At 72.3% G+C, this 56,778-nt stretch carries 51 protein-coding genes and 1 riboswitch (1 of these 52 only partly in view); of the genes, 20 read left to right on the forward strand and 31 right to left on the reverse strand.

Annotation, left to right across the window (positions count from 1 at the left end; genetic code table 11):
* Window positions 1–597 (reverse strand): HAMP domain-containing protein (locus tag IEZ08_RS06185; protein ID WP_189241820.1); only part of this gene is annotated, 597 nt, incomplete at its 3' end.
* 322 nt (window positions 598–919) lie between these two features.
* Window positions 920–1,078, reverse strand: a complete 159-nt coding sequence (locus tag IEZ08_RS06190) for a hypothetical protein (protein ID WP_176728527.1) — start codon at window positions 1,076–1,078, stop codon at window positions 920–922.
* Window positions 1,079–1,183: 105 nt separating this feature from the next.
* Here IEZ08_RS06190 and IEZ08_RS06195 point away from each other — a divergent pair, with 105 nt between their 5' ends.
* Window positions 1,184–2,611, forward strand: coding sequence for an RNB domain-containing ribonuclease (locus IEZ08_RS06195; protein WP_084781017.1), 1,428 nt, complete (start codon window positions 1,184–1,186; stop codon window positions 2,609–2,611).
* A 325-nt stretch (window positions 2,612–2,936) separates the two neighbouring features.
* On the opposite strand, the gene IEZ08_RS06200 is transcribed toward IEZ08_RS06195, so the two are convergent.
* The 6 genes from IEZ08_RS06200 to IEZ08_RS06225 form a co-directional block, all read right to left on the reverse strand.
* Window positions 2,937–5,663, reverse strand: coding sequence for a DEAD/DEAH box helicase (locus IEZ08_RS06200; RefSeq protein ID WP_068923975.1), 2,727 nt, complete (start codon window positions 5,661–5,663; stop codon window positions 2,937–2,939).
* A gap of 93 nt (window positions 5,664–5,756) precedes the next feature.
* The gene (locus IEZ08_RS06205; RefSeq protein ID WP_189241821.1) at window positions 5,757–6,629 is read right to left on the reverse strand and encodes a diacylglycerol kinase; all 873 of its coding nucleotides are present in this window, start codon (window positions 6,627–6,629) and stop codon (window positions 5,757–5,759) included.
* 17 nt (window positions 6,630–6,646) lie between these two features.
* Window positions 6,647–7,561 carry a twin-arginine translocase subunit TatC gene (gene tatC, locus IEZ08_RS06210; protein WP_068923977.1) on the reverse strand — a complete coding sequence of 305 codons (915 nt, stop codon included), beginning with the start codon at window positions 7,559–7,561 and terminating at the stop codon, window positions 6,647–6,649.
* 50 nt (window positions 7,562–7,611) lie between these two features.
* Complete coding sequence (gene tatA / locus IEZ08_RS06215) at window positions 7,612–7,941, reverse strand: Sec-independent protein translocase subunit TatA (RefSeq protein WP_068923978.1); 330 nt, start codon at window positions 7,939–7,941, stop codon at window positions 7,612–7,614.
* Between the two features lie 219 nt (window positions 7,942–8,160).
* The gene (locus IEZ08_RS06220; protein ID WP_189241822.1) at window positions 8,161–9,120 is read right to left on the reverse strand and encodes a helix-turn-helix transcriptional regulator; all 960 of its coding nucleotides are present in this window, start codon (window positions 9,118–9,120) and stop codon (window positions 8,161–8,163) included.
* A gap of 129 nt (window positions 9,121–9,249) precedes the next feature.
* On the reverse strand, window positions 9,250–10,209 hold the full coding sequence (locus IEZ08_RS06225) for a helix-turn-helix transcriptional regulator (RefSeq protein ID WP_068923980.1): 960 nt from the start codon (window positions 10,207–10,209) through the stop codon (window positions 9,250–9,252).
* Window positions 10,210–10,249: 40 nt separating this feature from the next.
* Between IEZ08_RS06225 and IEZ08_RS06230 the strand changes: the two genes are divergently transcribed.
* Complete coding sequence (locus IEZ08_RS06230; RefSeq protein WP_068923981.1) at window positions 10,250–11,356, forward strand: DUF3866 family protein; 1,107 nt, start codon at window positions 10,250–10,252, stop codon at window positions 11,354–11,356.
* Here the strand turns inward: IEZ08_RS06230 and IEZ08_RS06235 are convergent.
* The 7 genes from IEZ08_RS06235 to prcB form a co-directional block, all read right to left on the reverse strand.
* The gene (locus IEZ08_RS06235; protein ID WP_068923982.1) at window positions 11,263–11,778 is read right to left on the reverse strand and encodes a DUF3291 domain-containing protein; all 516 of its coding nucleotides are present in this window, start codon (window positions 11,776–11,778) and stop codon (window positions 11,263–11,265) included. The genes IEZ08_RS06230 and IEZ08_RS06235 overlap by 94 nt on opposite strands.
* Window positions 11,779–11,810: 32 nt before the next feature.
* A complete protein-coding gene (locus IEZ08_RS06240) occupies window positions 11,811–12,461 on the reverse strand; it encodes a helix-turn-helix transcriptional regulator (RefSeq protein ID WP_068923983.1) in 651 nt (216 codons plus the stop codon).
* A 110-nt stretch (window positions 12,462–12,571) separates the two neighbouring features.
* Window positions 12,572–13,477: an FKBP-type peptidyl-prolyl cis-trans isomerase gene (locus tag IEZ08_RS06245; RefSeq protein ID WP_176728528.1), complete on the reverse strand. Its 906-nt coding sequence runs from the start codon at window positions 13,475–13,477 to the stop codon at window positions 12,572–12,574.
* 115 nt (window positions 13,478–13,592) lie between these two features.
* The gene (locus IEZ08_RS06250; protein WP_068923985.1) at window positions 13,593–14,540 is read right to left on the reverse strand and encodes an FKBP-type peptidyl-prolyl cis-trans isomerase; all 948 of its coding nucleotides are present in this window, start codon (window positions 14,538–14,540) and stop codon (window positions 13,593–13,595) included.
* Between the two features lie 122 nt (window positions 14,541–14,662).
* Window positions 14,663–16,021: a Pup--protein ligase gene (gene pafA / locus IEZ08_RS06255; protein WP_068923986.1), complete on the reverse strand. Its 1,359-nt coding sequence runs from the start codon at window positions 16,019–16,021 to the stop codon at window positions 14,663–14,665.
* 406 nt (window positions 16,022–16,427) lie between these two features.
* A complete protein-coding gene (gene prcA / locus IEZ08_RS06260; protein ID WP_189241893.1) occupies window positions 16,428–17,231 on the reverse strand; it encodes a proteasome subunit alpha in 804 nt (267 codons plus the stop codon).
* 27 nt (window positions 17,232–17,258) lie between these two features.
* A complete protein-coding gene (prcB, locus tag IEZ08_RS06265) occupies window positions 17,259–18,077 on the reverse strand; it encodes a proteasome subunit beta (protein WP_068928875.1) in 819 nt (272 codons plus the stop codon).
* 214 nt (window positions 18,078–18,291) lie between these two features.
* On the opposite strand from prcB, the gene IEZ08_RS06270 reads away from it, so the two are divergent.
* The 7 genes from IEZ08_RS06270 (at window position 18,292) to IEZ08_RS06300 (ending at window position 27,892) form a co-directional block, all read left to right on the forward strand.
* Window positions 18,292–19,674 carry an extracellular solute-binding protein gene (locus tag IEZ08_RS06270; RefSeq protein WP_203863276.1) on the forward strand — a complete coding sequence of 461 codons (1,383 nt, stop codon included), beginning with the start codon at window positions 18,292–18,294 and terminating at the stop codon, window positions 19,672–19,674.
* 129 nt (window positions 19,675–19,803) lie between these two features.
* Window positions 19,804–20,766 carry a carbohydrate ABC transporter permease gene (locus tag IEZ08_RS06275; protein WP_189241823.1) on the forward strand — a complete coding sequence of 321 codons (963 nt, stop codon included), beginning with the start codon at window positions 19,804–19,806 and terminating at the stop codon, window positions 20,764–20,766.
* Complete coding sequence (locus IEZ08_RS06280; protein ID WP_068923989.1) at window positions 20,763–21,587, forward strand: carbohydrate ABC transporter permease; 825 nt, start codon at window positions 20,763–20,765, stop codon at window positions 21,585–21,587. Before IEZ08_RS06275 ends, IEZ08_RS06280 begins: the two co-directional genes overlap by 4 nt.
* On the forward strand, window positions 21,584–22,654 hold the full coding sequence (locus tag IEZ08_RS06285; RefSeq protein WP_068923990.1) for an ABC transporter ATP-binding protein: 1,071 nt from the start codon (window positions 21,584–21,586) through the stop codon (window positions 22,652–22,654). Before IEZ08_RS06280 ends, IEZ08_RS06285 begins: the two co-directional genes overlap by 4 nt.
* 105 nt (window positions 22,655–22,759) lie before the next feature.
* Window positions 22,760–23,992, forward strand: coding sequence for a CehA/McbA family metallohydrolase (locus IEZ08_RS06290; RefSeq protein ID WP_189241824.1), 1,233 nt, complete (start codon window positions 22,760–22,762; stop codon window positions 23,990–23,992).
* A complete protein-coding gene (locus tag IEZ08_RS06295; RefSeq protein ID WP_229802953.1) occupies window positions 23,983–25,089 on the forward strand; it encodes a Gfo/Idh/MocA family protein in 1,107 nt (368 codons plus the stop codon). The genes IEZ08_RS06290 and IEZ08_RS06295 overlap by 10 nt, the downstream gene beginning before the upstream one ends.
* Window positions 25,061–27,892, forward strand: a complete 2,832-nt coding sequence (locus tag IEZ08_RS06300; protein ID WP_189241825.1) for a glycoside hydrolase family 38 N-terminal domain-containing protein — start codon at window positions 25,061–25,063, stop codon at window positions 27,890–27,892. Before IEZ08_RS06295 ends, IEZ08_RS06300 begins: the two co-directional genes overlap by 29 nt.
* A gap of 198 nt (window positions 27,893–28,090) precedes the next feature.
* On the opposite strand, the gene IEZ08_RS06305 is transcribed toward IEZ08_RS06300, so the two are convergent.
* Window positions 28,091–28,300 (reverse strand): ubiquitin-like protein Pup, encoded by a 210-nt coding sequence (locus tag IEZ08_RS06305; RefSeq protein WP_068923992.1) that lies wholly within the window; start codon window positions 28,298–28,300, stop codon window positions 28,091–28,093.
* 208 nt (window positions 28,301–28,508) lie between these two features.
* Between IEZ08_RS06305 and IEZ08_RS06310 the strand changes: the two genes are divergently transcribed.
* From IEZ08_RS06310 to IEZ08_RS06340, 7 genes are all read left to right on the forward strand, one after another.
* On the forward strand, window positions 28,509–28,913 hold the full coding sequence (locus tag IEZ08_RS06310; protein ID WP_189241826.1) for a hypothetical protein: 405 nt from the start codon (window positions 28,509–28,511) through the stop codon (window positions 28,911–28,913).
* A gap of 121 nt (window positions 28,914–29,034) precedes the next feature.
* Window positions 29,035–29,829 carry a serine/threonine-protein kinase gene (locus IEZ08_RS06315; protein WP_068923994.1) on the forward strand — a complete coding sequence of 265 codons (795 nt, stop codon included), beginning with the start codon at window positions 29,035–29,037 and terminating at the stop codon, window positions 29,827–29,829.
* A 206-nt stretch (window positions 29,830–30,035) separates the two neighbouring features.
* Entirely contained in the window at window positions 30,036–30,926 is an 891-nt protein-coding gene (locus IEZ08_RS06320) for a serine/threonine-protein kinase (protein ID WP_229802954.1), read from the forward strand.
* A gap of 84 nt (window positions 30,927–31,010) precedes the next feature.
* Complete coding sequence (locus IEZ08_RS06325) at window positions 31,011–33,755, forward strand: putative bifunctional diguanylate cyclase/phosphodiesterase (protein WP_189241827.1); 2,745 nt, start codon at window positions 31,011–31,013, stop codon at window positions 33,753–33,755.
* 85 nt (window positions 33,756–33,840) lie between these two features.
* Complete coding sequence (locus IEZ08_RS06330; protein WP_068923997.1) at window positions 33,841–34,464, forward strand: PadR family transcriptional regulator; 624 nt, start codon at window positions 33,841–33,843, stop codon at window positions 34,462–34,464.
* Entirely contained in the window at window positions 34,461–34,661 is a 201-nt protein-coding gene (locus IEZ08_RS06335) for a hypothetical protein (RefSeq protein WP_141704094.1), read from the forward strand. Before IEZ08_RS06330 ends, IEZ08_RS06335 begins: the two co-directional genes overlap by 4 nt.
* Window positions 34,658–35,056: a hypothetical protein gene (locus tag IEZ08_RS06340; protein ID WP_176728530.1), complete on the forward strand. Its 399-nt coding sequence runs from the start codon at window positions 34,658–34,660 to the stop codon at window positions 35,054–35,056. The genes IEZ08_RS06335 and IEZ08_RS06340 overlap by 4 nt, the downstream gene beginning before the upstream one ends.
* Window positions 35,057–35,066: 10 nt before the next feature.
* Here the strand turns inward: IEZ08_RS06340 and IEZ08_RS06345 are convergent, their stop codons facing one another.
* The 10 genes from IEZ08_RS06345 to IEZ08_RS06390 all read right to left on the reverse strand — a co-directional run bounded on the left by IEZ08_RS06345 (window position 35,067) and on the right by IEZ08_RS06390 (window position 47,152).
* Window positions 35,067–36,503, reverse strand: coding sequence for a cobyrinic acid a,c-diamide synthase CobB (locus tag IEZ08_RS06345; RefSeq protein WP_189241828.1), 1,437 nt, complete (start codon window positions 36,501–36,503; stop codon window positions 35,067–35,069).
* Window positions 36,497–37,099 (reverse strand): cob(I)yrinic acid a,c-diamide adenosyltransferase, encoded by a 603-nt coding sequence (gene cobO / locus IEZ08_RS06350; protein WP_189241829.1) that lies wholly within the window; start codon window positions 37,097–37,099, stop codon window positions 36,497–36,499. The genes IEZ08_RS06345 and cobO overlap by 7 nt, the downstream gene beginning before the upstream one ends.
* Before the next feature lie 90 nt (window positions 37,100–37,189).
* Window positions 37,190–39,316 carry a magnesium chelatase subunit D family protein gene (locus tag IEZ08_RS06355; protein WP_189241895.1) on the reverse strand — a complete coding sequence of 709 codons (2,127 nt, stop codon included), beginning with the start codon at window positions 39,314–39,316 and terminating at the stop codon, window positions 37,190–37,192.
* 76 nt (window positions 39,317–39,392) lie between these two features.
* Window positions 39,393–40,007, reverse strand: a complete 615-nt coding sequence (locus IEZ08_RS06360; protein ID WP_189241830.1) for a histidine phosphatase family protein — start codon at window positions 40,005–40,007, stop codon at window positions 39,393–39,395.
* Window positions 40,004–40,810, reverse strand: coding sequence for a CbtA family protein (locus IEZ08_RS06365; protein ID WP_189241831.1), 807 nt, complete (start codon window positions 40,808–40,810; stop codon window positions 40,004–40,006). Before IEZ08_RS06365 ends, IEZ08_RS06360 begins: the two co-directional genes overlap by 4 nt.
* A gap of 7 nt (window positions 40,811–40,817) precedes the next feature.
* Window positions 40,818–41,012 (reverse strand): CbtB domain-containing protein, encoded by a 195-nt coding sequence (locus IEZ08_RS06370; RefSeq protein WP_084780209.1) that lies wholly within the window; start codon window positions 41,010–41,012, stop codon window positions 40,818–40,820.
* 2 nt (window positions 41,013–41,014) lie between these two features.
* A riboswitch (adenosylcobalamin (AdoCbl) riboswitch) is annotated at window positions 41,015–41,159 on the reverse strand.
* Between the two features lie 168 nt (window positions 41,160–41,327).
* Complete coding sequence (gene dop, locus IEZ08_RS06375) at window positions 41,328–42,842, reverse strand: depupylase/deamidase Dop (RefSeq protein WP_068924001.1); 1,515 nt, start codon at window positions 42,840–42,842, stop codon at window positions 41,328–41,330.
* A gap of 96 nt (window positions 42,843–42,938) precedes the next feature.
* Window positions 42,939–44,093, reverse strand: coding sequence for an acyltransferase family protein (locus tag IEZ08_RS06380; RefSeq protein ID WP_189241832.1), 1,155 nt, complete (start codon window positions 44,091–44,093; stop codon window positions 42,939–42,941).
* Window positions 44,094–44,277: 184 nt separating this feature from the next.
* Complete coding sequence (gene arc / locus IEZ08_RS06385; protein ID WP_068924003.1) at window positions 44,278–46,041, reverse strand: proteasome ATPase; 1,764 nt, start codon at window positions 46,039–46,041, stop codon at window positions 44,278–44,280.
* Between the two features lie 226 nt (window positions 46,042–46,267).
* Window positions 46,268–47,152, reverse strand: a complete 885-nt coding sequence (locus IEZ08_RS06390) for a tRNA (adenine-N1)-methyltransferase (protein ID WP_068924004.1) — start codon at window positions 47,150–47,152, stop codon at window positions 46,268–46,270.
* A 166-nt stretch (window positions 47,153–47,318) separates the two neighbouring features.
* Here IEZ08_RS06390 and IEZ08_RS06395 point away from each other — a divergent pair, with 166 nt between their 5' ends.
* A complete protein-coding gene (locus IEZ08_RS06395) occupies window positions 47,319–48,437 on the forward strand; it encodes a GNAT family N-acetyltransferase (protein ID WP_189241833.1) in 1,119 nt (372 codons plus the stop codon).
* Between the two features lie 81 nt (window positions 48,438–48,518).
* Window positions 48,519–49,070, forward strand: coding sequence for a hypothetical protein (locus IEZ08_RS06400; RefSeq protein ID WP_068924006.1), 552 nt, complete (start codon window positions 48,519–48,521; stop codon window positions 49,068–49,070).
* 69 nt (window positions 49,071–49,139) lie between these two features.
* Here the strand turns inward: IEZ08_RS06400 and IEZ08_RS06405 are convergent, their stop codons facing one another.
* The gene (locus IEZ08_RS06405) at window positions 49,140–50,375 is read right to left on the reverse strand and encodes an aminotransferase class III-fold pyridoxal phosphate-dependent enzyme (RefSeq protein WP_068924007.1); all 1,236 of its coding nucleotides are present in this window, start codon (window positions 50,373–50,375) and stop codon (window positions 49,140–49,142) included.
* A gap of 83 nt (window positions 50,376–50,458) precedes the next feature.
* Window positions 50,459–51,367: a carbohydrate kinase family protein gene (locus IEZ08_RS06410; protein ID WP_068924008.1), complete on the reverse strand. Its 909-nt coding sequence runs from the start codon at window positions 51,365–51,367 to the stop codon at window positions 50,459–50,461.
* 94 nt (window positions 51,368–51,461) lie between these two features.
* Between IEZ08_RS06410 and IEZ08_RS06415 the strand changes: the two genes are divergently transcribed.
* Window positions 51,462–52,181 carry a TetR/AcrR family transcriptional regulator gene (locus tag IEZ08_RS06415; protein ID WP_189241834.1) on the forward strand — a complete coding sequence of 240 codons (720 nt, stop codon included), beginning with the start codon at window positions 51,462–51,464 and terminating at the stop codon, window positions 52,179–52,181.
* Here the strand turns inward: IEZ08_RS06415 and IEZ08_RS06420 are convergent.
* A complete protein-coding gene (locus IEZ08_RS06420) occupies window positions 52,163–52,954 on the reverse strand; it encodes a serine/threonine-protein kinase (RefSeq protein ID WP_068924009.1) in 792 nt (263 codons plus the stop codon). The genes IEZ08_RS06415 and IEZ08_RS06420 overlap by 19 nt on opposite strands.
* Before the next feature lie 63 nt (window positions 52,955–53,017).
* On the opposite strand from IEZ08_RS06420, the gene IEZ08_RS06425 reads away from it, so the two are divergent.
* A complete protein-coding gene (locus IEZ08_RS06425; RefSeq protein WP_084780214.1) occupies window positions 53,018–55,069 on the forward strand; it encodes a cation:proton antiporter in 2,052 nt (683 codons plus the stop codon).
* Window positions 55,070–55,186: 117 nt separating this feature from the next.
* Here IEZ08_RS06425 and IEZ08_RS40190 read toward each other — a convergent pair whose 3' ends face one another.
* Window positions 55,187–56,695, reverse strand: coding sequence for an FHA domain-containing protein (locus IEZ08_RS40190; RefSeq protein WP_068924011.1), 1,509 nt, complete (start codon window positions 56,693–56,695; stop codon window positions 55,187–55,189).
* Window positions 56,692–56,778: the end of a hypothetical protein gene (locus tag IEZ08_RS06435; protein ID WP_068924012.1), read on the reverse strand. The gene runs 351 nt beyond the window's last position; the window shows 87 of its 438 coding nt (coding positions 352–438); its start codon lies beyond the right edge, outside the window; the stop codon is at window positions 56,692–56,694. Before IEZ08_RS06435 ends, IEZ08_RS40190 begins: the two co-directional genes overlap by 4 nt.

Consider the following 56,778-nt stretch of genomic DNA (forward strand, 5'->3'; position numbering starts at 1 on the left):
GTAGTTGACCGAGTCGGTCAGGTCCCGCCAGGTGCCCGAGACGCCCTTGACGTCGGCCTGCCCACCGAGCTGGCCCTCGGTGCCGACCTCGCGGGCCACCCGGGTGACCTCGTCGGCGAAGCTCGACAGCTGGTCCACCATCGTGTTGACGGTGTTCTTCAGCTCCAGGATCTCGCCGCGGGCGTCCACGGTGATCTTCTGTGACAGGTCGCCCTTGGCCACCGCGGTGGTGACCTGGGCGATGCTGCGGACCTGGTCGGTGAGGTTGCCGGCCATGGCGTTGACCGAGTCGGTCAGGTCCCGCCAGGTGCCCGAGACGCCCTTGACGTCGGCCTGGCCGCCCAGCCGGCCCTCGGTGCCGACCTCGCGCGCCACCCGGGTCACCTCGGAGGTGAACAGGGAGAGCTGGTCCACCATGCCGTTGAACACGGTGGCGATCTCTCCCAGCAACCCGTCGGCGTCGCCGGGCAGGCGGGTGCCGAAGTCACCGTCCCTGACCGCCGTCAGGCCCGCGAGCAGCAGGCGCAGCTCCGACTCGCCGGCCTCGACTCCGGTGCCGGAGGCGGAAGGCGACCCCTCGACGATCACGTCACTCATGTCCACCCTCATCGCTCAGTCTCACCGATCAGGCCGGGCCCGCCGTCCGGGCACGCCACAAGGTGATCACAATAGTCCGAACGCCACACGAAAACGGCACATAGATCGATCTCTAAACAAACCGGCGCTTGCCGGGAATCCGCGCACGAACATACTCGATCAGTACGGCGCCTCCGTCCGGCCCTCCCGGATCTCACCCACCGGCACGGCCGCCGCCCCGGCGGCCGCTCACGATCCCGTCACCGGACATGTCAGTGTTTAGCACAAGATCATACCAGAAATGTCTTTCCTGTAACCGTCTTCCGTTATCACCCTATATGCGCTACAGAGTGTCGACACCCGCAGGACCGGCCGGGAAGCCCTCAGCCCGGGCGGCGCGGAGCACGCCCACGATTTCCCGCGCCGCGTCGGGGAAGGCGTAGCGCTTCGGCAGGTGGGCGCAGAGGATGTCGATATGAAGGGTTCGGTCAACTTTGATCATAATTGGTGACCTCAGGGGTCATTCAACGGAGATGACGAGTCGATTACCACGTCGTTCAGGGTGTCCGATAGGGGTGGCACGCCGGGGAACGGTAGGTTGATCGCCGTGCCGTACACGAGCATCAAAGTGTCCGGGGAGTCCCGTCCGCGCCTCGACGACGGTTTCGAGCGCATCCGCCGGGAGTTCAAGCTCCCGGAGGAGTTCCCCCGTGGCGTGATCGACGAGGCCGAGTGGGTCGCCGAGGTACCCCGGCTGCCCGAGATCGACCGGACCGACCTCCCGCTCATCACCGTCGACCCGCCCGGTTCCATGGACCTGGACCAGGCCATGCACCTGGAGACACGGTCCGGCGGCTACCGCGTGTGGTACGCCATCGCCGACGTCGGGGCGTTCGTCCGGCCGGACGGGGCCATCGACCGCGAGGCGCGCAGCCGGGGCGAGACCGTCTATCTGCCCGACGGGCGGATCCCGCTGCACCCGCCGGTCCTGTCGGAGGGGGCGGCCAGCCTGCTGCCCGGGGTGACCCGGCCGGCCGTCCTGTGGTGCGTGGACCTGGACGCCGACGGCCGGACCGTGGGCGCCGACGTGACGCGGGCGCTGGTGCGCAGCCGCGAGCGGCTCGACTACGACTACGTCCAGACAGCCGTCGACACCGGGACTGCGGACGGCACGGTGCGGCTGCTGGCCGAGATCGGCAGGCTCCGCCTGGCGCTGGAACGGGACCGGGGCGGGGTCTCGCTACCCACCCCCGAGCGCGAGGTGGTCCCCGACGGGGACGGCTACCGCGTGGTGGTGCGGGTCCCGCTGGAGGCCGAGGAGTGGAACGCGCAGATCTCCCTGCTGACCGGCATGGCCGCCGCCTCGATGATGCTCGACGCCGAGATCGGCCTGCTGCGGGTGCTGCCGCCCGCCCCCGCCGACGAGGTCGCCCAGGTCCGGCGGATGGCCGCCGCCCTGGACGTCCCCTGGCCGGCCGACGCCTCCTACGGGGAGGTCGTGCACGGCCTCGATCCGAAGGTTCCCGGGCACGCCGCGTTCCTCCAGGAGTCGGCGGTGCTGCTGCGCGGGGCCGACTACGTGGCCTTCAACGGCGAGCCTCCGGCCGAGGCCGCCCACGCCGCGGTGGCGGCGCCGTACGCGCACGTGACCGCCCCGCTGCGCCGGCTGGCCGACCGCTACGCCACGGAGATCTGCCTGGCGATCGCCGCCGGGGAGCCCGTGCCCGAGGAGATCCAGCGGGTCATGGTCGAGGTGCCGGAGGCCATGCGCGCCAGCGGGCGGCGCGCGGGCGCGGCGGAGCGGGCGTGCGTGGACCTGGTGGAGGCGTTCGTGCTGCGCGAGCGGGTGGGTCAGACGTTCGACGCGGTGGTGATCGACGTGGACGGGGAGCGGCCTGGCGGCCGGGTGCAGGTCGACGACCCCCCGGTGGTGGCCCGCTGCGACGGCGAGAAGCTCCCGCTGGGAGAGACGGTGCGGGTACGGCTGACACGCGCCGATCCGGCCACCCGGGAAGTGCGCTTCACCCTCGCCTGATCACGTCCTCCGGCTCCTGCCGGCGGTCGCGTGCCCCCGGCCTCGCCGTCCGGTCGGATACGCCCCGGCCCTTCCGGCCGACGGACGAGGCCGCGCCCGGATTCCGGACGCGGCCTCGTCAGCGGGGCGGGAACCTTGCCGGGGTGCTCCTTTCCGGACGGATCGGATGGGGACGGACTTCGTCGGGACGACCCGGTGGAGGCGGATCTTCTGGGTGTGGGCTCCAGCGGTTCGTGACAGGGAGGATTTCCGCCGGCACCCCGCGGGAAACAGACGCCGCGGTTACGTTCCGCGCACCCTCCGTCACACTGCCTTGACCTGACGGTCAGCTTACCGACGAGTAGGCCACCACCCCGCGCCTGAGCGCGTCCATCGCCTTGCCCGCGCTCTGCCTGACCTTGCTGTCGCGCGGCGAGGCGTCGGAGATCTGGCCGAGCAGGTCGAGCAGCTGCTTGACCCAGCGCACGAAGTCACCGGCGGCCAGCTCCGAACCGTTCACCCCGTCGCTGAGCACGGCGTCCAGGCTGTGGCCCTTGGCCCAGCGGAAGGCCGCCCAGGCGAAGCCGGCGTCGGGCTCCCGGGTGAAGGACAACCCGTGGTCGCTCTCGATCGCCTCCAGGTCGGCCCAGAGCCGGACCATGGCCGCCAGCGCCTGCTGCGCACCGCCCGCGGGGATGCGGGGCTGGCGGGCCTCATCGCCCTGCCGGGACTCGAAGATCAGCGAGGACACGCACGCGGCCAGCTCGGCCGGGTCGAGATCGTTCCAGAGCCCGGCGCGCAGGCACTCGGCGGTGAGCAGGTCCAGCTCGGTATAGAGCTGGGCCAGCCGGCGGCCCTCGGCGGTGACGGTCTCGCCGTCGAGGTAGCCGAGCCGGTCGAGCACCCCGCAGACCTTGTCGAAGGTGCGGGCGATGACGTGGGAGCGGCCCTCGACCCTGCGGCGCAGCCCCTCGGTCTCGCGCAGCAGCTTGTAGTAGCGTTCGGCCCAGCGGGCGTGGTCCTCCCGCTCGTCGCAGCCGTGGCAGGGGTGCTGGCGGATCTCCCTGCGCAGGCGCAGGATCTCCTCGTCCTCGGCCGCGTGGTCGCGGGCCCGCTCGGGTCTGCCGAAATCACGGTCGCCGATCTTGGCGTGCATGGACGAGACCAGGTTGGCCCGCTCCTTGGGAGAGCGGGCGTTGAAGTGCTTGGGGATGCGCAGGTGCTCGACCGGCTCCACCGGGACCGGGAAGTCGGCCGGCGACAACTTCTTGACCTGCTTGCCGATGGTCAGCACCAGCGGGGACGGACCCTCCCCGCGGGAGTTCAGGCCCGGGTCCAGCACGACCGCCAGGCCGGCCCGGCGGCCGCCGGGGACGCGGATGATGTCGCCCGGCCGCAGCGCCTCCAGCGAGCGCAGCGCCTGGAGCCTGCGCGCCGCACCGCGCTGGCGCGACAGCTCGGACTCACGGTCCGACAGCGTCCTGCGCATCGCGGCGTACTCGGAGAAGTCGCCCAGGTGGCAGGTCATCGCCTCGCGGTAGCCCGTCAGCGCCTCCTCGTGACGGCGCAGCTGCTTGGCGATGCCGACCACCGCCCGGTCCGCCTGGAACTGCGCGAAGGAGGACTCCAGCAGGGTCCTGGCCCGTTCCCTGCCGACCTGGCCGACGAGGTTGACGGCCATGTTGTAGGAGGGGCGGAAGCTGGAACGCAGCGGGTAGGTGCGGGTGCTGGCCAGGCCCGCGACGTGCAGCGGGTCCGTCCCCGGCTGCCACAGCACCACCGCGTGGCCCTCGACGTCGATGCCGCGGCGCCCGGCCCGGCCGGTGAGCTGGGTGTATTCGCCGGGAGTGAGGTCGGCGTGGGTCTCGCCGTTCCACTTGTCGAGCTTCTCGATCACCACGGAGCGGGCGGGCATGTTGATGCCCAGCGCGAGGGTCTCGGTGGCGAACACGGCCTTGACCAGGCCGCGGGTGAACAGTTCCTCGACGACCTCCTTGAAGGTCGGCAGCATGCCCGCGTGGTGGGCGGCCAGGCCGCGCTCCAGGCAGTCGCGCCATTCGAGGTAGCCGAGCACGGCCAGGTCCTCGTCCGGCAGGTGCGCGGTGCGCTCGTCCACGATCTGCCGGATCTCGTGGCGCTCGGCGTCGGTGGTGAGCCGGATCCCGGCGTACAGGCACTGGGTGACGGCGGCGTCGCAGCCGGCCCGGGAGAAGATGAAGGTGATCGCGGGCAGCAGTCCGTTGGCGTCGAGCCGCTCGATGACCTCGGCCCGGTTGGACGGCCCGGGCCTGCGCGGGCGCGCGTAGCCCCGGCGGCCCCGGCCGGCCAGCCGTTCCTCGTCGCGGGCCAGCCGCATCACGGTGGGGTTGATCACCGGCCTGCCGCCCTCCTCCTCGGCCAGGAAGAGGTCGTAGAGGCGGTGGCCGACGAGCATGTGCTGCCAGAGCGGGACCGGGCGGTGCTCGTCGACGATGACCGAGGTGTCGCCGCGGACGGTGCCGAGCCACTCGCCGAACTCCTCGGCGTTGCTGACCGTGGCCGAGAGCGCGACCAGGCGGACCGACTCGGGAAGGTGGATGATCACCTCTTCCCAGACGGCGCCGCGGAACCGGTCGGCCAGATAGTGGACCTCGTCCATGACCACGAAGCCGAGCCCGGCCAGGGTGCCCGACCCGGCGTACAACATGTTGCGCAGCACCTCGGTCGTCATGACGACGATCGGCGCCTCGCCGTTGACGCTGTTGTCACCGGTGAGCAGGCCGACCTTGCCGGCGCCGTACCGCTTGACCAGGTCGTTGTACTTCTGGTTGGAGAGCGCCTTGATCGGGGTGGTGTAGAAGCACTTGCGGCCCTCCTCCAGCGCCAGGTGGACGGCGAACTCGCCCACGACGGTCTTGCCCGATCCGGTGGGGGCGGCCACGAGGACCCCGTCGCCCGCCTCCAGCGCCCGGCAGGCGTCGATCTGGAAGTCGTCCAGTTCGAAGTCGTACAGAGCCCGGAACGAGGTCAGCGCCGGCCCGCTCTCGGCCTGGCTCTGACGGAAGGCGGCGTAGCGTTCCGCAGGCGTCGTCATAGCTTCAGCCTACCGATATCGCAATTCCGGTCCGTCCGGCGCGTACTCGACCCACCGGACGGCCGCCTGCGGCGACGGGAGCGGCCGGGGCCGTCAGCTCAGAACGCGCAGCGCTCCGGGGACGGCCTCGCAGGCGAGGGGGGTCGGGCCGATGCGCTCGCCGTCGGCGTAGGCGATCACGTCCGGCGCCTCCAGCGTCACCTTCCTGGCCCGCCGCATGGTGACCAGGGGGTGGCCGGCGTGGGTGCCTCGGTAGACCCGGGGGAAGGCCCGCAGGAAGCGGCTCCGGGGACCGGCGTCGATGATCGTCACGTCCAGCAGGCCGTCGTCGGGCAGCGCGCCCGGGCAGACGCGCATCCCCGCGCCGTAGGAACGGGTGTTGCCGACCGCGACGAGCACGGCCTCGCGCTCGATCACCTCCCCGTCGAGATCGATCCGGAAGGGGATCGGAGCGAAGCTCCGCAGCTCCTGCGCCATCGCGACCAGGTACTTCGCCATGCCGGGCGGCCAGGACAGCCGGTTGGCCCGCTCGTTGACCCGGGAGTCGAAGCCGCAGCACAACACGCTGGCGAACCACTCGTCCTCGCCGATCCGCGCGGCGTCGACCGTACGGCACCGGCCCCGCGCGACCACGTCGGCGGCGGCCAGGGCGTTCTTCGGCAGGCCGAGGGCGGTGGCGATGTCGTTGCCGGTCCCGGCCGGGATGATGCCCAGCGGCACCTCGGTCCCGGCCACGGCCTGGACGGCGAGGTGGACCAGGCCGTCCCCGCCGAAGGCCACCAGCGCGTCGGGGCCCTCGGCGACGGCGGTGCAGGCGCGCTCCAGGGCGTCTTCGGCGGACTCCCCGAGGATCACCGAGACTTCGGCGCCACCCCGCCGGAGCCGTTCCAGAACCGGGGCGAGCAGACCGCGCGAGCGGCCGCCGCGGGCGGCGGGATTGACGAGGACGGCGATCTCTCCGAACACAAACCGGAACTTATCGCCTATCTAGCCCGATCAGTATCGGTCGTATTCAAATCGAGAGCAGAGTCGTCATCCTGAAGGCCGTCGCCGTCCGGGATCTCGGAGGCCTCGTCATCGGACAGGTGAGAGAAGTCCTCATCCTTGTGGCGCCTGTCCCGCAAGTACATGATCCCCTCGGCGAGGGCGAACAGGACCACCATCGGCAGCGCCAGCGCCAGCATCGAGAACGGGTCGGTGCTCGGGGTGGCGATCGCGGCGAACAGGAACATGATGAAGATGACCATGCGCCGGTGCTTGGCCACCGTGGCGTGCGACAGCACACCGATGACGTTGAGGAACACCATCAGCAGGGGCATCTCGAAGGAGATGCCGAAGATGACGAGCATGATCAGCGCGTAGCTGAGGTAGTCGTCCATCTCCAGCAGCGGCACGGCGTTGCCCGGCGCGAAGCCGAGCAGGATCGCCAGCCCCTTGTCCATGACGAAGTAGGCCAGCGCCGTACCCGCCAGGAACAGCGGGATGGCCATGCCGAGGAAGATGATCGAGTAGCGCTTCTCGTTGCGGTAGAGGCCGGGCGTCACGAAGGCCCAGATCTGGTAGAGCCAGAGCGGCGAGGACGCCACCAGCGCGAACATCGCCGCGACCTTCAGGTTGACGAGGAACGCCTCGAAGACGCCGCGGATGGCGAACGTGCACTCACCCTCCCGGAGGACCTGCGAGGCCTCCAGGCTGCAGTAGGGCGCGGTGATGAAATCCCAGATCGGATCGAAGAAGATGAACCCGACGACGATGCCGGCCACCAGTCCCAGCAGGGAGACGACGATCCGGTTGCGCAGCTCACGGAGGTGCTCCATGAGCGGCATGCGTCCCTCGGCCGCGTCCTCGGGCGACACGGACCCGTTACGGCCCGGCTTGGGCCATTTCAGCAGCGCCATTCGCGAATCCCGGTCCGAGGAGTGAAATGATCAGGTTATGCCCGCACAGCCTACTGCTGCTTCTGGGCACTCGCCTGGGCGCGCAGCTTGGCGGCCTGCTCCTCGAGGACCCGGGCCTGCTCCTCGGCGGACGGCTCGGCGGCCGGAGCGGGAGCCGGAGGGGTGATCGGCTGCGGGGCCGGGGTCACCGGCTGGGCCTGCACGACGGCGGCGGTGGCGGTCGTGGGCTCATCGTCGTCACGGAGCTTGGAGGTCTCCGCCTTGAAGATGCGCAGCGACCGGCCGAGTCCGCGAGCGGCCTCCGGCAGCTTCTTGGCGCCGAACAACAGCACCAGGATGATCCCGATGATGATCAGCTCGGTGGGACCAGGCATAGTCATGACACACCCTTAACCAGACGACATGCAATCTCAGTGCCGATCGTACGCTGCCGTGGACGCACTCTCATCCCTTCAGCGCCCGAATCATCCTTTTACTGGCAACGAATCCTGTCCGTATGGACTCCGGAAACCGCCGGTAAAGATCCCGTACGGGATCAGGCCACCGGCCCGCAACGCCGCGCCGGGACGGGACGGCCCGCGAAGTCCGGCGAGACCGGTTCAGGCGACCGATTCGTAACGGCTCAGCGCCGCCGCCGCGGCCTCCCGCACCGCCCCGGCCAGCGAGGAGGGCGAGACGACCCTGCCGGTGTCGCCCAGGCGCAGCGCCAGCCGGAGCAGCCAGCCCTGGTCGCGGGCGCGCAGCGCCACCCGCAGGCGGCCCTCGCCGAGTTCCTCGACGCTCTCGCACGGGTAGTACTCCGCCACCCAGCGGCCCGCCGGGGTCAGCTCCAGCTCCACCAGCTCGTCGGTGGGCGAGGGGCGGAACACCCCGGGCGTCACCTCGTCGGGCACCGCGTCCTCCGGCGGGGCCGCGGCCACGTCGAGGACCTCCACCGAGAGCATGCGGTCCAGCCGGAACAGGCGCACCGCCTCGGCCCGGTAGCACCAGCCCGACAGGTAGGAGCGGCCGTCCACCACGACCAGCCGCATCGGGTCGACCTCGCGCGGCGTGATCTCGTCGCGGCCCGGCACGTAGTAGCGCAGCGACAACCGCCTGGCGCGCCGCAGCGCCTCGTTGACGACGGGCAGCGCGTCCAAGGCGGCGCCGTCCACCTCGACGGCGACCTGGCTGCTGACGGTGGCCGCGCCCTCCCCCGCGGCCTGCTCGAACTTGGCGATCACCCGCGAGAGGGCGTCCCGCTCCCCGAACTCCGGCATCTCGGACAACATCCGCAGCGCCACCAGCAACGCGCTCGCCTCGTCCACCCCCAGACGGAGCGGCCGGGCGATCGTGTCGGCGTTGTCGATGACGATCTCGCCGCCGTCCCAGGAGACGTCGATCAGGTCACCCGGGGTGTGACCGGGCAGCCCGCACATCCACACCAGCTGCAGGTCGTCGATGAGCTGCTTCTCGGTCAGCCCGAAGATCTTCGCGACCTCGGGCACCTGCGCCCCCGGATGGGACATCAGATAGGGCACCAGGGCCAGCAGCCTCGGCAACCGGTCGGCCGTGCTCATCGGTCGCTCACCACTCCATCACTCGCTCCGCGGCCCGCTCGTCCCTCACGACCCACTCCGCGCACTCCGTCGGGCTCGCTCCGGCTCATCGGTCGCTCACCACTCCATCACTCGCAGCGCCGTACCGGATCATGCCAGAACCCCCTTCAGGCGGCGGATCACCGCGTCGCGGGCGTCCGGCGGTCCGACCACCACGGCGTCGGCGGCGAACCCGGCGACCCATCCGGCCAGCCGCTCGGGATCGGCGAAGGCCACCTCCAGCTCGTCCCAGCCCTCGCCCGCCGGCCGTACGGCCCCCGCGACCTGACGCAACCCCTGGCAGGAGCCCTCGCGGACCCGGATCACGGCAGTGCGCCGCTGGACCGGACCCTCGTCGCGGGGGGCGACCATCGCCTTGAAATCGACGCCCTCGGGCACCGTCACGGTCCCGGGGCGGCCCGCCGGGACGACCGGCCCGCTGATCCGGCTGAGCCGGAACGCCCGGGGCGCCTCCCGGTCGCGGTCGTAGCCCACGACGTACCACTTGCCGCGGCGGCTGACCACGCCCCACGGCTCGACCGTGCGGGTCAGCACGCTCTCGCCGGCCGCCACCCGGTAGGGGAAACGGACCGGGCGCCGGTCGCGCACCGCCTCCCACAGCGCGGGGAAGGCCGGGTCCTGGGTGTCGACCCGCAACTCCAGCGCGCCGCCGAGCATCCCGCCGGTCTCGTCGGTCTCCACTCCCCCGGCGCGCAACTTCAGCAGCGCCCCGCTGGCCGCCTCGGCCAAACTCGCCCGCTGCCACACCCGCGCGGCCAGGCCCACCACGGCCGCCTCGTCGGGTTCCAGCGTGATCTCCGGCAGCTCGTAGGCCTGGCGGACGATCCGGTAGCCCGGATCCTCCTCCCACGGGTCCTTCTGGACCTCGATCGGGATGCCGATCTCCCGCAACTCGTTCTTGTCCCGCTCGAACATCCGCTGGAAGGCCTCGTCGTTGGCCGAGTCGTAGCCGGGCACGGCCTGACGGATGTGCTCGGCGGTCAACGGCCGCCGCGTGGCGAGCAGGCAGATCACGAGATTCAGCAACCGCTCGGTCTTCCGGCGCGACATCCGGCCTCCCTCCCTGTTCAAATGACGCTACTCTGCCCCCGTGATCAGATGGCGCAGGGGCGAGGTGTTGCGGATCCGGCGCGAGTGGCCCGGGGCCGTGGAGCTCGATGTCCGCACCGAGGAGGGCGAGGCGCGCGCGCTCGCCTATCCCGCCCTGGTGGGACGCCCGGAGCCCGGCGACGCGGTCCTGCTGAACACGACCGCGCTCGCGATGGGCCTCGGTACGGGAGGGTACGCCATGGTGGTGGCGATCCCCGACCGATTGCCGGAAGATCCAGACGGACCCGGACATCTGGTAAAGGCACGCTACACCCCGCTACAGGCCACCGTTCTCGGAGCCGACGAACAAGATTCCCCGCACCACGAGATCCTGCGCGAGGCCGACTCCCTCGACGGCATGCCGGTCGTGGTCGCCGACCTGCATTCGGCGCTCCCGGCGATCCTGTGCGGGCTGTACGACTCCTGGCCGCACGCCCGCGTCGCCTACGTGATGCTCGACGGCGGCGCGCTGCCCGCCTGGTTCTCCATGTCCTGCGCCCGGCTGAGGGAGGCGGGCTGGCTGGCCGGGACGGTGACGGTGGGCCAGTCCTTCGGCGGTGACGTGGAGGCGGTCACCACGCACACCGGGCTGCTGGCGGCCCGGCACGTCCTGGGTGCCGACATCGCGATCGTCACCCAGGGGCCGGGCAACCTGGGCAGCGGCACCCGGTGGGGGTTCTCCGGCGTCTCGGCCGGGGAGGCGGTCAACGCCGCCGCGGCGCTCTCCGGCCGCCCGGTCGCGGCGCTGCGGGTCAGTGAGGGCGACCGGCGCGAGCGGCACCTGGGGGTCTCCCACCACTCGCTGACCGCCTACGGCCGGGTCGCCCTGGCTCCGGCCCGCGTCGCGGTGCCGGAACTGCCGGGCGACTTCGGCAGCCGGGTGGCCGAGCAGGTCCAGCCGCTGGGCACCCGGCACAAGCTGGTCCCGGTCTCCGTGGACGGCCTGCACGAGGCGCTGAAGGGCTCGCCGGTACGGCTGTCCACCATGGGCCGGGGTCTGGACGAGGACCTGGCCTACTTCCTGACCTCCGCCGCGGCGGGCAGGCTGGCGGCCTCACTCCCGGCGTCCGAAGGCCCGCCGGAGGCGGGGACGCCCTCGGGGGCGTAGAAGTCCTTGAAGGTGAAGGCCGCCGGACCGGGGCCCTCACGCCGGAGCAGCTCCAGCCGCTCCATCCCCTCCGCCAGGGAGGGGATGTGCCCCTCGGGGATCCACCACATCACGGAGTACGGCTCCGCCACGCGCAGGAACCACTCCCTGCGCCGCTGCAGCACCGGCAGGTGGGCGCTGCGGTAGACGAAGTTCCACAACTCGTCGCGCGACGCCCAGACCGAGAAGTTGATCACCAGGTGGTCGCCGTACCCATGGGAGACCGTCTCGCGGGGGTCCTCGCTCTCCTTGAGCCGCCAGACGAAACCGGGCGCGGCGTCGGAGAGCTTGTTGATCGGTTCGAGGAGGTCGACGAAGTCGGCCAGTTCCGGGGAGTCGAGGGGCGCCCGAAGGTGGGCGACGTTCAGCTGTGCCAGGTGCATGACCTCAGCAGACCATCCCTCCCCCTTCTATGTCAATTCTCATTATTTATAGAAAGGCTCACGCAGCATTCTCCCGGCCTCGGGTCCAGCCGGGCCCGCTCCGGATCCTGGCCGAGCCCCTCCAGCAGCCCCCGGCAGAGCGAGAGGTTCATCGAGCACACCAGCAGCGGCTGCGCCTCGGCCAGCACGTGGAACGGGCAGTTGCGCAGCCGCAGGCGACCCTCCTGCGCATAGGGCTCGTAACCGCGCTGCCGCAGCGTCTCCTCCAGGCTCTCGTCGGGAGCGACGCGCTCCGCGATCCTGCCCCCCGCCCGCCGCGCGGCCTCCTCGGCCCGATCCTCCCCGCCGAGCAGGTCCACCGCCTCGGCCAGCACCAGCGCGAGCGTGCGGTAGTCACGGGCCGGGACGCTCACCTGCCACTCCCCCGGCGCCCGCCGGTAGACCTTCGCCGGGCGCCCGCTGCCCGGCCCGGTCTTCTCGCCCAGCCGCTTGAAGCCCGACTCCAGCAGCCCGGCCTCGACCAGTTTGTCCAGATGGAACGCCGCAAGCGTGCGCTGCACCCCCACCGCCTCGGCGGCCTCGTTCCGCCCGACGTCGCGGCCCTGGGAGATCACGTACTCGTAGACCGCCCGCCGTACCGGATCGTGCAGGGCCGCCACCACACCGAGGTCATCGCTGCTCACAGCCGCGAGTCTAGGGCGTGCCCGAACGGTGCGGCGGACGGTCCGCACGCGGTCCGGAAGCGGCCCGGCAGGCGACCGGGGAACGGCTCGGCGGACGACCGGGGAGCGGCTCAGTAGGCGGCCAGGACGTCCACGACGAAGGCGAGGGTGTCGGAGGGCTTGATCAGTGGCGGCAGTCCCTTGTCGTAGCCGAGGTCCGGGGGAAGGATCATGACGACGCGGCTGCCGACCGGGACTCCGACCAGGGCCCGCTCCCAGCCTTTGACGACACCGCCGTTGCCGATCCGGAAGGCTCTGGGCTGCCGGGCCTGCCAGGTGGACTCGAAGGAGGCGTCCGCGCCCCAGACCCTGCCCTCGTACTGGGTGACGACGAGTTGCCCCGCCCGGACCCTGGCCCCCTTGCCCCGGATGAGGACCTTGCTCCGGAACCCGCCGGGCGGCGCGGTACGCGGCAGCGTGAGGACCGGACGCTCACCCGGGCCGCCCTCGACCTCGATCCCGGCCAGGGTGCCGGGCCCGCCGGCGCCCGTCGCCGCCGCCTCCGGCGGGAAGGCGCCGAGCACGTCGATGACGTAGAACAGCGCGCTGTCGGCGGCCATGCCGTCCGGCGGGTTGGGGCCGAAGCCCTCCTCCGGCGGGATGGCCGCCACGACGCGGCTGCCGACCCGGTGTCCCTGCAACGCCTTGCTCACTCCGGTGAGGGACTGGCCGAGCGGGAAGGAGGCGGGGGCTCCCTGGTTGAAACTGGAGGCCAGCAGGGGATTGTCCGCGCCGTCCCACACGTGCGCGGTGTAGTGGGCGACGACCAGGTCCTCCGCCTCGACCACCGCCCCGGTGCCGGTCATCTGCTCACCGACCTGCAGGTCCGCCGGAGGCTCGCCCTCGGGGAAGGTGATCGTCGGCTTGGCCCCGAAGGAGCTCTCGGCCCTCACGCTCTGGGCGGCCTCGCCGTCCCCCGCGGTGCAGCCCGCGGCGGGCACGAGAAAAAGCACGGTGAGCAGCACGCGAACACGCATCCGACTCCCCTGGTCCGGAGGATACGGACACATTAGCGCCCTATTAGGAAAAATGTCAGTAGCGCCGGAAGCCCGGTCGCACCGAGGGTGCGACCGGGCTTTCCAGGCGCGGCGCTCAGTAGGCGCCGACGATGTCCACCAGGAAGACCAGGGTGTCGGTGCCCTTGATACCCGCCTGCGCGTTGCCCTGGGCGCCGTAGCCGAGGTCCGGCGGGATGCTCACCAGCACCCGGGTGCCGACGGGCAGCCCGACCAGCGACTGGTCCCAGCCCTTGATGACCTTTCCGGTGCCGATCCCGAAGGTCGCCGGCTCGCCCCTGTCCCAGCTGCTGTCGAACTTCTTGTCGGTGCCCCAGACCTTGCCGATGTAGTGCGCCATGAGCTGCTGCCCGGACTTCACGACCGGGCCGGTGCCCTTGATGACGACCTTGGTGACCAGCTCCTTGGACGGCTTCTCACCGGTCTTCGTGGTCAGGACGGGGGCCTTGCCCGGGCCCGGGTTCTCCACCTTGACGCCCTTGACGCCGGGATCGACGGCCGCGCCGTCGACGGTCACCGGCTTCGGCTTGACCCCGATCATGTCCAGCACGAGCACCTGGGTCAGCTTGTCCTGGCCCTGCTGCTTGGCCTGCTCCAGCTGCTCCTTGGTCAGGCTGTCCGGGGCCACCACGGCGACGTGCCGGCCGCCGGGCTTGGCCCCGACGAACGCCTCCCGCAGGACCGACGGGAGCTCATCGTTGAGCGTGATGGTCTCCGGGTTGCCCGCGTCGTAGGTCGACCCGACGGTGGCGTTGGTCTTGCCGTCCCAGTTGAAGACCGTGTAGTTGACGATGACACTGTCACCGATCTTGAACTCCGTGCCGGAGCCGTCCTTGACGGTCTCCTCGGACGACTTCGCGGCGGGCGTCCCGGAGGGGAAGGTCACCGTCGGCTTCTTGCCGATCTCGCCGGTGACCTTCACGCCGCTGCCGGTGGAGGTCTTGGTATCGGCCTGCTGAGTGCCGCAGGCGGCGGCGAACAACAGGGGAACGGCGGCCAGCACGGCCAGGCTGCGGCGACGCATCAGATATCCCTCAAGCAGACGTCAGGTTCGCGTCACCCTATCCGAACGGCCATACGGGCGGAGTAAGCAACGGCCGGACGCGCCGCCGCCGGCCCCGGGGTCCGTCAGGCCCCGGGTGTCCGTCACATCCCCGCGATCAGCTTGTCCACCCTCTCGTCCACGCTGCGGAAGGGGTCCTTGCACAGCACGGTGCGCTGTGCCTGGTCGTTGAGCTTCAGGTGGACCCAGTCGACGGTGAAGTCGCGCCGCTTCTCCTGCGCCCTGCGGATGAACTCCCCGCGCAACCGGGCCCGGGTGGTCTGCGGCGGCACCGACTTCGCCTCGAAGATCTTCAGGTCGGACGCCACCCGCTCCACCGCGCCGCGCTTCTGCAGCAGGTAGAACAGACCGCGGCGGCGGTGCACGTCGTGGTAGGCCAGGTCGAGCTGGGCCACCCTGGGACTGGACAGCGGCAGGTCGTACTTCTTGCGGTAGCGCTCGATCAGCTGGTACTTGGTGACCCAGTCGATCTCCCGGGCGACCAGGTCCAGGTTCCCGGTCTCCACCGCGGTGAGCGTGCGCTCCCACAGCTCCAGCACCCGGTTGCTGATCTCGTCGCCGCCGCGCCGGTCGACGAAGTCGCGGGCCTTGGCGAGGTATTCGTGCTGGATCTCCAGCGAGGACGCCTCCCGCCCGTTGGCCAGGCGCACCCTGCGCCGCCCGGTCATGTCGTGGGAGACCTCGCGGATGGCCCGGATCGGGTTCTCCAGCGACAGGTCGCGCATCACGGTGCCCGCCTCGATCATGCGCAGCACCAGGTCGGTCGCACCGACCTTGAGCAACATCGTCGTCTCGCTCATGTTGGAGTCGCCGACGATGACGTGCAGGCGGCGGAACCGCTCGGCGTCGGCGTGCGGCTCGTCGCGGGTGTTGATGATCGGACGCGAGCGCGTGGTCGCGGAGGACACGCCCTCCCAGATGTGCTCGGCCCGCTGGGAGACGCAGTAGACCGCGCCGCGCGGCGTCTGCAGCACCTTCCCCGCCCCGCACACGATCTGCCGGGTGACCAGGAAGGGGATCAGCACGTCGGCCAGGCGGCCGAACTCGCCGTGCCTGCCCACCAGGTAGTTCTCGTGGCAGCCGTAGGAGTTGCCGGCGGAGTCGGTGTTGTTCTTGAACAGGTAGATGTCCCCGGCGATGCCCTCCTCGCGCAGCCGCTTCTCGGCGTCCACGAGGAGGCCCTCCAGGATGCGCTCACCCGCCTTGTCGTGGGTGACGAGCTCCACGACGTTGTCGCACTCGGGGGTGGCGTACTCCGGATGGCTGCCCACGTCCAGATAGAGGCGGGCGCCGTTGCGGAGGAACACGTTGCTCGACCGCCCCCAGGACACGACCCTCCGGAACAGGTAACGCGCCACCTCGTCGGGGGACAGTCTCCGCTGCCCCCGGAACGTGCAGGTGACGCCGTACTCGTTCTCCAGCCCGAAGATGCGACGATCCATCATGCTCCTAGCGAGGGGACTGCCGGGTTCACCCGGCAGAGGAATCGCTTCCCGGTTATCATCTTTACGTTTGAAACGGTCAGAGCCTGGCCGTCGCCCACCTCAACCGAGGGAAGCGAGAAGCCGCTCCTGCTCAGGGAGCGAAGCAGTCACTGCCTCACACTATTCGCTGAGTTCTTCACGTGGATAGGGATCAGTGGGGTTTCCGGAGTTCCGGTCGTGGACCTTATGCCCCCGTCACCGGGGGCATAAGCGGGTTCAGGGAGTGCAGATTTCCCGGACCTCGCACGTGCCGGGCTTCCACGTGATCGGCTCGTACTCCGCCGTGCCGCGGCGCACGTGCGTGATCCGGCCCCGCCGCGCAGTGATCGGCATCACATGCGCGGCGGGGCCGGGCGGTCACGGGTCAGGCGCCGGAACCGGTGTCGATGTCGCCCTCGGGGCCGGTGGCCGGGTCGCCGGGCGCTTGCGCGCCCGTTCCCGGAGCCGGCTGCCCGGTCGCCCCGGCGGCGGGGTCGGACTTGGCCGCGGCCTCGGCCAGCAGCCTCTCCAGCCGCGGGGCGGGCAGGCGCAGGAACTTGCGGTGCGGCCGGTTGCGGTCGAGCACCGCCACCTCCAGCTGGCCGACCGGGGGACGCTCCCCGCCCGGCTCGGTCAGCGCCGCCAGCGCCGTCTCCAGCGCCTCCGCCAGCCCCATGCCGTCGCGGTAGCGTTCCTTGAGCCGGGTTGAGACCGCCTCGGCCTGGCCGCCCATCGCGGCCAGGCCGTGCTCGTCGAAGACCGAGCCGTCGAAGGTCAGCCGGTAGATCGCGTCGCCGTCGGGGGTGTCGCCGACCTCGGCGACGACCACCTCCACCTCCATCGACTTGATCGACTCGGTGAAGATCTGCCCGAGGCTCTGGGCGTACAGGTTGGCCAGGCCGCGGGCGGTGACGTCGGAGCGATCGTAGGTGTAGCCGTTGACGTCGGCGTAGCGGATGCCGCCCAGCCGGAGCGCCTCGAACTCGTTGTAGCGGCCGACCGCGGCGAACCCGATCCGGTCGTAGATCTCACTGATCTTGTGCAGTGCCCGGGAGGGGTTGGGCGCGACGAACAGGATGCCGTGCTCGTACTGGAGCACGACCACGCTGCGGCCCCGCGCGATGCCCTTGCGCGCGTAGTCCGCCTTGTCCCGCATGATCTGTTCGGGGGAGGCGTATCCAAAAGGCATGGTCACCGGAGTGGTCTTCCTCTCGTGTTAGCGCAGCGGGGCGACGGGGCCGTCGGGGTTGTTCATCCGGCCGTCCACCGTCGTGCGCACGTACTGGGCGACCTCCTCGTCCGACAGGCGGCGGAACCCGTCGGCGGTGATCACCGCGACCACCGGCCAGATCTGGCGGGTCACGTCGGGACCACCGGTGGCCGAGTCGTCGTCGGCCGCGTCGTAGAGGGCCTGGATGAGCGTCAGGACGGTGTCCTCGGGCGAGGCTCCCTCGCGGTAGAGCTTCTTCAGCGCGCCGCGCGCGAAGATCGAACCGGAGCCGATCGCGTGGTGCTGGTACTGCTCGTAGGGGCCGCCGCCGACGTCGTAGCCGAAGATCCGGCCACCGTCGATCTCCGGGTCGTAGGCCGCGAACAGCGGCACCACCACCAGCCCCTGCATCGCCATCGCGAGGTTGCCGCGGATCATCGTGGCGAGCCGGTTGGCCTTGCCCGCCACGGAGAGCGTGCGGCCCTCCATCTTCTCGTAGTGCTCCAGCTCGACCCGGTAGAGGCGGGCCATCTCGATGCCGGTGCTCGCCGCGCCGGCGATGCCCATGCACGAGTAGTCGTCGGTGCGGAAGACCTTCTCTATGTCCCGCTGGGAGATGATGTTGCCGGAGGTCGCACGGCGGTCACCCGCCATCACCACACCCCCGGCGCAGGTCGCCGCGACGATCGTGGTGGCGTGCGGAATCCGGTCGCCGACCGGGGTCGCCAGGGTGTCGTTACGGCCGGGCAGCAACTCCGGCGCGTAGGACCCGACGAACTCGGTGAACGAGGAGTTTCCGGTGTTCGTGAAGAGATGGTTCACCATGCCGGCGGGCAGGTCCCTGTGCGATGCCACGCGACTCCCTCCAAAGGTGCTTCCTTTACGGTCCGACCCTACTCACCTTGCCGTGGTGCATGCACTTCCCTCGATCAGCTCAACGCGAACCACTCCCGGTGGGCGCCCTCAATCTTTACGCACGAGTACGCCCGTGTAATTGTCGAGTTGTCGTGACATGCCGCCGCCTCCCGAGGAGGTCGCCGTGAGACTCTCCCCCCGCCCCGCGCTGATCGCAGCCCTCGCGGCGGCGCTGCTGGCCCTGGCGTCCTGCGGATCCGACACCCCCGAGGGGGAGGGCTCCGTCACGCTGACCATCACCGCCAACGCGATCCCCGGCGGCAAGAACTCGGCCAGCGCCGACTGGATCAGGCAGTGGGTGATCCCCCGGTTCGAGGCCGCGCAGAAGGCCGCCGGGCGCGACGTGCGGGTGCTGTTCCAGCCCAACGGCGTCGACGACGAGCAGTACAAGACGAAGATCGCGCTGGACCTGAAGTCGAGGACCGGCGCCGACGTGATCGACCTCGACGGGATCTGGGTGGGCGAGTTCGCCCAGGCCGGATACGTCAAACCGCTCTCCGAGGTGGGCGGGCCGCAGGTGGACGCCTGGGAGGGCTGGGCGCAGATCCCGCAGGCCGTACAGGGGCTGGGCATCTTCGACGGCAAGAAGTACGGCCTGCCGCAGGGCACCGACGGCCGGGTCCTGTTCTACAACAAGGAGCTGTTCGCCAGGGCCGGCCTGCCCGACCCGTGGCAGCCGACCAGCTGGCAGGAGATCATCGACGCGGGCACGGCGCTGAGGAAACTGCCCGGCGTCACCCCGATCCAGATCAACGCTGGCACCGCGATGGGCGAGGCGACCACGATGCAGGGCGCTCTGCCGCTGCTGGCCGGGACCGGCACCGAGATCTACGCCGACGGCAAGTGGACCGGCGCCTCCCAGGGGATCAAGGACGTGCTCGGGTTCTACCGGCAGATCTACGGCGGCGGCCTGGGCGACCCCAGGCTGCAGCAGGAGGCCAAGGGGCGTGACAAGTCCTTCGCCGAGTTCGCCGACGGGAAGATCGGCATCCTGGCCGAGGGCGACTACTTCTGGCGGTCCGTCGTCGAACCGCAGGCGGGTGTGGCGCCGATGGCCGACCGGGACGAGGTCGTCGGCTACGCCAAGATCCCGGCCAGGGAGCCCGGCGCGGGCGTCCGCGGCCAGGACTTCGTCAGCATGTCCGGCGGGGCCGTACGGGTGCTGAACCCCTTCTCCCAGAACCCGAGGCAGGCGTGGGAGCTGATGGCGTTCATGCACTCGGCCGAGGCGATCAAGGCCGAGCTCGCCGGGGCGGCCCGCGTCACCTCCCGCACCGACGTCAACGACGAGGTCCTCGCAGGCGACCCGATGCTGACGTTCATCGCCAAGGAGATCCTGCCGATCACCTCCTACCGCCCGGGCCTGGCCGTCTACCCGCAGGTCTCCGCCGCCCTGCAGGAGGCCACCGCCGCCGTCGTCTCCGGCACGCCCCCCGAGGAGGCGGCGAACGCCTACCGCGCCAAGGTGGAGGGAATCGTCGGCGGCCCCGGCAACGTCTCCAACTGACCGGGCGGGGCAACCGCGAGGGGGCGCCGGTGCCCTGGAGCGAAGGAGCGAAGGAGCGAGGAACGAGCGGATGAGTGACGAGGGAAGGCGCCGGTTACCGGCCCCCGAGCCGCGACGCGCAGCGTCGCCATGAACACTGATGCGGCGGGGCTCGGGAGGCGGCGAGCGGTCGGGTTCGTGCTGCCGGCGCTGGTGCTCATCGGGGTGTTCCTGGTCTTCCCCGCGCTGTGGACGATCTATCTGGGGCTCACCGACTACCGTCTGACCGGGCTGGCCGCGGCCGATCCCCAGGTGGTCGGGGCCGACAACTACACCGCGGCGATCGGCGACGACCGGTTCCGCACCTCGCTCTGGCTGAGCGTGCAGTACGTGCTCGGCTCGGCCGTGATCGGTCAGGCCGTTCTGGGCTTCGCGCTCGCCTGGACGCTGCGCGACCGGCGCGGGCCGGTACGGCGCATCATCGAAGGGCTGGTGCTGCTGTCGTGGATCCTGCCGAGCTCGGTCGTGGCGTTCCTGTGGATCGCGCTCCTGGACCGCGACGGCGGAACCCTCAACGCCCTGCTGGGCACCCCCGGCGCCGCCTGGCTGCTCGACCACCCGATGTTGTCGATCATCGTGTTCAACACGTGGCGCGGCACCGCGTTCTCGATGATGCTCTACGCCGCCGCGCTGGAGACCGTCCCCCCGTCCCACCTGGAGACCGCCCGCCTGGCCGGGGCCTCGGCCCTCCAGCAGCTGCGCGACGTGGTCCTGCCCCGGATCAAGGGCCACGTCCTGACCAACATGCTGCTGATCAGCCTGTGGACCTTCAACGACTTCACCCCGTTCCTGATCACCGCGGGCGGGCCCGAGGGCCGCTCGGAGATCCTGCCGTTCTACGTCTACACCACCGCCCTGCGCGGCGGGCAGCTCGGCTTCGGCGCCGCCGTCTCCTTCCTCATCCTGCTGATCAACCTCGTCTTCGCCCTCGCCTACCTGCGCCTGCTCCGCACCCGCGACCGCACCCGCGACCGTGATCGTGGCCGCGATCACGGCGACGGCGGCGGGGCCGTCTCCGGGGCCGGCCCCGCGATCCGGGGGACCGCCGGATGAGCGCCGTCCGCCACGTCCTCGGCCGGATCGCCTCGGCGGCCTTCCTCGCCGTCGTCGGCGCGTTCTTCGCGCTGCCGATGCTCTGGCTGGCCTCGGCCCCCTTCGACGCCGCCCCCTCCATCACCGTCTCCGTCCCCGAGTTCACCCTCGCCAACTTCCGCGCCATCCTCGACAACCCCTACGCGCTCGGCTCCATCGGCAACTCCGTCATCCAGGCCGGCGGCGCGGCGGCGATCGTCGTCGTCCTGGCCGCGCTGGCCGCCTACGCCCTGTCCCGCGTCCGGGTGCCGGGCCGCGACGCCCTGCTGTACGTGCTGCTCCTGCTCTCCTCCGTCGTCACCGGCACCGCCGCCATGGTGCCGATCTTCGAGCTGGCCACCCGCCTCGATCTGATCGACACCCACCTCGGCGTCATCCTCGTCGTCTCCGGCGGCCTGCTCCCCGCCGCGATCTTCATCCTGAAGGACTTCATGGACGCCACCCCGACCTCCTACGAGGAGTCCGCCCGGGTGTTCGGCGCCTCGCCGCTGCAGATCCTGTGGCACATCGTGGTCCCCGTGGTCCGGCCCGGCCTTGCCACCATCGCGGTCTGGGCCGTGGCCAGCGTCTGGGGCGGCTTCCTCATGCAGTACATCCTGCTGCGCGACCCGGCCAAGGCCCCCAGCGCGGTGATCCTCTACACCCTCTACACCGAGGGCGGGCAGCCCAATCTCGATCTCATCTCCACCTTCTCACTGCTCTACTCGCTGCCCGTGGTCCTGATGTACCTGTTCGTCAGCGGCCGGTACGGCTTCCGCTTCCACGGAGGAATCAAGCAGTGACGATCTCCCTGCACGGCCTGACCAAGGTGTTCCCCGGCGGGGTCCGCGCCCTGGACTCCCTCGACCTGGACATCGGCGAGGGCGAGTTCTTCGCCCTGCTCGGCCCTTCCGGCTGCGGCAAGACCACGCTGCTGCGCAGCATCGCCGGGCTGGAGACGCCGACCTCCGGCACCGTCTCCATCGGCGGCGCCGACGTCACCGCGCTTCCGCCCGGCCGCCGCGACGTCGCCATGGTCTTCCAGGACTACGCCCTCTTCCCGCACATGGACGTCACCGCCAACATCGCCTACCCGCTGCGCATCCAGAAGGTGCCGCGCGCCCGCCGCGAGGCCAGGGCCGCCGAGGTCGCCGGCCGGCTGAGCCTGTCGGAGCTGCTCGGCCGCCGCCCGGGGCAGCTGTCCGGGGGACAGCAGCAGCGCGTCGCCCTCGCCCGCGCCATCGCCTGCCACCCCAAGGTCTTCCTCTTCGACGAGCCCCTGTCCAACCTCGACGCCCGGCTGCGCCTGGAGGCCCGCACCTTCCTCAAGCGCCTGCAGGACGAACTCGGCGTCACCACCGTCTTCGTCACCCACGACCAGGGGGAGGCCCTGGCCCTCGCCCACCGCATCGCCGTCATGGACGCCGGGCGGATCACCCAGGTCGGCACCCCCGCCGAGATCTTCCGCCGGCCCGCCACCACCTTCGTCGCCTCCTTCATCGGCTCCACCCCGATGAACCTCCTGCCCGGCGAGGTCGCCGGCGGCGCCCTGCACGTCGCCGGGGCCGTCCTGCCCGCCCCGCCCGGGCTGCCCGACGGCGAGGAGATCGTGTACGGCGTCCGCCCCGAGTACGCCGACCTGTCGGCCGTCCCCCGCGACGACGCCTTCCCCGGCACCGTCGCCGTCCTGGAGAACCTCGGCACCTCCACCCTGGTCACCCTGGAGGGCGGCGGGGAGGACGGCGACCGGCTCGTCCAGGTCGTCGTCCCCGAGGGGGAGGATCCCCCGGTCGGCGCCGCCGCCTGGGCCGTTCCCCGCCCGGACCGCGCCCTGGTCTACCACGGCGACCGGCTGGTCCATCCGGCATGAAGACCACGGTCCGCGGACAGGGACACCGGTGCGGGCGCGAGGGCCCCGGACGGGAGCACGGCATGAGGGCAGCGGCATGAGGACAGCGGCTATGAGGACAGCGGTATGAGAGCGATGCGCCGTACCGGTCACTGGACCGTCGCCGACCGCGTCGCCGCCCCGGTCCGCGGCGTCCCGTTCGAGCTGCCCGCCGGCGCCCGCGCCTTCACCGTCCGCCTCGCCTACGACCGCTCGGCGGGCGTGCTCGACCTGGGCTGCCTCGGCCCGCGGGGGTTCCGCGGCTGGTCCGGCGGGGCCCGCTCCGAGTACACGATCGCCCCGGCCTGGGCCACCCCCGGCTATCTGTCCGGCGAGCCCGAGCCCGGCGTCTGGCACGTCCTGCTCGGCCTGCACCGGGTCCCGCCCGGCGGCCTGCCGTACCGGCTGCGGATCATCCCGCACGTCTCCCCGCCGGCCGTTCCCCCGCCGCTCCGGCGCGGCCTGCGCCCCCCGCCCCCGCCGCCCCGCGAGCCCGCCGCGGCCCGGCGCGGCCTGCCCGTCCTCGGGGGCCTGCGCTGGCTCGCCGGGGACCTGCACACGCACACCGTGCACTCCGACGGCTCCCTGACCGTCGCCGAGCTGGCCTGCCTGGCCGCCGACCGGGGCCTGGACTTCCTGGCCGTCACCGACCACAACACCGTCAGCCACCACGCCGAGCTGCCCGCCGCCGCCGCGTACGCCGCCATCACCCTCCTGCCCGGCCAGGAGATCACCACCGACCTCGGCCACGCCAACGCCTTCGGCGACCTCGGCTGGATCGACTTCCGCGAGCCGCCCGGCGTGTGGGCGGCCGCCGTACGGGAGAGGGACGGAGTGATGTCGATCAACCATCCCGTCGCCGCCGACTGCGCCTGGCGTCATCCCCCGCCCGGCACGGACGTGCGGTCCCCGGTCGTCGAGGCCTGGCACTGGAGCTGGCTGGACCGTTCCTGGGGCGCCCCGCTGGCCTGGACCCAGGCGTGGACCGCCGCCCCCATCATGATCGGCGGCAGCGACTACCACCGGCCCGAGGAGGGGCACCCGCCCGGCGAGCCGACCACCTGGATCCTCGGCGGTGACGCTCCCGGCGCGGCCCTCGACGGGCTGCGCGCCGGCGCCACCGCCGTCTCGGCCTCGCCCGGCGGGCCGCTCCTGCTCCGCCACGGCGACGACTTCATCGTCCTGGACGCCGACGGCCTCGTCCTGTGGGGTCCCGACACCCGCCGGGTGATCGTCGGCGACCGGGTCGTCCTGCCCGCCCGGCCGGGCCCCCACCGGCTGGAGACCTTCCGCAACGAGGTGATGGCCCTGTGCAGCTGACCCCGGCCGGTCCGGTGGACGTCGCGGTCGCCGGGCTCGGCGTGGCCGCGCAGGTGATGTACCTGCCGCTGCTGGCCAGGCGGCCGGAGCTGTTCCGCGTCACCGCCGTCTGCGACCTCGACCCCGGGCGGGCCGGTCTGGCCGCCCGGCGCACCGGCGCCCGCCCCTTCTCCGATCCGTACGCCATGCTCGGTCACGGCGGCTTCGACGCCCTCATCGTGCTCACCGCCGGGACCCACGGCGAGATCGTCTCCGCCGCGCTCGCCGCCGGGTACGCCGTCCTGTGCGAGAAGCCCCTCGCCTACAGCCGCGCCGAGGTGAGCGCCCTGCAGAACGAGGACCGCCTCATGGTCGGCTACATGAAGCAGTACGACCCGGCCGTCCGGCGCGCCGCCGCCCTCCTCGGCGGGCACGCCATCCGGCACCTCGACGTCACGGTCCTGCACCCCGCCGGCGAGGCCCAGCTCGCCTTCGCCCGCGTCCCCCCCTCCAGGCCCTCCCCGCAGGCCCTGGAGCCCTGGCTGGACGCCGACGAGCGGGCCCTGGACACCGCCCTCGGTCCCGCCGCCCCCGCGGCCTGGCGGTCCCTCTACGCGAACGTCGTGCTCGGCAGCCTCTGCCACGACCTGGCCCTCATGCGGACCTTCAGCGGCCCGCCCGCCACCGTCGAGCACGCCGCCGTCTGGGACGGGCCCTCCGTCGAGGTCGCCGGCGCGCTGGAGCACGGCCGGTACGGCCTGCGCTGGCACTACCTGCCCGGCCACCCGGCCTACCGCGAGACCGTCACCGTCCACCACGAGGACGGCTCCCTGGAGCTCGTCTTCCCCTCCCCCTACCTGATGAACGCACCCACCGTCCTGACCGCCACATCCCTCTCCGGCACCACCGAGGTGCGGGCCGCGCACCGCGACGTGACCGAGGCGTTCGAGCTCCAGCTGGAGGCCTTCCACGCCCTGGTCACCGAGGACACGCCCCCGCTCACCGGGCTCGCGGGCGCCGTCGCCGATATCGTGACGGCGCAGCGGATCATCGCAGCGGCCGCCGGAGACGCCATCGGAGGCGAAGCCAATGACGCACACCAGTCGCACGACGCCTGACCCCGCGACGCCCGCCCCCACACCGTCCGCGCCGTCCGCGCCGTCCGCGCCGGACATCGTCGTCGTCCCGCACACCCACTGGGACCGCGAGTGGTACCTGCCCTTCCAGCGCTTCCGGCTCGGCCTGGTCCGCATGCTCGACGAGGTCCTCGACACCATGGCCGCCGACCCCGGCTACCGCTTCACCATGGACGGCCAGCTCGCGGCCCTGGAGGACTATCTGGAGATCCGCCCCGAACGGCTCCCCCTGATCACCGCCCTGGTCGCCGAGGGCCGCCTGGCCGCGGGCCCGTGGCTCATCCTCGCCGACGAGTTCCTGTGCTCCGGCGAGACCCTCATCCGCAACCTGGAGTACGGCACCCGCGGCGCCGACGCCCTCGGCGGCGCGATGCGCGTGGGCTACCTGCCCGACCAGTTCGGCCACTGCGCCCAGATGCCGCAGATCCTCCGCCAGGCCGGGTTCGAGCACGCCTGCCTGTGGCGCGGCGTACCCGCCTCCGTCGACCGGGACGCCTTCGCCTGGACCGGCGCCGACGGCACCGTCATCCGCACCCAGTACCTCCCCGGCGGGTACGGCAACGCCGTCGCCCTGTTCAGCGGCCCGGCCGAGGCCCTGCCCGACCGGATCACCGCCTTCACCGAGACCCTGCGCCCCTGGCGCCCCGACGGTCCCCTGCTGGCCATGTACGGCGCCGACCACAGCGCCCCGGCCGCCGACATCACCGCCGCCGGGCTGCGCCTGGCCACCCTCGGCGAGTACGTCACCGCCCAGGACCCCTCCACCGCCGGCCTGCCCGCCGTCTCCGGCGAGCTGCGCTCCCACGCCCGCGCCAACATCCTGCCGGGCGTCATCTCGGCCCGCGTCCCCGCCAAACGCGCCATGGCCCACGCCGAGCGCGTCATCACCCGCTACGCCGAACCCCTGGCCGCCCGCTGGCTGCCCGGCGACACCGCCGCCGCCAAGCTCCTCGACCTGGCCTGGCGCCGCCTGATCGCCTGCAGCGGCCACGACTCCATCACCGGCTGCGGCGCCGACGACACCGCCCAGCAGGTCGCCGCCCGCATCGCCGAGGCCGGGCAGATCGGCCAGGCCGTCGTCGACATGGTCGGCGCGTCACTCGCCGCGCGGGTCCCCCGCGACCGCATCGTCGTGGTCAACCCCTCCCCCTTCGCCCGGACCGCCCTCGTCCTCGCCGACCTCCCCGAGAGCCGCGCCCGCCTGCTCGCCCCCGGCGGCGCGCCGGTGCCGCTGCAGCGGCTCGAACTGGCCCCCACCCTCCTCGACGAGACCGCCATGGACGATCTCACCCGTCTCCTCGGCCGCGTGCACGAACGTGAGCTGTTCGGTCTCCAGATCATCTCCTGGAGCGCCTCCGGCGGCACGGCCCCGGGCGCCCCCGGGACCTTCACCATCGTGGTCGGCCGCCACGCCACCACCGGATACGACTACGCCGACCTGCGCCGCGCCGTCCTGGAGGCCGCCACGGCCCGGCCCGGCCCGTGGCTCGTGCGGACCCTCGCGGAGCCCGTCGTCACCGTCGCGGCCCGGGTCACCGTCCCCCCGCTCGGCCGTACCGTGCTCGCCTCCGCCCCCTGGTCCGCCACCGGAGCCCCCGCCGGGGACTCCGGTGGCTCAGGTGACTCCGGGGGCGCCGCTCCGGCCGGCGGGGACGCCGTCCTCGACAACGGCCTGCTCCGGGTCACCGTCGCCCGCGACGGGACCCTCTCCCTCCGCTCCGCCGGAGCCGAGGCCCACGGGGTCGGCCGCATCGTCGACGGCGGCGACGCCGGGGACACCTACAACCACGCGCCGCCCCGCCACGACCTCCTCGCCGACGCCCCGTCCTCCGTCGAGGTCGAGAGCGTGTACGCGGGTCCCCTGGTCTCCGTGCTGGAGATCCGCCGCACCTACGACTGGCCCGTCGAGTCCTCCGGGGACGGCCGCGCCTCCACCACCGAGACCGTCGCCGTCACCACCCGCGCCGAACTCCGCGCGGGCGAACCGTACCTGCGGCTGGAGACCTCCTTCGACAACCGCACCCGCGACCACCGCGTCCGCTGGCACGCACCCCTCCCCCGGGCCGCCGCGGAGTCCTTCGCCGAAGGACAGCTCGCGGTCGTACGGCGCGGCCTGACCGCCGAGGGCGGCTGCGGCGAGGAACCCCTGCCGACCTACCCCGCCGAGGGCTTCGTGTCCGCCGGGGGGCTCGCCGTCCTCCTCGACCAGGTCACCGAGTACGAGCTGACCGGCGGGGAACTCGCCCTCACCCTGCTCCGCTCCGTCGGCCACCTGTCCAGGAACCGCAACGCCTACCGCGACGAACCCGCCGGCCCCCAGCTGCCCACCCCGGACGCCCAGTGCCCCGGCCCGGCCGCCATGCGCTTCGCCGTCCTCCTGCACGACGGCACCTGGGACGAGGCCGGTCTGCCGCGCCTGGCCGAGGAGTACCGTCACGAGCTGCTGGCCGTCCCCGGCTCGGACAGCGCCTCCCCCGGCGCGGCCGCCCCCGGTGCACCCCCCGCGCTCGTGAGCGCTCCCCTGGAAGCGTCCCCGGACGCCCCGCTGGAGATCGACGGCCCCGGCGTGCTCCTCACCGCCCTGCGCGAACGCGACGGCGCCCTGGAGATCCGGATCGTCGCCGAGTGCCTCACCGCCACCGAGGCCGTCGTCCGCGGCCCCTTCAGCGCCGCCCGCCGCGCCGGCATCCTCGGCGCGGCGGGCGAACCGCTGGAGGTCACCGGCGGTGCCGTACGGCTGCCGCTGCGCCCCTTCGAGATCGCGACCGTCCACCTGGTCCCCTGACCCCGGGACCGCGACCACCGTACGGACCTCCGCCGCCACGTCGGTGATCTCTCCCCAGGCGTTCCCTCAGGGGCGGACGGCCGTATCGATCATCCGCGTGCCGAATCGGACGGACCGGGCATGCGCCGTGTTCTCCCCGCGACGCGGGGAGAACGTGCGTCTTTCAGGAACCGCACCCGGCTCCCGGATGACTTCGGCCTACTCTCCGCCCTTCTGGACGTATGACCTCACGAACTCCTCCGCGTTTTCTTCGAGGACCTCGTCGATTTCGTCCAGAATCGCGTCCACGTCATCCGTGAGCTTCTCGTGGCGCTCCTGAACGTCGGTGGACTCCTCGACCGCGACCTCGTCGACCTCGCGGTCGGTCCGGCCGGTCTGCTTCTGCCCGCCGGTGTCCTTGCTTGCCATATGTGGCACCTCCGCCTGGGGGACGTCTGTAGTTCATATCTTCCCCGAAGTGACAGACATTTCGCGCGGATCACCCCCACGATCGTCAGCCGCCTCGGACCCTGCCGCCAGACAACCTCCCCCTCCGCCTGAGAGGCAAATCGCGCCTTGACTCGATAGTCCCACTATCCAATAATTGGCTAGCACCACTATCCAACTTGGAGGCGCCATGTCCCCGTCATCCCTGAGCACCGCCGGAGTGCTCCTGATCACCGTGCCCGCCGTCGCCTTCGGCGGGGTGTCGCTCCTGACGCACATCATGCGGAACCTGCCCGGATACCTCGACAACCCCGTCCGGCGGGGCCTGTGGCGGGCCGGGCACGCCCACGCGGGCGTTCTGGTGCTCTTCGCCCTCGTCGCGCTGCTCTACATCGACCAGGCCGACCTGTCCGACGGGATCAGGGGCCTGGCCCGCACCCTGATCGTGGCGGCGCCGATCCTGATGCCGCTCGGGTTCTTCCTGTCGGTCGTGCGCCCCTCGGACACCGAGCCGAACAAGCTGATCTGGCTGGTCCCGCTGGGCGGGGTGTCCCTGGCAGCCGGGACCCTGCTGCTCGGCATCGGCCTCGTCTGAGGGTTTCCGGGGGCGTTCACCCGCCTCCTTTACAAAGTAGATTCATACTCTTTCGGTCGGTTTCCCCGCTCCCGGACGGCCCGAGTAGGCCTTCGGCGCCGATTGCTGAGATCATGCCCGGATGAGCAGCATCGTCGCCGATCGGTACCAACTCCTCGCTCCCGTGGGCAAGGGCGCGACAGGCGTCGTGTGGCGGGCCCATGACCAGCTGCTGGAGCGGGACGTGGCGCTCAAGGAGATCGCGCTGCCGCCCGGTCCCGACGCCTCCCACCGGCGGCGGAAGGTGGTGCGCGAGGCCCGGATGGCGGCCCGGCTCAGCCACCGGGGCATCGTGACGGTGCACAACCTGGTCGAGGAGCCGGAGCGTCTGTGGATCGTCATGGAGTTCCTGGAGGCGCTGACGCTGCACGACACGGTCGTGCAGGCGGGCCCGCTCCCGGTGGAGCTGGTGGCGAAGCTGGGCCGGCGGCTGCTGGAGGCGTTGCGGCACGCGCATGACGGCGGGGTGGTGCACCGGGACATCAAACCGGCCAACATCATGCTGACCGGAGACCGGGTGGTGCTGGCCGATTTCGGTTTCGCGGCGTTCGAGGGCGCGGCGACGACGTCGATGCGCGGAACCCCAGCGTTCATCGCGCCGGAGGCGTTGCAGGGGCGGGGCGGGACGCGCGAGGCGGACATGTGGTCGTTCGGGGCGACGCTGTACATGGCGGTGGAGGGCCGGACCCCGTTCCGGACGGTGAACTCCATAGCGGCGCTGATAGAGGCGCTGCGGGAGCCTCCGCGCGCGCCGCGCCGGGCGGGCGCCCTGGAGCCGCTGCTGCGCGGCCTGCTGCGCAAGGATCCGATGTCCCGCCTCGGTTCGGAGCAGGCCTACCAGATGCTTGTGAACCTGCGGCGGCACAGCGCCGCCTGAGCCCTTCCGGGTGGTTCATCCGCGCCCCGCGCCGGCGCCCGGAAGGCTGAAACGTTCTTCTGTTCACATATGCCGTTGAGACACATGTGGCCGATATATATGCGACTGAATTGTTATGCGCGTTCCGTGATATCGCCCCTTGGTGCACCGTTCCAGGTGAAAACATGAATCGCCGATGATCTGATCGCTATGGCGGCGGGTGGTTCATGGGAAAGGAACCGGGAAAGCAGCGATTACTCGGGGGCCGTTACCGGCTGATGTCCCCGCTGGGAAGGGACGGCGCGGGCATCATGTGGCGGGCGCACGATCTGCGGCTGCGCAGGGACGTCTCGATCAAAGAGGTCCAGCCGCCGTTCCGGGGAGGCGGCGCCGACCTCGGTCACGCGCGGCGGCGCGCGTTGCGTGAGGCCCGGTCGGCGGGGCGGCTGAGTCATCCGGCGGTGATCTCGGTGCACGACCTGCTGGAGGACCGGGGGCGGCTGTGGATCGTGATGGAGATGCTGGAGGCGCTCACCCTGCGGGAGACGGTCGGGCATCTCGGGCACCTGCCGGTCCGCTGGACGGCGTGGATCGGGTTCCAGTTGCTCGCGGGGCTGCGTCACGCGCATGAGGCGGGGGTCCTGCACCGGGACATCAATCCGGGGAACATCCTGCTGACCGGTGAGCGGGTGGTGCTGACCGATTTCGGCATCGCCGCACTGAACGGGGACCCGGGCGTGTCGACGACGGTTCCGATCAATTGTTCCGCGGCGTATGTCGCGCCGGAGCGGCTGCGGGGCATGCCCGCGAGCCCGGCGGCGGACCTGTGGTCGTTCGGGGCGAGCCTGTACTTCGCGGTCGAGGGTTCGGCGCCCTATCCGGAGTCGGGCGCGCTGTCGGCGCTGGAGAGGGCCGCGGCCGGGGAACCGGCCCCGCCGGTGAGGGCCGGGACGCTCCGCCCGGTGCTGGAGGGGTTGCTGCGGCGCGATCCGGCCGAGCGCGTCACCGCCGATCAGGCCGCGCGACTGTTGTCGCAGGTGCTCCGGACGGAGGGGATGGTGGTGGGCCCGTCCCGGCTGCCGGTGACGCGGTTGCCGCCGGGCCCCTTTACGATGTAGATCACCGGATAATCCCTCAAGACCGGTTCCCTCATGCCGATGTGGCGTCCGAGGAAGAATCCGCGTCACAGGGGAAGTAACGGCATGAGAATCGGTCAGCGAGAGCGCGCCATGCTGCCACGCGCCTCCCTCGTCCGCGTCCTGAGAGAGCCGCTGCCGGCCGTGCTCGGGGTGCTCGCGGTGTTCTCCGTCGGGTGGTTCGCCCTCAACTTCCCGCGCCCCCTGGCCCCGCCGTTCGTGGGCTGGCTTCCGCTCCCGATCTCCTTCGCCCTGGCCGCCCTGGCGTCCGGGCGGGTGGCGCGGACCGCCGCCCTGGCCGCGCCCGCGCGCTCGTTCTGGCGGCGGCTGGGCATCGCCCTGGGCCTCATCTCGGCCGCTCTGCTCAGTAACGCCCACGACGCGCTGGCCGGGCCGGACGCGCCGACCCAGAACACCGGGCCGCTGACCATCGCCCTGTATCTCTGCGGCATCCTGGTCGCGCTCTGGGCGCTGCTGCGGCTGCCCGGGGCGGCGCGTTCACGCAAGGCGCGTCTGACGATGGGGCTCGACTCGGGTGTCGTCCTGCTGGCCGCGGGACTGCTCACCAGTTACTTCACGATGCAGAGCGCGCCGCAGCTGGCCGCTGTCACGGGTTCGGACTGGTGGGCCCTGACGGTCATCACGCTGGCTTTCGTCACGGTGCTCGCCGCGGTCAAGCTGGCGCTGGCCGGGACCGGCCCGCTGGACTTCCGGTCCCTGTCGGTCCTGGGGATGGCGGGCCTCGTGGGCGCGCTTGGCGGCGCCCTCATGCCGCTGGTGCAGTCCAAGCCCTACCTGCACGCCGGGCAGGTCAGCGTCCCGGTCGCGGCGTTCCTCGCCGTCGCCGCGGCCGAGCTGCAGCGGCGGGCCGCGACGGACCCGATGCCGCGCTCCCGGCCCCAGCGGCCGTTCAGCCTGCTGCCGTACGCCGCGATCGCGGTGACGGACGTCCTGCTGCTGGTCTCGACCCGATCGGCGAGCCCGGGGATCCGCGTGGTCGTGGCCGGCGCGATCGCCCTGACCGCGCTGGTCGTGGTCCGTCAGGTCATGGCCTTCTACGACAACGCCAACCTGCTGGCCCGGCTGGACGCGAGCATGCTGGAGATGAGCCGGCACGAGCAGCGGTTCCGGTCGCTGGTGCAGAACTCCTCCGACGTCATCACGATCAACGACGTGGACGGGAACTACGTCTACATCAGCCCGAGCGTCGAGGCCATTCTCGGCATCTCCGTCCACCAGTGGCTGGGCCGCCCGGTGCGGGACTTCGTCCATCCGGACGACCAGGAGGCCCTCGTGGAGATGAGCCATCGCCTCCGGGAGCGTTCCGGCGCCACCGCCACCTGTCAGGTCCGCATGCGCCACGCGGACGGCAACTGGCGCTGGGCCGAGGTCGTGAGCACGAACCGGCTGGACGACCCCACCATCCGCGGCATCGTGAGCAACACCCGCGACATCACCGAGACCAGGCGTTTCCAGGACGAGCTGGCCCACCAGGCCACCCACGACGCGCTGACCCTGCTGGCCAACCGGACCCTGTTCACCGAGGAGGCGTCGGGCGCCCTGGACGCCGGGAGCGGCGTCGCGCTGGCGCTGATCGACCTGGACGACTTCAAGACGATCAACGACCGGCTCGGGCACGCGATGGGCGACGCCGTCCTGGTGGCCGTGGCCGGCCGGCTGCGGGAGTGCATCCGGCCGGGTGACTCGGTCGCCCGGCTGGGCGGGGACGAGTTCGCCGTGCTGCTGCGGGGCGTCTCCCCGGAGGAGGCGGACCGGATCGCCGGACAGATCATCACGACGCTCGGCACCCCCGTCAACGTGGAAGGTCACGACCTGCTCGTGCAGGCCAGCGTCGGCCTGGTGGACGGCGAGCCGGGGATGGGCGCCAGCGAGCTGCTGCGCCGCGCGGACGTGGCCATGTACGCCGCCAAGGAGCAGGGCAGGAGCCGCTGCGTCCGCTACACGGCGGATATGGACCTCCGGGCGATCGAGTACGCCCAGCTCGGGGCCGAACTGCGGCGGGCCGTGGGATCGGGCGAGCTGTTCCTGATGTACCAGCCGGTGGTCACCCTGCCGGCCGGTGAGGTGTCGGCGGTGGAGGCGCTGGTGCGCTGGCGGCACCCGGAGCGCGGGCTGGTCCCCCCGGCGGAGTTCGTCCCGGTCGCGGAGCGCAACGGGACGATCGTCCAGCTCGGCGCCTGGGTGCTGCGCGAGGCGTGCCGGCAGATGGCCGCCTGGCAGCGGACCTACGGCGACGCCGCGCCCTCCCGGGTGGGGGTGAACGTCTCGGCCCGGCAGTTGCGGGAGCCGGGGTTCGCGCAGACCGTCGCGGACGTGCTGCGCGAGACCGGCCTGCGCCCGGAGGACCTGCTGGTGGAGATCACCGAGACCGCCGTGTTCGACGGCGGGCCCGCGCTGGAGGCGGTGCACGCCCTGCGCGACCTCGGTGTCAGCGTCGCCCTCGACGACTTCGGCACCGGGCACTCCTCGCTCGGCCTGCTGCGGACCTGCCCGGTGGACGTGCTGAAGGTGGACAAGTCGTTCGTCGACGGGGTGACCGGCACGATCGAGCAGGCGGCGATCGCCACCTCGCTGGCGCACATCGCCCAGGCCCTGCGGCTGCGGGCGGTGGCCGAGGGCGTGGAGACCGCGGCCCAGGCCAGGCGGCTGTACCAGCTGGGCTACCGGCTGGCCCAGGGCTTCCATTTCGCCCGGCCGCTCTCCCCCGAGGACGTCGGGTCCCGTCTCTCCGCGCGCGTGGAGCGGGGGCAGGAGTCCGACTCGTGGGACCCGCCCGCCCTGGCCAGCTGAGCGCGGCGGGGCCGGGGGCGGCGTTCTCCGGCGAGGAGGCCAGGAAACCTGCTATAGTGCAAAATGCAATATAGGAGGAGGCACTATGGCGCGACGTCCAGACCTGGTCGGGCTGACCGTGCTGGCCGTGCTCTCGGTGCGCGCCGGCCATCCGTACGAGATCCATCGCTTCATCGTCGACACGCACAAGGACTATGTGACGGGGCTGCCCAGGAGCCTCTACCACGCGGTCGAGAGGCTGGCGGGCGAGGAGCTGATCGTCCCGGTCGAGAGCGGCAGGGAGGGCCGCCGGCCGGAGCGCACGGTCTACGAGATCACCGACGAGGGCCGCAGGGAGCTGTCGACCAGGCTCCGCAGTCTCCTCCAGACCCCCGCCCCCGACCGCCGCACGTTCACCGCCGCCGTCTCCCTCATCGGCACCCTGCCGGCGTCCGAGGCGCTGCGCGCCCTGCGCCTGCGGGCGGCGGCGCTCGAAGGGCTGCTGGCCGGGACGGACGCCCACCTGAGCGTCATGAAGGACAGCGGCCTGCCCGACATCTTGATGATCGAGGTCGACTACGAGCGCACGCTGAACGAGGCCGAGCTCGCCTGGGTCCGGAGCCTCATCGCCCGCCTGGAATCGGGGGAGCTCAACTGGCCCGGCACCGTCCGGCGGGACCTGCTGTCACAGGTGCTCGACGAGCCGCCGCGGGCGCCCGGCGAACCATGAGAAAGCGGCTGCCGGGGTGCGCCAACACCCCGGCAGCCGGACATCCGAACAAGGCGCCCGCCCTGTCTGGACTCGCGGTCTCCAGGATAGGCGCCGCGACCGAGAGGAATCGCGCCATGTCCGTGAACACCGAGACCCTCGCCCCACCCGCGGGCCGGGGCTACGACTTCTTCCAGGACACCGGGGTGGCACGGTGAGCGGGAAGAAGCTGATCACCGAGGTCGCCGGGGTCGTCGGGGCCCCCGCCGCCGAGGTCTTCGACGGACTGGCCGCCGTGCTGCTGCCCGACGGCAGGCGCACCGGCCGGTTCACCGTCGAGGACCTCCCCGGACACACCTCCGCCGTGGAGGTGTCCGACCGCGCCATCTCCTTCCAGGGCGGATGGTGGTACCGGGGCGAGTGGAGCGTCGAGCCGCACCCCGAGGGCGCGCTGCTCATCCATCGGGTCTTCGACGTCGCGCAGCGGATGCGGTGGGCTGTGGCGCCGGCCAACCGCTTCTTCATCGGTTTCGCCGGCAACACGCGGAAGGGGTTCGCCGAGAGTCTCACCCGGCTGGGAGACCGTCTGGGATGTCCGACCCGTCTGGTGTAGGGGCTCCGGATCAGCGGGAGGGTACGGCCCCGCGCCGGCACGCCCGGGCGAACCGGGCGGCCAGGTGCGGGGCACCCGCCCAGTGCAGGTGCAGGTAGGAGGCGGTGACCCGGCCGTCGGCGAACCCGTCGGCCCCGCCGCGCCAGCGGAACAGCGGCCGGTCGGGCGCGGGGCGGACGGCGGTGCGGTGGAACTCGTGCCCGCGGTACCGTTCCCCGCTCCCGGTGAGGACGGAGTCGCGGACGGCCACCGCGTCGCGATAGCCGAGGGTGAGCGTGCCGGTCATCTCCGCCTCGGCCGCGACGACCCCGCACATCGGCAGGCCGTCCAGGGAGCGCGCCAGGTAGAGCAGTCCGGCGCACTCGGCCGCGATCGGCCCGGCGAACGCGGCGATCTCCTTGCGCAGCGGCTCGTTCGCGGCCAGGTCGGCCGCGTAGACCTCGGGGAAGCCGCCGCCGATGACGATCCCCCGGGTTCCCGCGGGCAGGGTCTCGTCGGTGAGCGGGTCGAAGGTGACGATCTCGGCCCCGGCCGCGGACAGCAGCTCGGCCTGCTCGGCGTAGCCGAAGGTGAAGGCCCGCCCGGCGGCGACGGCGACCGTGACCCCGTCCGGCCCGGCGCCGCGCACGTCGGCGGGTACGGCGGCGGGTACGGCGTCCGGCGCGGGCCCGAGCACGGCCGCGAGATCCGGCACACCGGCGGTGGAGTCGATGGCGGAGGCGGGATCCCACGGGTGGACGGTCAGGGGCGGGGCCGTGCGCGCCAGCCGTACGATCGCCTCCAGGTCGCAGGAGGCGGCGACGAGCGCCTCGGCGGCCTCCATCGCCTCGCCCGCCGGGGCGCGGCGCTCGGCGGCGGGGACCAGGCCGAGGTGGCGGGAGGGCGTGGCGACGGCGTCGCTGCGGCGGATCGCGCCCAGGACGGGGACGCCGCTCTCGGCGAGGACCTCGCGCAGCAGGTTCTCGTGCCGCTCGGAGCCGACCCGGTTGAGGATCACCCCGCCGAACCTGAGCCGGGTGTCGTAGGAGGCGAAGCCGTGGACCAGGGCCGCCACCGAGCGGCTCTGCCTGGCCGCGTCGACGACCAGGACGACCGGGGCCTCCAGCAGGCGGGCCACGTGCGCGGTGGAGGCGAACTCCCCGGAGCCCGCCCCGTCGTACAGGCCCATCACCCCTTCGACGACGGCGATGTCCGCCCCGGCCGCCCCGTGCAGGAACAGCGGCGCGACGAGGTCCTCCCCGGTCAGCCAGGGGTCGAGGTTGCGTCCAGGGCGGCCGGTGGCCAGGGCGTGGTACCCGGGGTCGATGTAGTCGGGCCCGACCTTGTGCGGGGAGACGGCGAGCCCGCGACGGGTCAGCGCGGCCATGAGGCCGGTCGCGACCGTGGTCTTCCCCGTACCCGACGCGGGCGCGGCGATCACCACCCTCGGCACGTGCCCGATCACCATTCGATGCCCTTCTGGCCCTTCTGCCCGACGTCCATGGGGTGCTTCACCTTGCCCATCTCGGTGACGAGGTCGGCGGTCTCGACCAGGCGCGGGTGCGCGTCGCGGCCGGTGATGACGACGTGCTGGTTGCCCGGGCGCGCCGTCAGGGCCGCGACCACGTCCTCGACGTCGATCCAGCCCCACTTCACCGGGTAGGTGAACTCGTCCAGCACGTACAGGCGGTAGGTCTCGGCCGCCAGGTCGCGCTTGATCTGCTCCCAGCCCTCCCGGGCGTCGGCGGCGTGGTCGTCCTCGCTGCCGGGACGCTGGATCCAGGACCAGCCCTCCCCCATCTTGTGCCAGGAGACCGGCCCGCCCTCACCCGACGCGCCGAGGACCCGTAGCGCGCGTTCCTCGCCGACCCGCCACTTGGCGGACTTGACGAACTGGAACACCCCGATCGGCCAGCCCTGGTTCCAGGCGCGCATGGCCAGGCCGAAGGCCGCGGTGGACTTCCCCTTGCCGGGCCCGGTGTGGACCATCACCAGCGGCCGGGTGCGGCGCTGCCGGGTGGTCAGGCCGTCATCGGGTACGGTGACCGGTTTTCCCTGGGGCATGTCACGCCTTTCGTCTGCTCACGCCTGTCGCGCCTGCCTGCTTCTGTCTGCTTCTGTCCGCGTCTGCTCATGCTTGCTCACGTCGTACGGTCACGCGGCGGTCCGCCGCTGCCGGATCATCCCGGCGAGGTCCGTGAGGTCGTCCAGGCGCACGGTCTCGGCGCCCATCCGGTGGGCGAGGGAGGCGGCGAGGCCGAGGCGGACGTGGCCGCTCTCGCAGTCCACGACCACACTTGTCACCCCGGCCAGCAGCGTCGCGGCGCGGCGCGACTCCTCGACGGTGCCGGAGGTGACCCGGCCGTCGGTGACCAGCACCAGCAGCGGCCGGCGGGCCGGGTCGCGAAGCCGCTCCACCCGGAGCACCTCGGCGGCGCGCAGTAGCCCGGCGGCCAGCGGGGTGCGCCCGCCGGTGGGCAACTCGCGCAACCGGGCGGCGCCCGCCTCGACGGAGGAGGTGGGCGGCAGCACGAGGTCGGCGCGGGAGCCGCGGAAGGTGATGAGGCCGACCTTGTCACGACGCTGGTAGGCGTCGAGCAGGAGGCTCAGCACGGCCGCCTTGACCGCGCTCATGCGCTTGCGGGCCGCCATGGACCCGCTGGCGTCGACGACGAGGAGCACCAGGTTGCCCTCGCGGCCCTCCCGGACGGCCTCGCGCAGGTCCTCGCGGCGCAGCAGCAGCCCGGGGCCGCTCCTGCCGCGCTCCCGCTGGTACGGCGCCGCGGCGAGGACGGTGGCGGTCAGGTGCACGGAGGCGGGACGCCCGCCGGGGACGCGGGCCCCGGTGGTGCGGCCGAGCGGGGTCCTGGCCCGGGAGCGGCGACCGGGGGCTCCGGCGCCGATCCCGGGGACGGTGAACACCCGGGCCGGACGGAGCGGGCCGGGCGGCGCGACCCGCTCACCGTGCCCGCCCTCGGCCTCCGGCCCCGGATCCGCCGCGTGCCCGGCGGGCGGACGGCCGGGCCCGCCGGATGCGGGGTCGTGTGGATCACCGGAGGAACCTGTGCCGTCGCCGGGAGCGTCGCCGCCGGAGCCGTCGGGGCCGCCGTCCCCGGGACCGTCACCACGGGAGCCGCCGGGAGACCCACCGGAGCCGCCGGGGCCGCCGTCCTCGGGGTCGTCCTCGGGGCCGTCACCCTCCGGGTCGTCGGGGACCTGGGCGAGGAGGGCGTCGAGCATCGCCTCGTCCAGGCCGGGGGCGTCGAAGGGGTCGCGGCGGCGGCGGTGCGGGAGGGCGAGCCGGGCGGCCTCGCGGACGTCCTCGGCGGCGACCTCGGTCCGGCCCCGCCAGGCCGCGTGGGCGATGGCGGCGTTCGCGGTCACCAGGTCGGCGCGGAGGCCGTCCACGTCGAACCCCGCGCAGACCGTGGCGATCCGCCGCAGCGCGGAGTCCGGCAGGACCACGTCGGCGACGCGGGCCCGCGCCTGGGCGATCCGGACGGCCAGCTCCGCCTCCCGGTCCGCCCAGGCCGCGGCGAAGGCGGCCGGGTCGGTCTCGAAGGCCAGGCGGCGCCGGACCACCTCGGCCCGTTCGCCCGGCTCCCGGGAGGCCCTGACCTCGACGGTGAGACCGAACCGGTCGAGGAGCTGCGGGCGCAGCTCCCCCTCCTCGGGATTCATGGTGCCCACCAGGAGGAACCGGGCGGCGTGCCGTACCGAGACGCCTTCGCGCTCGACGTAGCAGGTACCGAGCGCGGCCGCGTCCAGGAGCAGGTCGACGAGGTGGTCGTGGAGGAGGTTGACCTCGTCGACGTACAGGACGCCGCGGTGGGCCGCCGCGAGGAGGCCGGGTTCGAATGCCTTCACGCCCTCGGTGAGGGCACGCTCGATGTCGAGGGAACCGGCGAGGCGGTCCTCCGATGCTCCGACCGGCAGTTCGACCAGGCGGGCGGGACGCGGGATCCCGATCCCTGCGCCGTCGCCCGCTCCCCCGGTCCCGGTGCCGTGCGGCCCGTCGGGACAGCCGGGGTCGGGCGCGGCCGGGTCGCAGGAGAAACGGCAGCCGGGGACGGTCGTGACGGGTGGCAGGAGTGCGGCGAGCGCCCGCACGATCGTGGACTTGGCGGTGCCCTTCTCCCCCCGGACGAGCACGCCGCCGACGCGCGGGGAGACCGCGTTGAGGATCAGGGCGAGCTTGAGGTCGGCGAGCCCGACGACCGCGGTGAAGGGATAGCGCGCCTCCCGTGCCGCCGGGGGCGCTCCGGGGGTCGCTTCCGGGATCCCCGCCGGAATCGCGGGGATCTCCGCCGGGGTCTGTGCGGAGGTGTCGGGCACCGTCGGTTCTCCTTGGGGTTCGTCATTCGGGGTAGCCGAGCCGCCACCGGCCGTCGCGCCCGGTGAGCGTGACGCGGGCCAGCGGCGCGACGTCGACACGCCAGAAGGATCGGGCGGGGGCGGCCAGGGCGTGGACGACGGCGGCGCGGATGACCGCGGGGTGGGTGACCGCGACGGTCCTGCCCGGCGCCGTACCGGCCAGCCAGCCGGCCACCCTGCCGATGAGGCCGAGGATCGTCTCCCCGCCGTGGGGCGCGGCCGCGGGGTCGGTGAGCCAGGCGGCGAGCGCCTCCGGCTCGGCGGCCTCGACCTCGGCGAGCGTCATGCCGCGCCAGCGGCCGTAGTCGCAGTCGGCCAGCAGCGGGTCGGGGTCCTCCCCGGCCCGCAGACCGAGCGCCTCGGCGGTCTGCGCGCAGCGCCGCTCGGCGGCGCGGACCACCCGGACGCGGCCGGGCCCGGCCTGTCCCTCCCGGTTCCGGCCCCCTTCCACCGCCCCCGCGAGCGGCGCCAGGGCGGCGGCCCGGCGCAGGCCGCGCTCGTCGAGCGGCTCGTCGCCGGGGAACGCCGCCCGCGCGGTCGCCCGGGTCGAGGCGTGGCAGACCAGCAGCAGGCGGGTGGTCCCGCCGGGTGCCGTCACGCCGGGGCGGGCGCAGGCGGTGCCGTGGTCCGCTCGCGTACGGCGAGGGCGAACAGGGTGCCGACGCCGAGCCAGAACACGGCCTGGGTGCCCAGGGAGGCGATCCGGAAGTCCCACAGCAGGTCGGCGGGGAAGCCGGCGGGCACCTCGGCGATCTCCGGCAGGAAGATCCAGGCGGCGGCCACGGGCAGCAGCGTCGCCGCGCCTGCCGCGGCCCAGCGCAGCGCGGGGTCCGACCCGGCGGCCAGGCGGTGGGCCGCGGTTCCCGCGGCGGCGGCGAGGATGCCGATGGCCACGGCCACCAGGTAGAGCACGGTGCGCTGGTTGATCGTCTCGGGGTCGCCGACGGCGGGCGGGTTGGCGGGATATTTCAGGAAGGGGACCAGGACGACGGTGGCGAACGCGGTGGCCGCCAGGACGGCCGCGAGCACCGGGGCCGAACGGGGTCCGGCCCGGCCGCGTACGGCCGCGTAGACGAGGGCGAACAGGCCGCCGAGCGCCACGCCGTACAGGGCCAGGGCCAGGAAGAGGCCGAAGCGCTGCCCGCCCCTGCTGACGAGGGCGCCCTCACCGTGGGAATGACCTCCCCCGGAGGTGCCGGCGTGGGAGTGGTCCTCCGCGGGCGCACCGGCGTGGGAGTGGCCTCCGCCACCGGCCGGAGCGCCCGGGCCGGCCGCGGCCGCCTCCTCCAGCGCGATGGCCCGCTCGATCTGCGGCTCGCCCACCGCGTAGGCGAAGACGGCCGCGAGCAGCCCGGCGAGCAGCCCGGCGAGCATGCCCCGGACCAGGAGTCTGGTGATCACGTGTGGCTCAGTGGCAGGGAACGCCGAGCAGGTGGCGTCCGTCGTGCATGAGCTCGTGGAGGTAGGTGCCGGCCTGCGAGATCGCGCCCTGGTCGAAGGCGGCCAGGTAGGCGACGAGCAGCAGGACCGGTACGGCGAGCAGCCAGCGGGTGAGCGAGGTCCACGGAACGGGCTGGGTCTGCGGAGCCGAGATCTGGCTCACGGCTACCTCCTTCAGGGATTTCGCGTCCCTCTCGTAGGTGGTGGCGGCCGAGTGACCTGGCTTCCGGCCCGCAAGGGCCGGTTACAGTGGCGCGACCGCACCGGAATCTCACCGGATTTCCCTCGCACCGCCACAAAACATCCGGAACCTATCCCGTAATCCTCTTCCCCGTCAATCTCCCACTCACCACAACAGACGGCATATCCGGAATATCCGGATAAACACCTCAGCACAGGCGGCTCCACGCGGGTCCCAGCGAATGGAGCCCGGGACCCTCCGGTCCCGGGCTCCACAGGCTCCGCGAGCTGCGTCGCGCTACTCGCCGGTGAGCGCGGTGACCAGCTCGGTGGCGGTCCGGCAGCGGTCGAACAGCTCGCCCACGTGGGCCTTGGTGCCGCGCAGCGGCTCCAGCGTCGGGACGCGCTGCAGCGACTCGCGGCCGGGCAGGTCGAAGATGACCGAGTCCCAGGAGGCCGCGGCGACCGAGTCGCTGTACTGGCTCAGGCAGCGGCCGCGGAAGTAGGCGCGGGTGTCGCTCGGCGGGACCTCGACGGCACGCTGCACCTCCTCCTCGCTCACCAGGCGCTGCATCCTGCCGCGGGCGACCAGCCGGTTGTACAGGCCGCGGTCGGGCCGGATGTCGGAGTACTGCAGGTCGACGAGCTGCAGGCGCGGGTGCGACCAGGGCAGCCCGTCACGGCTGCGGTATCCCTCGAGCAGCTCCAGCTTGGCGACCCAGTCGAGCTCCCCCGACAGCTGCATCGGGTCGTCGGCCAGGCGGGTCAGGACCGACTCCCAGCGGTCCAGGACGTCCTTGGTGGGCTCGTCCGCACCGTTGTCGCTGCGGGTCTCGGCGTACTTCCTGGCCAGTTCCAGGTACTCCATCTGGAGCTGGACCGCGGTGAGCCTGCGGCCGTCGCGCATCGGGATCTCGTAGCGGAGCGTGGGATCGTGGGAGACCGCGCGCAGCGCCTGCACCGGGTTCTCCACCGCGAGGTCGCGGGTGAAGAAGCCGTCCTCGATCATGGCGAGGACCAGGGCGGTGGAGCCGAGCTTCAGGTAGGTCGAGATCTCCGACATGTTGGCGTCGCCGATGATGACGTGCAGGCGGCGGTATTTCTCCGGGTCGGCGTGGGGCTCGTCCCGGGTGTTGATGATCGGCCGCTTGAGCGTCGTCTCCAGGCCCACCTCGACCTCGAAGAAGTCGGCCCGCTGGCTGATCTGGAAGCCCTCGCCGCGCGAGTCCTGCCCGATGCCGACCCGTCCGGCGCCGGTGACGACCTGCCGGGAGACGAAGAACGGCGTCAGGTGCCTGACGATGTCGGCGAACGGCGTGGCCCGCCGCATCAGGTAGTTCTCGTGGCAGCCGTAGGAGGCGCCCTTGTTGTCGGTGTTGTTCTTGTAGAGCTGGATGGGGGCGTTGCCCGGCATCGCCGAGGCGCGCACCGCGGCGTCGTGCATGACCCGCTCCCCCGCCTTGTCCCAGATCACCGCGGCCCGCGGGTTGGTGCACTCGGGCGTGGAGTATTCGGGATGGGCGTGGTCGACGTACAATCGCGCGCCGTTGGTGAGGATCACGTTGGCCAGGCCCAGATCCTCGTCGGTGAGCTGGCTCGCGTCCGCCACCTCCCTCGCGAGATCGAACCCGCGCGCGTCGCGCAGCGGGTTCTCCTCCTCGAAGTCCCACCGCGCCCGCCTCGCCCGCGCCGCCGAGGCGGCCAGGTAGGCGTTCACGACCTGGGAGGAGGTCACCATCGCGTTGGCCCCCGGCTGTCCGGGCACGGAGATGCCGTACTCGGTCTCTATGCCCATCACCCGCCGTACCGTCATGCGCACCCTCTCGCACCCTCTGCTCGTCCGGGGCTGTATCGTCCGCCGTCTATACCCCTGAGCCTAGACCTTTCACCATGCCTTGTGGCCAGACAGTTATGGCACCGAAGCCTTTTCGCCCAGGCTGTGCGGCGTCGCGAGGATCCGTTCCGGGGACGGCACCGGCTCCGAGGTGCGGCGGCGCCGCCTGGCCTTGACGAAATCCTGGACCGGCCGTTCGGCCAGCCGGTAGACCAGATAGGAGAAGACCGTTACCGCCAGGACGGTGACCACGGCGGTCAGCCAGGGGGGCAGCGTGTCGCGGAGCGCGGGGATGATGAGTACGGCCCCCGCCGTGTGGAACAGGTAGAGGGGGTAGGTGACGGCGCCCAGGACGACCAGGCCGCGCCAGCGCAGCCGGCCGAGCCAGCCCAGGGCGACCAGGGCCATGAGCGCGTAGAAGGCCACCACGGTGGCGACGACGGCCCAGTCGGGGACGGGCATGGCGGCGTAGCCGACCAGCTCCACCCGGCCGGCCACCCGGTCCAGGGCCGCGTTGACCGCGAGCCCCGCGCTGATCCCGGCCACGCACCACAGGACCAGCCGGGGACCGTACCTGGTCATCAGATAGAAGGCCATGCCGCCGACGAAGTAGGCCGCGTACCTGGGCATGATCAGCAGTTCGACCCAGTAGTCGTCGCTGCCCGCGAAGAACCCCGCCGCCAGCAGCCAGACGCCCATGAAGACCAGGCAGCGGCCGAGCGTCGCCCCGAAGATCACCAGGATGGAGATCAGCAGGTAGAAGCGGAGCTCGACCCAGAGCGACCAGTAGACGCCGTTGGCGTCGTGGACGCCGAACAGGCGCTGGAGCATGGTCAGGTTGACCGCGTAGCCGCCGGAGTCGAGCCTGGGGTCCAGGGCGGTGGCCGAGGTGAGGCCGTACAGGGCCGCGGTGACGCCGACACTGACCCAGTAGGCCGGGTAGAGCCGGACCACGCGGGAGAGCGCGAAGGCGCCCAGGCCCCGCCCCCAGATGCTCATCAGGATGACGAATCCGCTGATCATGAAGAACAGCTCGACGCCGAGGATGCCGAGACCGGAGATCGTGGAGATCGCCGGGAACAGCTCGGCGGGGGTCTCGCCCCACACCGAGCGGAAGGCGATGAAGTAGTGGAAGGCGAGTACCGCCACGGCGGCGACGAAACGCAGGAGATCCAGCTCGGCGAGGCGGCCGCCGTTCCCCGCCGCACCGCGAGACCCCGTGCCGGTCAACGGACGACCGCACCGAAATGTTCACGCACGTCCCTTTGACGGCGGACCGATCACCTGGGTTCCATGGGACGGCGTTCGACTTCTGTGACAGGCGGGAGGACATCGGCCCGGTCCGGGCCGCCGGACCGGGCCCGGACACGCGGGCGGCGCGGCCCCCTCCTGGGAGCCGCGCCGTCCGGGCGTGCTAGAGGTACTGGCCGGTGTTGGCCACCGTGTCGATGGAACGGCCGGCCTCGGCGCCCTGCTTCCCGGAGACCAGGGTGCGGATGTAGACGATCCGCTCGCCCTTCTTTCCGGAGATGCGGGCCCAGTCGTCGGGGTTGGTGGTGTTGGGCAGGTCCTCGTTCTCGGAGAACTCGTCCACGCAGGCGGTCAGCAGGTGGTTGATCCGCAGACCCTTCTGCCCGGTCTCGAGGAACTGCTTGATCGCCATCTTCTTGCCGCGGTCCACGATGTTCTGGATCATCGCGCCGGAGTTGAAGTCCTTGAAGTACAGGACCTCCTTGTCACCGTTGGCGTAGGTGACCTCCAGGAAGCGGTTCTCCTCGCTCTCGGTGTACATCCGCTCGACGACCCGCTGGATCATGCCCGCGATGGTGCCCTCCCGGCTGCCGCCGTTCTCGGCGATGTCGTCGGGGTGGAGCGGGAGCTCGGGGATGAGGTACTTCGAGAAGATGTCCTTGGCCGCCTCGGCGTCCGGCCGCTCAATCTTGATCTTGACGTCCAGGCGGCCGGGCCGCAGGATCGCCGGGTCGATCATGTCCTCGCGGTTGGAGGCGCCGATCACGATGACGTTCTCCAGGCCCTCGACACCGTCGATCTCGGACAGGAGCTGGGGGACGATCGTGTTCTCGACGTCGGAGGAGACGCCCGAGCCGCGGGTCCGGAAGATCGAGTCCATCTCGTCGAAGAACACGATCACCGGGGTGCCCTCGGAGGCCTTCTCGCGAGCCCGCTGGAAGACCAGGCGGATGTGCCGCTCGGTCTCACCGACGTACTTGTTGAGAAGCTCGGGACCCTTGATGTTGAGGAAGAAGCTCTTGCCCGATTGGCCGGTCTTCTCCGCGACCTGCTTGGCCAGGGAGTTGGCGACCGCCTTGGCGATGAGCGTCTTGCCGCAGCCGGGCGGGCCGTACAGCAGCACGCCCTTGGGCGGGCGGAGCTTGTGCTCGCGGAAGAGGTCGGCGTGCAGGTAGGGAAGCTCGATCGCGTCCCTGATCTGCTCGATCTGCCGCATGAGCCCGCCGATCTCCTCGTAGGAGATGTCGGGCACCTCCTCCAGGACGAGCTCCTCCACCTCGGACTTGGGGATGCGCTCGTAGACGTAGCCCGAACGCGGCTCCAGCAGCAGCGAGTCGCCGGCCCGGATCGGCTGGTCGAGCAGCGACTCGGCGAGCTTCACCACCCGCTCCTCGTCCGCGTGCGAGATCACCAGCGCCCGCCTGCCGTCCTCGAGGAGCTCCTTGAGCATCACGATCTCGCCGACGTCCTCGAAGCCGAGGGCCTCGACGACGTTGAGCGCCTCGTTGAGCATCACTTCCTGGCCGCGCTTGAGCGCCTCGACGTCCACCGCCGGGCTGACGTTCACGCGGAGCTTGCGGCCGCCGGTGAAGATCTCCACCGTGCCGTCTTCTCTGGCCTCCAGGAAGATGCCGAACCCGGACGGCGGCTGCGCCAGCCGGTCGACTTCTTCCTTGAGGGCGACAATCTGATCCCGGGCTTCCTTGAGGGTCGCCACCAGGCGTTCGTTCTGCGCGGTGACGGCCGCCAGATTCGCCTGCACCTCATGGAGACGCTCTTCAAGGACCCTGGCCTGCCGGGGAGACTCCGTCAATTTCCGCCGTAGCGCGGTGATCTCCTCCTGCAGGAAGGAGACCTGTGTTGTGAGGTCAGCGACCTCCCGTTCGCGCTGCGCGGCTCGAGCCTCAGCGTCGTCGCGAGCTGCCACGCCGTCACCTCCTTCCCAGTCGAGACCGACTACTCAAGACCCTACCCATCTGAGAGGTGTCCGTTACCTGACCGAGCAGTGTTCGTGTGGCTACTCTAAGTGTTCAGTGATTAATCCCTTATGGTGTGTTTAGCAGTGAGAGCAGGAGAACACGGTGTTCTGTTCCCGTGTCATACCCCTGAATATGTCGTGACCGAATCGTCATGCAGCAGCTGCCGCCGAACTGTTATACGACGGACGCCTGACCGGCGGATGCCGCAGACTCCTCGCCATACGCCCCCTTCGCCGGACGCCTGCGGCGGGGCGGGGGTGTCACCCCGTCCGCCATGCGCCGGGCGGTGACGAGGAAGCCGGTGTGGCCGACCATCCGGTGGTCGGGCCGTACGGCGAGCCCTTCGACATGCCAGTCGCGAATCAGGGTCTCCCACGCGTGGGGCTCGGTGAAACTCCCATGCTCGCGCAAAGTCTCGACCGTGCGGGACAACTGGGTCGTGGTCGCCACGTAACAGCAGATGACCCCGCCCGGGGTCAGCGCCTTGGCGGCGGCGTCCACGCACTCCCACGGGGCGAGCATGTCGAGGATGATCCGGTCGACGTCGACCTCGTCGAGCGCGTCCACGAAGTCGCCCACCACCAGGCGCCACTGGTCCATCGGACCGCCGTAGAACTTCTCCACGTTCTTGGTGGCGACCTCGGCGAAGTCCTCGCGGCGCTCGTAGGAGGTGACCTTCCCCTCCGGGCCGACGGCGCGCAGCAGGAAGCACGTCAGCGCGCCGGAGCCGACGCCGGCCTCCACGACGCGCGCGCCCGGGAAGACGTCCGCCATGGCGACGATCTGCGCCGAGTCCTTCGGGTAGATCACCGCCGCGCCGCGCGGCATGGACAACGTGTAGTCGGCCAGCAGGTGCCTGAACGCCAGGTACTGGGTGCCGCCGGAGGAGCGCACGACCGATCCCTCAGGCCTGCCGATCAGGTCGCTGTGCGGGATGAACCCCTTGTGCGTGTGGAAGACGCCGTCTTCCTTCAGCGTCACCGTGTGGCGCTTGTTCTTGGGGTCGGTGAGCTGAACCTGATCCCCGGCCTGAAACGGCCCATGCCTGCGAAAACCCATGCCCGCAAGGGTATCGGCGCGCGGATGCGCCCGGTCCGTTCCGCCGGGCGGGGACCGCCCGGGACGGGGAAGGGCGGAAGGGCCGGGGAAACGGCCGGGAGACGGGCTGGGAGACGGGCCGGGAAAGCGTTCGCCTCCTCCCCCGCCCGCTTGATACCACTGGGGCATGTTCCCCAGAGAGACCATCCCGGCGGGTCCCGTCGTGCTGCGCGGGCTCACCCCCGGCGATGCCGGCGCGATCGTCCGCGCCTGCGCCGATCCCGAGATCGTCAGGTTCGTCCCGGCCGTGCCGGTGCCGTACACCCGGGACGACGCGTCCGCCTTCCTGAAGTCCTCCGAGCGGGAGTGGGAGGCGGGGGGCGCGGTGTTCGCCGTCGCCGACCCGGACACCGGCGCGTGGCTGGGCAACATCGGGCTCAAGCCGCCCGGCCCGCGCGGCGCCGTCGAGATCGGTTATCTGATCGCGCCGTGGGCGCGGGGACGCGGAGCGGCCACCGCCGCCACCCGGGCGCTGACCGAGTGGGCCTTCTCGCACGGGACCCACCGGGTGGACCTGCTGGCCGGTGTGGAGAACCTGGCCAGTCAGCGGGTCGCCCTCGCCGCCGGGTTCACCCGGGAGGGCGTGCGGCGCGGGGACGAACCCCTGCGCGACGGCTCCCGGGGCGACCTGGTGTCCTTCGCCCGGTTGCGCACCGACTCCGGCGAGCGGATCCGGCCGTACCTGCCGCCGCTGCCCGGCGGGGCGCTGTCCGACGGCGTGGTACGGCTGACGCCGCTGACCGCCGCGGACGCCGCCGACCGCCTCGCCCTGGAGAGCCTGCCCGACGTCATGGCGCACCACGTCCCGCCGGGGGCCCCGGACCCGGCCGAGAACGAGGAGTTCTGCCGCGAGGCGGGCATGCTCTGGCTGGCGGGCTCCCGGGCCGAACTGGTGATCCGCGACGCGGCCGACGGCGCGTTCGCCGGGAGCATCCAGCTCGCCATGGTCATCCCCCCGCTGGGGCAGGCCATGACCGGCTACAGCCTGCGGCCGGAGTTCCGCGGCCGGGGCCTCGCCACCCGGGCGGTGAACCTCCTGGTGGAGTGGGCCTTCACCAGCACCGCCCTGGCCCGCGTCGTCGCCGGCACCGACCCGGGCAACACCGCCTCCCACCGGGTGCTGGAGCGGGCGGGCTTCACCCGCGACGCCGTCCTGCACGGGTTCCTGCCCGGTCCCGGGGGCACCCGGCGCGACGACCTCCAGTGGTACCGCCTCCGCCCCGGGGGTGGCCAAACCGGATTCTGAGGGTGATACTCCAAATCGCGCCACCCTCCGCCCGATGCCACCCCCCGGCCGGGCGCCCGATTCGACGGAAAGAGGGACTGGATGAGCATCACCCATCAGATCGGCCTGGGCTCCGGTGCCGCGCTCCGGTGCGGCGTACCGGGAGACTCCCTGGGAAGCCTGATCGAGACCTTCGCCGGGCACGATGCCGACGACCTGGTCGCACAGGTCGTCGCCGCGGCGGCGACGGTGTGCTCGACCGGCTACGCCGGGCTGGTGGAGGTCGATCCGGTGGAGGAGAGCGCCGTCCCGGTCCACGTGCACGCCCCGCCCGGCGACCCGCTGCGGGTACGGCGCTGGCTGCGTGACGGCACGGTGCTCAAGACCCTGGCGACCCGCTGCCGCCCCGTCCTCCTCCCCCGGGACTCCGCCCTGGGACATCCCGGCTTCCTGGCCGTCCCGGTGCCGCTGGCCACCATCGGCCAGGCGTACCTGTGGGTGGCCGGGCGCCTGTTCGACCACCGGGACGAGGACCTGCTGGTGCGCTTCGCCACCGCCGCCGGGCGGGCCCTGGAGGCGGCCCGCGGGTTCGAGGCCGCCACCCGGATCCTCCGGTCGATCCACGCGTTCAACGCACCCCGCCCCGGGCCGTGACGCCCGGGGCCCTCTCCCCGGTCGTCCCGCCCGGGCCCGGTCCGGCGGCCGGCCGTCCGGCGACCGCCGCTAGTCGGCCCCGAACTCGGCCCGCAGGCGGGCGAAGGCGGCGTCGGTGCCCTGCAGCGCCCGGTCGATGTCGTCGTCGGTGTGGGCGGCCGAGATGAACCAGTTGTGCCAGGGGTGGAGGTAGACGCCCTCCTCCAGGCAGGCCGCGGACCAGAACATGCCCTTCTCCAGGGTGGCGTCGCCCTCGAAGGAGAGCCAGGGGATCTGGACCGGGCCGGTCTGGCTGACCGTGAAGCCGTGGGCGGCGGCCTGCGCGGCGAGCCCCTGGCGCAGGCGGGTGCCCGCGCGCTCCATGAGGGCGACCCCGTCGATGGCGTGCAGCGTCTCGATGGTGGCCTTCGCCGCCGCCATCGCGGCGGCGTTGAACCAGAACGAGCCGGTGGAGTAGATCGTCTGAGCCGGGGCGCGCAGGGAGTCCACGCCGGTGACGGCGGCGATCGGGTGGCCGTTGGCCATGGCCTTGCTGAAGGCGTACAGGTCGGGGCGGACGCCCAGGGTCTCCCAGGAGCCGCCCAGGTCCAGGCGCCAGCCGCCGCGCACGTCGTCGATCACCAGGGCGGCGCCGATCCGGTCGGCCAGCGCGCGCAGCCCCCGGGCGAACTCGGGCGTGGCGAGCTCCTGGTCCTCGAAGGAGTCGTGCTTGAACGGCGTGACGATGATCGCCGCGACGTCCGACCCGCCCGGCCCCTCGGCCCCGGCCGCGGCGGCCTCGGCACCGGCCAGGTCGTTGTAGGTGAACTCGATCAGGTCGGCGCGCTCGCTGGGGGTGGTCCCGGCCAGGCTGGGCGTGCACCAGGGGTCGGCGCCGTGGTAGGAGCCGTGGGCCACCAGGACCTTGGTCCGGCCGGTGGCCGCGCGGGCGACCATGAGGGCCTGGGTGGTGGCGTCGGTGCCGTTCTTGGAGAACATCACCCAGTCGGCCTGCGGGATGGTCTCGACCATCAGCTCCGCGAGCTCCACGAAGACGGGGCCGGGGCCGTTGAGGCAGTCGCCGGTGGCGAGCTGGGCCGCGACGGCCTCCTCCACGGCCGGATGGCGGTGGCCGAGGATGATGGGTCCCCAGGAGCACATGAGGTCGACGTACTCGCGTCCGTCGGCGTCGAACTGACGGCAGCCCTCTCCGCGCGTGAAGAACTGGGGGTAGGCGGGACCGTGCAGGGCGGCGTTGAGGTGACCGTACATGCCGCCGGGAACGACCTTGGCGGCGCGGTCACGCAGACTCGCATCGATTGACATTTCTGGAATTACCACCTTTCGCGCTTGCCCCGCGACCGGGGCTGGACGCGCATCCGGACAGGAGGGCGGGCAGCGGCCGTTTTTCAGAGAAGGGAGCGGTCGAGGCCGTCCAGGCCCGCGTCGGAGCCGAGCCCTCCGGCGACGCGGGCCGCCACCGCGGTGCCGAGCCGTGCGGCGCCGAGCACGTCCTCGCCCCCGGTCAGACCGGCGATGAACCCGGCGCAGTAGGCGTCACCGCAGCCGGTCGTGTCGACCACCGGGACGTCGAGGGCGGGCACGCGGGTGCTCCCGGAGGCGGTCGCCACCAGGCTGCCCTCGCCGCCCAGCGTGACCAGCACGCCCCGCGGCCCCTCGGCCAGCAGTTTGGCCGCCGCCTCCTCGGCCCCCGCCGCCCCGCTCATCATCAGCGCCTGCTCCTCGTTGGGCAGGAGATAGTCGACATGCGGGAGAAAAGCCCGCGCTCCCTGCATCAGGTCGGGCATGTTGGACAGGAGGTCCATCGTGACGACCGTTCCGCCGGCCCGCGCCTCGTCCAGGAGGGCGAAGAACCCGGCATCGTGCAGCCCCCAGGTCACGTCCATGCCGCCCAGGTGCAGGACCTCCGCCGCCTTGATCCGGGCGGGGTCCAGGTCCGCCGGGGACAGGACGAGGTTGGCGCCGGGGACGTGGAAGGAGGGGCGGCCGCCGTCCGGCCTGATCGGCAGGATCGAGGCGGCGGTCTGCTCGCCGGGCTTGCGGACGATCCCGCCGACGTCCACCCCGTGGCGAGCCATGATCATGAGGAGGAAGTCGCCGAGCTCGTCGTCGCCGGCCGCCCCCGCCGAGGCGACCTCGACGCCGAGCTTCGCCAGGGCGACCGCGGTCCCGGCCGCCGCGCCCGCGGCGGTGATCCGGATCTGCTCCAGCAGATGGGTGTCCTGTCCGGCCGGGATCGACTCCACGGGCCGGGCGAGCACGTCCACGATGTGCACCCCCAGGGTGACGACGGTCATGGCGAGCCCTCCTCATGTCTTGACGGTCTTGAGCGGATAATAGACGGGCGTCCGAATACCATGTCAACGACTGCGCCGAGGAGGAAAGGGAAACGTGCCGAAGATCGTCAACCACCGGGAGCGCCGCGAGGAGGTCGTCGAGGCCGCTCGCCGCGTCATCCTCCGCGACGGCATCGAGGCCGCCACCACCAGGGCCATCGCCAGAGAGGCCGGCTACTCCAACGGCGTGCTCACGCACTACTTCGCCGACAAGGACGACATCATGTTGTCGGCGCTGCGCTCATCGCACCGGCGCATCGTGGAACGGCTGCGTGCCAAGCTCTCCGGCCGCGCCGGGCTGGCCGCGCTCCGCGAACTCCTCCTCGACAACCTGCCGCTGGACGACGAGCGCGTCCAGGAGAGCGGCCTGGAGGTGGGCTTCTGGAGCCGGAGCCTGACCAGCCCGGACCTGCTGGCGGCGCAGCGCGCCGAGGCCGGGCAACTGCGCTACCTGGTGCGGAGCCTGCTCGGCGCCGCCGCCGACACGGGTGAGATCACGACCGCCGAGGACCTCGACGACGTCACCGAGCGGCTGCTCGCCCTGGTCGACGGGCTCAGCCTGCACCATCTCCTCTATCCCGACCGGGCCGGCGCCGGGCGGCTGGAGCGGCTCCTCCACGCCGAGCTCGACCGGCTCCGCGACCCCGCCGCTCCCGCCGACGCCACCGCGACCGCCGGGAGCACGGGAACCCCCGCGACCGCCGGGAGCACGGGAACCCCCGGGACCGGGGACGGTCGCGCTCCCCGGGACGCCCCTCAGGACAACAACGCGTAGATCCGGTCGGCGACGCCCCGGGCCGTGGGCCGCTTCGCCACGTCGCCGATGCAGGCCCCGACCAGCTCGGCCAACTCCGGCTCCAGACCGGTGTGGACGGAGGGCGCGATGCTGTTGATCTTCCGCAGGGTCAGCAGCGGGTCGTGGACGGGGAGCTCGCCGTACAGGCCGGCGCCGCTCGCCGCCCAGTGCAGCGTCGCGCCGAGCGACCACACGTCCCCGGCCGGGGTGGGGGGCTCCCCCCGCAGCAGCGCCGGGTCGACGAACTCCACCGACCCGATCCCGCCCATGCCCGTCACCGTCGCCCCCGGCGTCAGCACCTGGGACAGGCCGAGGTCGGACAGCTTGCCCCCGGTCTCGGTGAGGAGCACGTTCCCGGGGTTGATGTCGCGGTGCACGATGCCCTCCTCGTGGAGCGCCTGCGCGGCGTGCGCGGCGCAGGCGACCGCCCGCATCGCCCTCTCCCGCGACACCGGCCCGGCGGGACGGCCCAGCGAGCCGCCCGGCAGGTACTCCATCGAGTAGTAGAAAACCCCGCCATGCCGTCCCGCGTCATAGAGCGTCACAAGGTACGGCGAGCGCACGGCGGCGAACGCCTTCAGCTCACGGGTGGCCCGGCGGAACGCGTCGGTCCCGGTGCCCCCGACGAGGACCTTCACCGCGACGAACTCGGCCTCCACCGGCAACCGCTCCGGTTTCCTGGCGAGGTAGAACTCCCCGTGGTTCCCCTCTCCCAGCGACCGGACGAACTCGTAGTCGGCGATGCCCTCCACCGGCGGTCTCCCTCCACATCTCAAGCTCCCTCGCGGCGGCTTCCCGCACACGGTAACGTCACCATGACCATTGTCGGGGGTTTCCTTCACTTCCGGGAGGCGTGCGCTCCGGTGCTCCACATGGACATCCTGCTGCTCGATCTGGTGATCGTGCTGGCGGCCGCCCGGCTGTTCGGGGCCGTCGCCAGGCGGCTCGGGCAGCCACCGGTCGTCGGCGAGATCCTCGCCGGCATCCTCCTCGGCCCCACCCTGCTGGGACCGCTGCTGGGCGACACGCTGTTCGGCGCGGAGATGAAGCCTCCGCTGCAGGCCCTGGCCAACGTCGGCCTGGTGCTGTTCATGTTCGTCGTCGGCCTGGAGCTGGACCAGAAACTGGTCCGCGGCAAGGGCCGGATCGCGGTGACCGTCGCGCTCGGCTCCACGGTGGTGCCGTTCGTGCTCGGCTGCGTGCTGGCGCTGTTCATCGCCGGCGAGCACGTCGGCGGGGACAAGACCCTGCCGTTCGTGCTGTTCATGGGGGCGGCCATGGCCGCCACCGCGTTCCCCGTGCTGGCCCGCATCCTCACCGACCGCGGCATGCAGCGCATCACCCTCGGCGGCCTGTCGCTGGCCGCCGCCGCGGTGATCGACGTGCTCGCCTGGACCGTGCTGGCGGTGGTGGTGGCCGTGGCCGGGGCCGGGGACGCCGAGGGGCAGTGGAAGGTCTTCCTGGCGCTGCCGTACGCGCTGGTGATGTTCCTGGTGGTACGGCCGCTGCTGGCCCGGCTGGTGCCCGCCTACGAGCGGGCCGGGCGGCTGACGCCGGGGCTGCTCTCGCTGGTGCTCACCGGCCTGATCGCCTCCGCCTGGGTGACCGAGTGGATGCATGTGCACTTCATCTTCGGCGCGTTCCTGTTCGGCGCGGTGATGCCCAGGGAGGGCGCCGAACGGCTCACCCACGAGATCCTGGAACGGCTGGAGCAACTGGCCGTCCTGCTGCTGCTGCCGATGTTCTTCGTGGTGGCGGGGCTCAACGTGAACCTGCGGGTGCTGGACCTGTCGAGTCTCGGCACGCTGGCCGCGATCCTGGCGGTGGCCATCGGCGGCAAGCTGCTGGGGTCCTACGCCGGCGCGCGGATCCAGCGCGTGCCCGCGCGGCAGTCATGGGCGCTGGCCGTCCTGCTGAACACCCGGGGGCTGACCGAGATCGTCATCCTCACCGTGGGACTGCAGAAGGGCGTGCTCGACAACGAGCTGTACTCCCTGATGGTCGTGATGGCCCTGGTCACCACCGGGATGACGGGTCCCCTGCTGCGGAGGATCTACCCCGACCGCCGGGTGGCCCGCGACATCGCCGAGGCCGAGCGGGCCGCGCTCGGCACGACCGCCGCCCACCGGGTGCTGGTCGTGGTCCCCGGACCGCCCGCGGGGCAGGGCCCGCTGGTGGATCTGGCCGCCACCCTGGCCCGTGCCGCCACTCCCTCCGAGGTCGCCCTCGTCCATCTGCGTCCCTACCCGCAGGGCCGGCTGGAGGTCGGCACCGGCCTGTCGTCCGAGCTCGCCGAGATGGCCGAGACGCTGCACGAGCTGGAGGTCCTCGCCGACACCGCCCGTGCCCAGGGCTCGCAGGCCCGGGTGGTGAGCCGGTTCGCCGGCGACGTCGCAGCCGAACTGCCCGAGGTGATCGCCGGGGCCGAGCCCGACCTGCTGGTGCTGCCGGCGGACGTGCCCGGCCACGCCGCGCTCCACGCGGCCGCCACCTGCCGCGTGGTGACCGTCCTGGCCCCCGAGCAGCCCGAGGCGGCCGACTTCGGGACCGGGCCCGTCGCGGTGCGGCACGGCTCCGACGCCGCCACGCACGTGGCGCTCATCATCGCGACGGTCCGGGAGCGGCCGCTGGTCATCACCGGCGGTGGCCGAGCCTCCTCCCTGGCCCAGCGGCTGGCCCGGCTCGGCGTGGAGGCCACCGCGGGTGAGGCCCCGGCCGGGGCGCTGGTCGTCGCGCCCGGCGACGGGACCGTACCGCCCGGAGCGCACCTGCTGGTCCGCGCCGAGCAGGACGCCGACCCGGTCGACTGGGCCGCGGCGGTCGCCGCCCTGCGGGTCCCCCATCAGGCGCCCGTGTCCCCGTCCTGACCCCGGAAGCCGACGGCCCGAGGCCGGAGCGGAGCCCGTCCCGGGCCCTGACCGAGGGCATGCCCGGCACGGCCGGACCCCGGGGTGCGGCGCGCGCCGCACCCCGCCGGACCCGGCTCAGCTGTTGCGGTGCGACTCGTAGCGCATCGTGCGCGAGACGCCGATCCGCACGGTCGTCCCGGGCATGATCGTGACCGGCTCGTTCGGCGGGATGTCGTAGAAGTTCTGGTCGCCGGGCGGCTGGATCTGGGTGCCGTTGACCGATCCCAGGTCGACCAGGTTGACGTCCCAGCCGTCCAGCGCCACCCGCAGGTGGCGGCGGGAGACCGAGCCGTCGGGGCTGGTGACCTTGGCCGGCCGGACCGAGCCCTCGGCCACCTCGGGGGCCCGCTCGGGGTCGCGGCCGAGCAGGTAGTCGGTGTCGAGGCGGAGCGTCATCCCGTCGTCCAGCAGGAGCACGCCCAGCGGCGGGCGCGGCCCCTTGTACGGTACGAGCGTGCGCTGCACCAGCGCGATGCCGCAGACCGCGCAGTAGGGCACCCGCGGGTCGTTGAAGTGGTCGTTCTTGCAGTCCACCCCGTAGACCAGGGGCCGCGATTCGGGCTCGGGCACGAGGTCGGGCGCGGTCTGCGAGGGACCGGGCGCGCCGGGGCCGAGCAGCTCGTACTCGAACGAGTCGTTGCGGGCGTCGATCGGGTCGCCGCCGATCCCGTTCGCCCGGGCCGTCTCCACGTCCTCGTGCGGCGTCACGACCGGGGCGGGACCGGACATCGGCCCGGGGGCCGCCGGCAGGGGCTCGGAGTTCCAGCCCTGCTGCGGGTAGGGGTTCGCGGGGCTGGAGGGTCCCAGCGGGTACGGCGGCGCGGGCGGCGCGTCCATCGCGTGCGCGGGCCGCTCCATCGGCGGCGGGCCGGGCTCCACCGGCGGCGGCGCCCAGTCGGGGACCTGCGGCGGGCCGGACGGGGCCGGCTGCTCCGCGGGCCGGTGCTGCTCGGGCGCGGGCGGCGCCGGCGGAGCGGACGGCACGGAAGGCAGGGAGGGCATCGAGGACGCGGGGGGCAGGGAGGGCGCGGGGGGCAGGGACGGCTCCGCCGCGTGCTGCGCCCGCTGCGCGGGGGCCTCGGCCGCGGGCCTCGACTGCGGCAGGGCCTCCCCCGCCTGGGACGGGTCGCACTCGACGCCGCCGCCGACGATCACGCCGCTGTCCAGCCGGGTCAGCCGGTTCGCCGCCCCGGTCTCGGGCAGGCGCAGTTCGACCCGGGTGACCGGGCCCGGCACCAGCCGGTCGGACCAGGTGAGGGCGTCACGCCCGGCGAGCCGGACCTCCCCGCCCGAGCCGGTGACCGACGCGAACGCCGGGCCGCTGACCAGCACGGCCACTCCCCCGGCCACAGGACCGGCGACGGCGCACGCCACGGGCTCGCCCATCATGGCCGCCAGCACCTGCGCGACGCGGCGGGCCAGCGCCCGTCCGTCCCCGCCCGAGGCCGCGGTCTCCCGCACCGCCCCCAGCAGGTCCTCCGCCACGGCCTCGGCCGCGTCGCACACCAGCAGCAGCCCGCCCACATGGGCGACCAGCCCGTTGCCCGGGATCGGACGCACCACCCCGAAGCCCTGGTCGGTCACAGAATTCTCCCTCCGCGGAAACGCCACCGGATGAACGGGACCCTCATCGGACCGTTCGCCACCAGCCACATCGATACCCAGAC

The organism is Planobispora rosea, assembly GCF_014648175.1.
In the GTDB taxonomy this organism is placed as follows: domain Bacteria; phylum Actinomycetota; class Actinomycetes; order Streptosporangiales; family Streptosporangiaceae; genus Planobispora; species Planobispora rosea.

Coding starts and splice junctions, on each gene's coding strand:
- IEZ08_RS06190 (WP_176728527.1), bottom strand. CDS start 1,078: ATGATCAAAGTTGACCGAACCCTTCATATCGACATCCTCTGCGCCCAC.
- IEZ08_RS06200 (WP_068923975.1), bottom strand. CDS start 5,663: ATGACGACGCCTGCGGAACGCTACGCCGCCTTCCGTCAGAGCCAGGCC.
- tatC (WP_068923977.1), bottom strand. CDS start 7,561: ATGGCGCTGCTGAAATGGCCCAAGCCGGGCCGTAACGGGTCCGTGTCG.
- tatA (WP_068923978.1), bottom strand. CDS start 7,941: ATGACTATGCCTGGTCCCACCGAGCTGATCATCATCGGGATCATCCTG.
- IEZ08_RS06220 (WP_189241822.1), bottom strand. CDS start 9,120: ATGAGCACGGCCGACCGGTTGCCGAGGCTGCTGGCCCTGGTGCCCTAT.
- IEZ08_RS06225 (WP_068923980.1), bottom strand. CDS start 10,209: ATGTCGCGCCGGAAGACCGAGCGGTTGCTGAATCTCGTGATCTGCCTG.
- IEZ08_RS06235 (WP_068923982.1), bottom strand. CDS start 11,778: ATGCACCTGGCACAGCTGAACGTCGCCCACCTTCGGGCGCCCCTCGAC.
- IEZ08_RS06245 (WP_176728528.1), bottom strand. CDS start 13,477: ATGCGTGTTCGCGTGCTGCTCACCGTGCTTTTTCTCGTGCCCGCCGCG.
- IEZ08_RS06250 (WP_068923985.1), bottom strand. CDS start 14,540: ATGCGTCGCCGCAGCCTGGCCGTGCTGGCCGCCGTTCCCCTGTTGTTC.
- pafA (WP_068923986.1), bottom strand. CDS start 16,021: ATGGATCGTCGCATCTTCGGGCTGGAGAACGAGTACGGCGTCACCTGC.
- prcA (WP_189241893.1), bottom strand. CDS start 17,231: ATGCCTTTTGGATACGCCTCCCCCGAACAGATCATGCGGGACAAGGCG.
- prcB (WP_068928875.1), bottom strand. CDS start 18,077: ATGGTGAACCATCTCTTCACGAACACCGGAAACTCCTCGTTCACCGAG.
- IEZ08_RS06275 (WP_189241823.1), top strand. CDS start 19,804: ATGAACACTGATGCGGCGGGGCTCGGGAGGCGGCGAGCGGTCGGGTTC.
- IEZ08_RS06280 (WP_068923989.1), top strand. CDS start 20,763: ATGAGCGCCGTCCGCCACGTCCTCGGCCGGATCGCCTCGGCGGCCTTC.
- IEZ08_RS06290 (WP_189241824.1), top strand. CDS start 22,760: ATGAGAGCGATGCGCCGTACCGGTCACTGGACCGTCGCCGACCGCGTC.
- IEZ08_RS06300 (WP_189241825.1), top strand. CDS start 25,061: ATGACGCACACCAGTCGCACGACGCCTGACCCCGCGACGCCCGCCCCC.
- IEZ08_RS06305 (WP_068923992.1), bottom strand. CDS start 28,300: ATGGCAAGCAAGGACACCGGCGGGCAGAAGCAGACCGGCCGGACCGAC.
- IEZ08_RS06310 (WP_189241826.1), top strand. CDS start 28,509: ATGTCCCCGTCATCCCTGAGCACCGCCGGAGTGCTCCTGATCACCGTG.
- IEZ08_RS06315 (WP_068923994.1), top strand. CDS start 29,035: ATGAGCAGCATCGTCGCCGATCGGTACCAACTCCTCGCTCCCGTGGGC.
- IEZ08_RS06320 (WP_229802954.1), top strand. CDS start 30,036: ATGGGAAAGGAACCGGGAAAGCAGCGATTACTCGGGGGCCGTTACCGG.
- IEZ08_RS06325 (WP_189241827.1), top strand. CDS start 31,011: ATGAGAATCGGTCAGCGAGAGCGCGCCATGCTGCCACGCGCCTCCCTC.
- IEZ08_RS06330 (WP_068923997.1), top strand. CDS start 33,841: ATGGCGCGACGTCCAGACCTGGTCGGGCTGACCGTGCTGGCCGTGCTC.
- IEZ08_RS06335 (WP_141704094.1), top strand. CDS start 34,461: ATGAGAAAGCGGCTGCCGGGGTGCGCCAACACCCCGGCAGCCGGACAT.
- IEZ08_RS06345 (WP_189241828.1), bottom strand. CDS start 36,503: ATGGTGATCGGGCACGTGCCGAGGGTGGTGATCGCCGCGCCCGCGTCG.
- cobO (WP_189241829.1), bottom strand. CDS start 37,099: ATGCCCCAGGGAAAACCGGTCACCGTACCCGATGACGGCCTGACCACC.
- dop (WP_068924001.1), bottom strand. CDS start 42,842: ATGACGGTACGGCGGGTGATGGGCATAGAGACCGAGTACGGCATCTCC.
- IEZ08_RS06390 (WP_068924004.1), bottom strand. CDS start 47,152: ATGGGTTTTCGCAGGCATGGGCCGTTTCAGGCCGGGGATCAGGTTCAG.
- IEZ08_RS06395 (WP_189241833.1), top strand. CDS start 47,319: ATGTTCCCCAGAGAGACCATCCCGGCGGGTCCCGTCGTGCTGCGCGGG.
- IEZ08_RS06400 (WP_068924006.1), top strand. CDS start 48,519: ATGAGCATCACCCATCAGATCGGCCTGGGCTCCGGTGCCGCGCTCCGG.
- IEZ08_RS06405 (WP_068924007.1), bottom strand. CDS start 50,375: ATGTCAATCGATGCGAGTCTGCGTGACCGCGCCGCCAAGGTCGTTCCC.
- IEZ08_RS06410 (WP_068924008.1), bottom strand. CDS start 51,367: ATGACCGTCGTCACCCTGGGGGTGCACATCGTGGACGTGCTCGCCCGG.
- IEZ08_RS06425 (WP_084780214.1), top strand. CDS start 53,018: ATGACCATTGTCGGGGGTTTCCTTCACTTCCGGGAGGCGTGCGCTCCG.